Source organism: Nocardioides sp. (genome assembly GCF_047606145.1).
Classification (GTDB): Bacteria; Actinomycetota; Actinomycetes; order Propionibacteriales; family Nocardioidaceae; genus Nocardioides.
Window position 1 is genome coordinate 1 of the sequence record NZ_JASGET010000095.1, and the last position, 49,106, is coordinate 49,106.

Consider the following 49,106-nt stretch of genomic DNA (forward strand, 5'->3'; position numbering starts at 1 on the left):
CCTTGCGCTGCGCGGCGTCCGCGGCGTAGGCGCGAGCGGCGGCCCGTCGCGCCGCCCGCCGGTCACGGCGATGCTGTCCGGCCCGGCCGACCAGCACGGTCGAATACAGCTTCTTGTCAGCGTTGTTCGCAGTGGTGTTCTCGGAGCGGGCACTCATCAGCGGCCGGCACCTTCCTCGACAGACTCCGTGGCGGAGTGGTGATCTGCCGGTCAGGTGCACGGCCGCCGCCAACCCGGTCCATGCGCCGGATGGTTCGGCGAGTGTGGGTTGGTGGGTGTGGTTAGAGGCCGCGTCCGAGTGGGAGTGCGGCGGCGGTGAAGGCTTGGGCCTGTTGCCCAACCAACCTTCGGGTTTCGCAGGAGGCTTGGATGGCCGATTGCTCGATCGCGGAGACCGCGGCCTCCAACTCGTCGACGGTGGGTGCGGAGGCGGCGATCAGGCCGGCGTAGTGCAGCACGCCGTGGCCGGCGATGAGGTCGGCTTCTTGTTGGAGCACGTCGCGGTACTCCGCGGTCTGCTCGGCGTCCTCGATCTGCCCGACCTTGGCGCGTTGGGCGGCGTCGGACAGGTAGCCGGTCTTCTTTCGCCTGATGTCGCGGGCGGCCTGGTCGGCGCGGACCGGGTCGTAGAGCAGCGTGAACGCCCGCCGCATCCCCGAGGACAACAAGATGGGTGCCAGAAAGCCTGGATAGACCTGCGAGCGCGGCCATTCACTGACCCACAGCACCGCGTGGAAGGCGGAGTCCGAGCGCAGCCGGTCCCAGGTCTCCTCGACCGCGACCGGGCCGGCGGTGGCCAGGTCGCGGCCCAACTCGCTGCGCTCCAACGTCGCGGCGATGGCGGGGTCGTAGGCCGCGCGGAGCATGACCGCGAGCTGGCCCGGCGTGTACCAGTCGCTCGGCGTCAGGTCCGCCGCGCGCAGGGCGCTGGTCAGGGTGCGCATCTCCGCCCGCAGCACCGCGGCCGTGCCGCGCATCCCGTGCCCGGCCGAGCGGATCGCCCGCGCGGCGGCCTTCATGTCCAACGACAACGACAGGGTGGTGACGTGGCGTTCGGCGGTCGGCCCGGCCCGCTCGATCAGCTCGCGGTAGGTCGTGGCGACCCGGGAGCCGTCATCGGTGCCGTGGGCGGCCCACCACTGTTCCAGCCCGGTGCCCGAGTCGGGCACGGTGCGTTCGAGCATTTGCAGACTGGCGATACGCCCGGACCGGCACACGGTCGCCAGCACTCGCCCCCAGGAGGTGACGCGGCGTTGCTGCTCGTCGGGGTCCAAGAGGATGAAGCTCGGATGCGTCACCTCGACCAGCGCGGTCAAGGTGTTGTGGTGGGGGTCGTGGACCATGACCGCCCCGGTGTCCGGGTCGAGGTACTGGCGCAGCGCCGCCGCGTCACCCGGTAGCGCGAGGGTGCCGGCCGGGCGGGGCTTGGTGACCCGCCACCGATACACCGTCTGCCCCAAGGCGACCCGCAGCGCCCAATGCCCGGCCAGCGGTATCCACTCGATCGCCTTGCGGCCACCGATCGGAACCCAGACCAGCAGCGCGCACACTCCGCACACCGGCCCGGCCAGCAACAGCCCCTTGCCGCCGGCGGTGTAGAGCGCACCGACCAATGCCGCGGCACCGAGGCCGAGCACGATCACCTGCGACAACGACAATCCCAGCAACAGACCGCGGCGGGTCAGCCGGGAGAACTTGACCGGCGCCAGGCCCCGGTCAGGGTTCTCGCCGGCCATCAGAGGTCTCCCTCAGACGAGGACCGGCCCGGCTGCGGCGGCGAAACGGGTGGCGTCCCAGCCGGAGTCGTAGACGGTGGTGGCGTCGCGGGCGGAGTCGCCGGTGCGGGCGGCGGGGCCGGTTGCTCACTCGGTGTCGCCGGTGCGGCAGGTGTCGGGGACGAGGGCGGGATCGGGACTGACCCCGACCGACTCGACCCGCCCGGCCCACCACCCGTGGTTCCCGATGAACCCTGCGAGCCCTGGGAGTCCTGGCCGGCGGCCTGTTGTCCGGCATCGGCGTGGCCCATGGCAGCATCGGCGACGGCGTGCCCGGTCGCCGGGCCGGCCTTCGCCGCGGCGGTGACCGCTTGGGCGCCTGCGACCGCAGCCAGCCCGACCGGGCCGCCTGCAGCACCGGCCGCCTCCCCGGCACCGGCCTCGGAGGCGGCGCCCGTGCCGGCCCCGGCACCAGCCCCGGTCTCGCCGCCACCACCGAGAGGGCTGCCACCAGGCTTCGGCTTGCCACCACCACCTCCGCCGCCGGCGCTGTCAGCCGAACCGCCGCCGCTGCTGTTGTCGGAGCCGCCGCCGAGAACCTTGCGAGCACCGGAGAGGCTGGGCATCGCGGGGATCGGGATGGGCCGGTTCATCGCTTGCTTGGCCTCGGACTCCGCGCTCATGGCGTGGTGGAGGTCGAAGCCCACAAAGGAGATGAACTTATAGGCCATGTAGGGCGCGAACGCCGCGACGAACATGAGCACGATTCCGGCGACCGGGTTGGAGATCGAGGACAGGTCCAGGTTCAGCGGGGCGTTCATCTGGTTGATCGCGACCAGGAAGATCACGACCACGACGAACTTGGAGACGATCAGCGCGACCACGAAGGAGGCCCACTTGGAGAACCAGCCGCGGGCGTGGTCCCACGACTGCCCCGACAAGGCCATCGGCGCCAGGACGACCGCGACGAGAAGAAGTGCCTTGCGGATCAGCAGGGAGAACCAGACGATCGCGGCGCCGGTGATCGCCAGGCAGCCGAGGAAGATGATGATGACCGCGCCCGCGCCCGGAGCGGTCAGCGTGATGCCGGCCAGGCCGGCGGCGAGGGCGGCAATCTTGCCGCCCATCTCGTCCAGGGTGGTGCCGGTGGCCTGGATGATCCCCACGCACAGCTCGTCCACGATCGTCAACGCCAGCCCGGTCAGGGTGATGACGACGAACGAACCGAGGACGGATTTCGCCAGCCCAATCCCGGCTCTATGCAGCGCGCCGGGATCGCGGCGTATCAGGCCGGTAATCAGCTGGAGGAAGAAGAACAGCAGCATCAAGAAGATCGCGACGCCGAACAGAACGTCGTATACCTTCACGTAGTTGGAGCTGGTGACATCGACCAACGTGGTCGAGTCGAAGATTTGCCAGACGCCTTTGAACATCCACTCCGCGGCGTTGCCGACGCCCTGGGCGATCCAATCGAACGGCGCGGAGACCACGGTCGCCGCGGCCTTGCCGGCGACATGGCAGACGGTAGAGATAACAGGAACATCGCAGACACCCATCGCCAGGCCGCCCTCAGATGCCCTGGCCGACGTGCCAGAAGAAGTTGATGAACGCCACCGCTGCGCCGGTGATGACCGCGGCACCGCAGGCGATCATCACCCCGGTCTTGCCCCGGGTCGCCAGGTGCGGGTTGGCCGAATGGGAGCCGAAGGCCCACACCACCGCGGCCACGATCAGCGCCAACACCGACAGGATCAGGCCCACGGTCATGACCGCGCCGACGATCGTGCGCAGAGCGGCGATGCCAGGCAGGCCGTTGTCGTTGGGGTTGATGTTGACATCGGCCAGCACCCCTGACGTGGCGCGGCCCACGACACCGGTCAGGCCGGTCGTGACGGAAGAAAGGACAGAAAGCATCGGTGGCGCTCCTCGCAGAGTGGACGGACCCACACACCCGCGCCGCCAATGAGCGGACGGTGATGGCGGGATTCGTCCGACAGGTGCGCCCGCGATGCCCGAGCTGCGCCAGGTGAAGCACCCCAGGGCAGTCGAGTCAGAGCCGGGTCAAGGCCGGGTCAGAGAGTCGGGCCGATACCGAGCAGGAAGTTCAGCCAGGCGATCGCGGCCCCGTCCAGGGCGGCGGCACCGACAGCGACCAACAACCCGGTGCGGGCCTTCACCGCGGCGCCGTAGCTGCCGTGCGAGGACGCCACCGCCCAGGTCGCGGCGCACACGATCATCATCAGCACGGCGACGATCAGCACGATCGTCATCAGTGCGCCGATCACGGTCTTGAGCTGGCCGGCACCGCCGACACCGTTGAGGTTCGGGTACACGTCCGCAGCAATGAAAGGGGCAGTCAGCGAGTGAAGTGCAATCGAGGTGGTCACGACACTCAGGTGCGCCGAGCCGGCCGCTCCACAGGCTGGCTGCATAGTGGCTGGCCGAGGCGACGGACGGTGGTCATCTCGTCGCTGAACTCGGACAGGGTGCCGTAGCGGACGTCCTCCCCAGTCTGCACGCTTGCGCGATCTTGTTGCCGCCCAGGTAGATCACGAGGCGTAGAAGATCAACCTCCGCGGGCGAGCAAACGTCACTGCGTCTGCTTGAGCCGTGTGGAGCGGTCCCAACGCGAGGTTGCGGTGAGTGGGTTACTTGGTGTCGGTGACGCTCAGGTAGCGGCGAAGCGCGGAGCGGTGCTCTTGGAGGCAGGCGATCCGGGCGTCAAGTCCGTCGAGTTCGGATCGTAGTGCGGCGATCAGTTCCGAGCAGGGGGTGAGCGTCGGGGCCGTCCCTTGGGCGCAGGGGAGGAGGTCGCGGATGACGTTGGTCGGGAGCCCGGCGGCGAGCAGTCCGCGGATTTGGCTGACGGTAATTGTTGCGTCGGGCTGGTAGTAGCGGTAGCCGTTCTTGCCGCGTTCTGCGGTGAGAAGTCCCTGTTGCTCGTAGTAGCGCAACATCCGGTGGCTGACGCCGGTGGCCTTGGCCAGCTCACCGATCTTCACGGGCACCTGTCCTTTGGGCTTGACCTTGACATCAATGTGAGACTTTAGCATCGCGATCCATGACTACCGACTCGTCTCGCTATGACCCGCTCCCGGCCGTGACCGCCGGGTCAGGGCCAGGGCTCATGCTCATCCACGGCGCCGGCGGCACGCCACAGCTCAACTTCCCGTTCCTGGATGTACTGGCGGGCGACCGGCACGTGGTGGCGCCCTACCTTCCGGGCACCGGGCCGGCACCGCACGAGAGCCCGCTCGATGCCGACGTGCTGGCCGACCGGCTCTCCGCGAGCGCCGACGCCCATCAACTCGATACCTTCGCCGTGCTCGGCTACTCGCTGGGCTCGGCATTGGCGGTCCGGCTCGCGGCGCGCCATCCCGGCCGGGTCCGGTCACTGATCTTGACCGCAGGGTTCGCCCACGCCCGCCGGTCGCTGCGGGCTACGGCCGCCGTGTGGCTCGCGTTGCTGGGCGGCGACCCGGAGATCCTGGCCCACTTCCTAGCCAGCGTCGGATTCGCCGAGCAGCATCTCTCCGGCCTGTCCGAAGCGGACTACCAGACGCTGATCACCACACTGTCCGCCGCACCGCAGCCCGCCGGTACGCCGGCGCAGGTCGATCTGGCCACACGCATCGACGTGCGTGGTGACTTGGACCGGATCACGGCCCCAACCCTGGTGATTGCGACAGGCGCAGACCAGCTCGTCGCGCCAGCACACTCCCGCGACCTCGCCACTCTGATGCCCAACGCCCGTGAGGTCACTATCGACGCCGGACATCTGATCGCAGACGAACAACCCGACGCCTGGCTGCACGCCGTCACCACGTTTCTTCAGTCAGTCGAGCCCGCCATCCGATGAACGGCGTGGTTCTCCCCAACGAGTCGCACAGGCCGATCCCCGCCACATCGTGGACCCGGCCCGCCCGGCAAGCAGGTCGGCTTTGACAGCGTGGCTGCCCGACCACCTGCTCCCGCTCAAGCACCACGGGATCTACGCCAGATACGGGCCGAGGGGTGCTTGCACGATCCTATTGCCGCCCAGGTAGATCACGACGTGGTGCGGCCGATGTGGGCGGGTCGGGCGGTGGCGTGCAGGGCTCCAGCTCGGAGGGTAGTGGAGTCGATGGTGGCAGTGCTGGCACCATCGGGGAGGTTGAGGTAGGCGCAGACGGCGCCGATCGTGTCGGCCAGCGACATGATCGCCCCGCCGTGCAGGATGCCTGCGGCGGTGCAGCGCTCGGGTGCCCAGGCGAGGCTGCCGGTGACCTGTGCCGGGTGGCCTGGTGCAGTTGGATGCCGAGCATGGTGGCGTAGGGCATCATCGCCAGCAACTCGTCTGGACCGGGCGCGGCCTCAGCAGGGTCGGTCATGGCTTGGTCTGCTTTCGGGTGGCCCTCTTGGCGGCGGGTCGGCGGGCGCGGCCGGAGGTCGGTTCGGGGTCGCCGAGGGCGCGGTGCACCAGTTGCAGGGCGTCGGCGGTGAGGTCGTCGGTGTCGATCGGGTCACCGTCGCTGATGCGGTCATCGAGCAGCCCGTCGATGCCGTGGTAGGCGATGCGGAACGCGACAGTCGGGTGACGTGCCTGGAAGGCGCCCGCGGCGGCGCCTTCGTTGATGTAGCCGCAGATGAGGTCGATGACGCGGTGGTTGGCCTGCTTGCAGATGTCCAGAGCAGCGGCGTTGGCCTGCCCGTAGACGATGCGGTGCAGGTCGGCGTTCTCGACCGCGTGTGCGATCAGCGTGGTCATGATCTGATCGAGCGTCGCCCACCACTCACCGGACTGTTCGGCCCGGTCCTGTAGGGCCTGTTGGGTGATCCGCACGATCGCATCGACGTAGCGCTCCCACAGCGCGCCGAGCACGTGGTCCTTGGACTCGAACTGGCGGTAGAAGGTGCCCTTGCCGATCTGCGCGGCGGCGGCGAGGTCGTCGATTGTGGCCTCGGCGAAGCCGATCGTGGCGAACACCTGGCGGGCGGCGGCGAGGATGTCGGCACGGCGGTCCTCCGGGCTTTTGACGACCCGCCGACGACGCGCCGGGGCCCCGGATGGGGTCGGGGTGGAGTCCATCGCGCTGCCCTCCTTGCAGATCGCTCATTGGGCTTCTGGCGATCGTATCGCGTACATTGACGGACCGTCCGTCCTATAGTGGACGGACGGTCCGTCCGACATGTTGAGTGAGGCACAAGCGAGCACGATGACATCTACAAGCGCTACGCACGACGGCATGGCGGGGCGGCCTGCCTGGCGGTTCTGGGCGGTCGGCTACAGCCTGCTGGTGCTGCTGACCGGGACGAACCTCGCGACCCCGCTGTACGGGACCTATCAACGGCTGTTCGGGTTCTCCGCGGTGATCGTCACGGTGATCTTCGCCGCTACGTCGCCGCTCTGATCCCGTCGCTGCTGATCGCCGGGCCGCTGTCGGACGCGATCGGGCGACGCGCGGTGCTCGCCCCGGCCGTGATCGTCGCCGCCGCCGGTGCCGGGGTGTTCGCGTTGGCCGACTCGACCGCCTGGTTGTTCGCGGGCCGGGTGATCCAGGGTCTCGCGGTCGGTGCCGCGTCGGGAGCGTTGACCGCGGCGCTGACCGAGACCGAGCCCCGCGGCGATCATCGCCGGGCGTCGCTGTTGGCGACCGCCGCGTCGGTCGGCGGGCTCGGGGTCGGGCCGCTGCTGGCGGGCATCCTGGCGCAGTACGGTCCGGCGCCCAGGCGATTGCCGTTCCTGGTCGAGATCGCCGCGCTGATCCCGGCCATCCTGGTGATGGCGACCCTGCCCGAGCAGACGGCTCGGACGCGGTGGCGGCCCCGCCGCCCGCAGATCCCGGAGACCGCCCGCCGCGTGTTCCTCATCGGCGGCTCCGCGAACTTCCTGGCGTTCGCGGTGATCGGCCTGTTCCTCGCGCTGATCCCCACGTACGTCGCCAGCCTCGCCCACAGCACCAACCTCGTACTCGGCGGCGGCGCGGTCGCGGTGATGATCGCCTGCTCGGTTATCGCACAGATCACCGCCCACGGCCGACGATCCTCCACAGTCCAGACGATCGGGCTTTGCCTGCTCGCCGCCGGATTGATCCTGCTCGCGGTCGCCGGTGCCGTGTCCTCGCTCGCGCTGTTGCTGATCGCGACCGCGATCGCCGGGGTCGGACAGGGGCTCGTGTTCCTGGCCGGGATCACCGAGGTCACCGCCGCCGCACCACCCGAGCGTCGCGCCGACGTGCTGTCCAGCTTCTACGTGATCGTCTACCTCGGCGTCGGACTGCCCGTGGTCGGCGTCGGATTCCTCGCCGCCGCGATCGGGCTACTGCACTCGGTGCAGTACTTCGCCCTCGCCGTCGCCGCCCTCTGCCTCGCGCTCACCGCCACCCACGCCCACCGGAACCGACGATCCAGCCCGCTCGCACACGATCGCTAGGCAACACAGCCCACCGAAGCGCCCGAACAGGAAGGAGCGTCCCGGTGAACACCACCAACCTCGCCGTCGCCTACCAGCGGTTGATCGCCGCCGCGCAAGCGATCAACGACGGCTCACCGCTCGATGCCGGTGGATAGGTACCGAGGAACGATCGCGCAGTCCCAATTCCCCGTATGCCCGGTAGCGGTTGACCCACTGGCTGGCGCGGGCCCGGGAGATGCCCATCTCCGCGGCGACGTGCGCGACCGGCCGGGTACGGCATCGCTCAACGAGCCTGCGCCGTCCTTCGATCGAGAGCGGAGCGTTGCGATGGGTCACTGGTCGCTCCTTCTCGCTCGGGGCTGGCGATCCGAGCGAGTGCGGCCTCGGGCAGCGGCGGACGGCCAGGTGTGTTCACCATGTCGCTCTATCGTCGGATGGTTCACGCGGAGGGCTCCGCCGTCTTGCGGGAGTCCAGCCAGCTCAGGACAGCCTGCGAGGCTTCGCTGGGCGGGAAGATCGGATAGAACACGTGCTCAATCACTGAAGCGCGAACGAGCAGAGCGCACCGACGAAATAGCGTCATGCCCGCCGCGCTGAAGGTTGGCAGCCCAGGGTCGCTGGCGAGCTCCAGGCGCTCATCGGCCAGCAACGGGTACGGCAGTCGTAGGGCGTCTGCGAGCGCGGACTGGTATTCCATCGGTTGGCTTGACAAGCCGAAGACTCGATCGACACCGCGCTGCACCAACTCGGCGTAGTGGTTGCGCATGTCGCAGTTGTGCGCGCTGCATCCGCGAGCACCCGGGATGCTGTCCCAACCGTCGGGCATGTCCTGCCCAGGAGCCCCCGTCATTGGGAACACATAGAGCAACACGAACCCGGCACACGCGTTCCTGAGGTCGGTCAGGGTGCCGTCTGTAGACGGAAGGTCGAGCGCAGGCAGCTCCCGGCCTACGAGGTGGTCCGCGGCACCGTCGTCCATAGGCCGCGGGAGCTCGCGCGGGAGGGCTAGGTTCGGGTTGGCGGCATCGACCGGGCGCATCGCCTCGATCATTCGCTCGCTCGCGGTGGTCAGGTTGGCAACCAGACCGTCCCTGCGTCGCTGTAGCTCGCGCATGGTGTCATCGACCATGTCGATCACGCGTCGATACTCACTCAGCGTCGCGGGGCACGCGTCGGCATACTTGCTCCCGCCGTTGAGGCAGTCGACAAAGGGCCGCATCGCCTCCAGTGGAACCCCCAGGCGATTGAGACTGCGTATCTCCCGCACCAGCTTGACCTGGTGGTCGTCGTACACCCGATAGCCGTTCGCGGTCCGTTTCGGGACCACGAGACCCAGGGCTTCATAGCCGAGGATCGCCTTGCGGGTTGCACCCGTCTCGGCTGTGAGTGCACCGATTCGATATCCCTCGTCGCTCATGTCTGGACGCTAAACCCGTCCCTCGAGGGACAGGTCAATCCGTCACGCGCGGGCAAGCGGCGTCAACAACCTGTTGGCCAGCAACCGCCGTGAAGTCGCAATGACACTGCACGCCGTCGACCGGCGCGCCGTGGAGTGCTTCCGAACTGCGTCTCTGCTGTGGGCTGGCGGAGAGGTCCAGTCGCTCAGTTTAGGAGGTGAGCGGGTGGTTGGCCTTTGAGGTAGTGGTGTAGGGCCTCGCCGAGCCGGTGGCTGGCGGCTCGGAAGTAGTCGCTGGTCAGCGCCGCGGTGTGTGCCGTGGCAAGGACGCCGGGATGAGTGAGCAGAGGCCCGTCATGGGGGTACGGTTCTTGCGGGTAGACGTCGAGGCCGAGGCCGCCGAGGCGGCCTTCGGTGAGGTGTTCGAGAGCCGAGTCGCTGTCGAGCACGGCACCGCGGCCGACGTTAATGAGCAGGGCGCCGGGTTCGAGTCCGGTGATGATCTGGCGGTCGACGATCGGTGGGCTGCCGCGTTGGTGGCTGGCGATAATTACGCTCTGCGCGTCGGCGATTGCTTGGCGGGTCTGGCTGGCGGGATAGATCGCGTGAAACGGCGCGGGGTGCTCCGGTGGGTTGCGTCTCGTGCCGATGACGGTCATGTCGAATGCGGTGAGGGACGCAGCACCAACTGCGGCAGCGAGCCAGAGCACGGCGAGGAGCTGAGGATGACGGCATCGCTCTTGTTGGAGACTCGGGCAACTCAACTCTTGTAGCCCCACCAGTAGGGAACGCCTGAGATGCCTGGCCTGACGGGAGCATGCGCTGCCGCAAGGGGCATCACTCCTTGGCGGCGGAAATCATGCTTGGAGCACGATCTTTCCGGTGACATGGCCGGTCTCGCCGAGCTGGTGCGCACGGCGCACTTCCTCGATGTCAAAGAGTTCGACCGTCGTCGCAATGACCGGCTTCAGTCGTTCTTCGGCGATGAGCAGGGCGAGTTCATTCATCCCGTGATGGTCGTGTTCCACGAGCATCAGGCGGTGGGATGCTCCCGCCGCCCGCGCCGTCTCGCCGATCGGGGTAGTGGTGTTCAGGGCGAGTGAGACGATCACTCCGCCGTGCGTGAGGGTGGGAAGCGACCGTGCGGCGGTGTCGCCACCGACCGAGTCGAGCACGACGTCTACATCGGCTACGGCGTCACTGACGTTAGTAGTCTGGTAGTCGATCATCTCGTCCGCGCCGAGCGATCGCAGTAGCTCGTGCTTCGGGCCAGTTGCGGTGCCGATCACGTAGGCTCCACGAGCCTTAGCGATCTGTACGGCGAGGTGGCCAACGCCTCCGGCGGCGCCATGCACGAGCACCCTCTGGCCAGCCTCGAGTCCGGCGGTGTCAATGAGAGCCTGCCAAGCGGTCAGTCCGGCAAGCGGAACCGCGCCGAGCAGCGACAGGTCGACTCCCTCGGGCGCGGCGGTGAGCGCGCGTGCCGGGGCGATCACGTATTCCGCAGCCGCCCCGTGCCCGTAGGGGTAGGGCAGCATTCCGAATACCGGATCGCCTACGTCGTGGAGGGTCACGCCTAGACCGACTTCCTCGATGACCCCGGCGACATCCCAGCCGAGCACGCGCGAGCCGTCGCCGAGGAACCCCGGGACCCGGCGATGCACCCAGTCGGTCGGATTGAGGCAGGTGGATACGACGCGCACGAGGACTTCCGACGGGCCCGGTGCGGGCCGGGGAATGGTGGCGACGTGGAGCACGTCGGCTCCGCCGAGATGGTCTTGGGAGATGGCGCGCATGGTCTGAGATTGAGGTTGTCGATTCATCGTGGGAACGAGCCTAGGGATGTTGAACGTTTTCCGACCTGGCCCGCAGGCCAACATGTGCCAGGATTGGGCCATGTCGACTCTGGCCGTGGTGCTTGCTGAGGAACGGGCTCACAGTTTCGAGCTGAGCATGGTCCATCGGGTCCTCGGCACTGCGTTGGACCGCCGCGGCAAACCCGCATACGACATACGAACATGCACGCCCAGCGGTGAATCGGTCCGGTCCGACGCGGGGTTCCTGATAGAGCCCGACGGGGATCTGACGATGATCGCCGACGCAAAGATTGTCGTGGTCATTCCGTCGCCGCAGCACACGGCCCTTTCCGCCGCGTCCGGCCCCGGACCACTCGGACCGGCGCTCGCAGCCGTCCCGGCCACGACCCAGGCCATGTCGATCTGCCTGGCTTCGTATGTCCTCGCCGCCGCCGGGCTGCTCGACGGCAGGCGCGCGACGACACACTGGGTATGGACGGACGACTTCGCTCGTACCTTCCCAGCCGTGACCGTCGATCCGGCACCACTGTTTGTCAAGGACAGCAACGTCACGACCTCCGCTGGCGCGGCGGCAGGGATGGACATGCTCTTAGACCTCATCCGCGAGGATCACGGCAGCGAGGCCGCCAACTACGTGGCACGCCGGCTCGTGGTTCCCTCCTGGCGAGAGGGCGGCCAGCAGCAGTACATCCACCGGCCGCTGTCCGACCAGTCGCCGGCAGGAGATCTCTCGACCACGCTGGACTGGGCCGCAGAGCACCTCGACCAACCGCTGGCGCTCGACGACCTCGCCCAGCACGCGTATATGAGCCGCCGCACCTTCACCCGCGTGTTCCGCGCGACGACCGGAACGAGCCCCACCCAGTGGCTACTGACTCGCAGGACGGAACTGGCCAAGCGGCTCCTGGAGACCACCGACGACACCATCGACACGATCGCGCATCGCACCGGCTTCGGCTCTGCAAGCTCCCTCCGCGCGCACATCCGCAACTGCACCGGCGTCTCACCAGCCGCCTACCGGAACTCATTTCGACCACGCGACTGATCTCGCGCATCCCGATGCCGACTGCCCAAGAGCTAAACACTGGCCGATCCCGACGACCCCGCCCGGCTCAACCCCGCCTACGACTCCGGGGATGGCACCCACCGCTCCGATACCGGCGCACAAGCCCTCGCCGCAGCGACGACCTCACCCTCTTCAACCCCGTAGACGGACAAGCCGCGCTGCACGCTCGACTCCCAGCTCACGAACCGACCAGATCGACCGACGCGCTCGCTCTCGACCGAGTTCCGCCATCGGCGACCTGCCCGCCCACTGGCCGATGGGGACAAAGCGCTCAGGGCTCGGTGATGCGCCGTACCGTGGCCGTCTGGCCCGGGAACTCCGACAGTGTGCCGTACCCGACGTCCTGCCCCGTCTCCGGCGCCTGGAGGATCCGGTCGCCGCCGAGGTAGATCACGACGTGGTGGGGTTCGCTGGCGCCGGGGTACGTGTAGAAGATGATGTCGCCGGGTTGCTTGTCCGCCCAGGCGACTGGGGTGCCGTCGTGGATTTGGTCGCCGGTCCAGTGTTGGAGCCGCAGCTTTCCGCCGGAGGCCTGGTACGCGGCGTACATGACCAGTCCTGAGCAGTCGAAGCCGGGACCACGGCCGTCCGAGCCGATGCCGGAAGGGCCGGTGTAGGTCCCGCCGCCCCACACGTAGGGCAGGCCGATCTCCTTCTCCGCCGCGGTGATGAACGCACCCGCGAAGCCCGCCGGCAGGTTCCCCGGCGGATTGCTGCCGCCGCTTCCCGTGAGGCACTGACCATTGCCTCCGGTGAGGATGACGCCGGTGAGGGTGGAGGCGATCTTCTCCGCGACGGGCTGGTAGTTCGCGTACCGGTCGGGATACTCGGAGACCTCGACCGCCTGGGCTGCCGCGCCGAGGGAGAGGTGTTGCCAGTTGGGGATGTCCAGCAGCCCGGCCGGGCTGCCGTGGTTCGGACCGTCCGGTCCGCCGTAGAAGGCACGGGAGGACCAGATCGGGTCCATCAGGTTCGCCACGGACCCCCAGCCGGTCGAGGGACGCATCTGAAACAACCCGAGGCTGTCGTGGTCGGAGCCGTCGCCATCGTGCGGATAGCCGGCCGAGTCCGGATAGGCGGTCACGTTGGACAGCACGCGCAGGCTGGACTCGGTGAGCGCGGCCATGAGCGCGATGACTTGGCCGTTGGCGTCGACGTTCTCGGCGTTGCCGGTCGCCAGGATCGCCGCGGCGCGTTCGAGCTGCGTGTGATTCAGCGTGATCGTCTGCCCGTCCGCAGTGGTCGCGGTCAGGCTTTGCGGGATCGTGCCCGACACGGACAGCGACGGCTCCGACAACCCACTCCCGGCACTACTACTCCCGCCGCTGCTGTCACCGGTGGTGCAGGTGTCGGCCTGGGCGATGGCCGGGTCGAACAGGGCCGCGAGCGCGAGCAGGCCGACTCCGGGGAGCAGGAACACCAGCGCCGCCACGACTATCAGGGCTTTGCGCCACATCGCTATTCACCCGCCCCGGTCACTTGAGCGGGTCGTTGAGTTCGGACAGCCGCAGCGTGTGACAACGGGAGAACGCCGGGGTGCACGCCTCGAACACGGTGAACGACACGGGCTCGCTCGTGGCTGCTTTGTCGCCGTACCAGATGCCGGTGCGGTGCCGGGTGCCGGTGATCGTGACCGCGGTCGTGCCCGGTCGGAGCTGTCCGTGCGCTTGGGCCAGTGCTTCGGGCCAGGTGGAGGGGACGGCGGCGCTGCTGATCGTCAGGTGTTGGGCCACGTCCATCGTGGCGAGTTGGGTCCACTGTTCCGTGGTGGGTTCGTAGCTGGCGACATCGCCGATCAGCCCGGAGGTCTCCTCCCCGGACGGGTCGGCGTCCGCGAGCACCGGGGCCTCGTAGTCGGCGGGCGTGTACCCGGAGGTGGTGTCCCAATCGAACAACGCCGCCGCGACCGCCTTCGCGTACGCGATCGGGTCGTCGGTCTGCGGCAGGGTCGCCGGACCCACCGTGCTGGACGGATTCGCCGGGCCGGGTCCGGTCCCGGTGCCGCCGGCCGGTGACCCGGTACCCGGCGTACTCGACGCATGGCCTGGGCCGCGGACCAGGCCGTAGACACCGACACCGATGGTCGCCAACGCCAGAACGCCGGCGATGACGAGGGCGACGAGTCGGCCTCGTGTCGCGGGCGCGGGAGTGCGGGGAGTTCTCATGCCCGGTAGGTGCGCAGCACGACCACCGGGGGGGTTGGGTGTCAGAGGGCGCGCAGGTGGCCTCGCGCCGACGCCACCTCCACCGAGCCGACATCGCTGTCAGTGCCGGTGCCGGTGGCGGCGCGGGCGGCGCAGAGGTGGTCGGCGAAGGTGCTGGTGCCCTGCGCGGTGTGCAGGAACGACTTGACCTGCTCGTCGGTGAGGGCGGTGGCGAGTTCGTCGATGTCGTAGTGCTCCCACCAGTTCTCGAGCTCGCCCCAGGTCACGACGAACGCCCGCACCGGATACCGCGCCGCCGCATTGCCCTCGGTTGAAGGCGCGTGGTGGTGGTGGGCACGGCGCTTGCCGGTGGTGTGCTGGGTGCGGGCGAGGGCCTGTTCGGCCAGGGCGTCGAGGTCAGCGTCACGCGCGTCGCTCGTTGCCTGGATGGTCTCGCGCAGCGCCTCGTAGATCGGGTTCACCGGTGCGCCGTCCTCGATCCGGGCCAGCTCGGCGGTGACGTGTTGGCGGAGCTGGTCGGGCTGGGTCGGGTCGGCGGCGAGGGCTTGCAGGTGCCCGATCTTCTCCAGCGTGGTGTAGGAGGCGCGGCCGGTGACCATGCGCGCCGCCTGTGCGCGGGCCTCACCCAGCGGGGTTGACGGTCCCGCCAAATTGGCGGGACCGTCCCCGCCTGGCTGATGCTCGACGCTGAACTGGGTGGCGGCCTTGCGCCGGGCGGCGTCTTCGGCCATCACCTGCTTCAACTCCCGGTACAGGCCGGCGGCTTCGAGTTGGGTCAGTGGCTTGTGCAGCATGTTGTCGTCTTGTTCGGCCATGAGCTGCCCGAGCCGGTCGGAGATGCCGGAGCGGACCCACACGTTGACGGTGCGCCACCGCAACTGTTGGATCGCAGCCAACCTGCGTCGCCCGCACACCAGCACCCCGTCCGGGGTGATCGTCGGCGGCTGCAACAACCCTTCCCGGTCGATCGAGACCGCCAATGCGTCCAGGTCGCCCAGGTCGGTGCGGTGCCGGCGCCCGACGATGATCGAGTCCACGGCCCGTTCCAGTTCGATGTGCCCGGCCGGGGTGCTCATGATCGACCTCGGCGGGTTGGAGCGGCTAGCGACACCGCGAGCACCAGGTCGTCATCGCGCAGCAGGATCGGCAAGGTCTCACCGATCAGCAGCCGCAACAGCACCCCTCGGCCGGCGCTGGTCGCGGCGTAGGCCGGGTGCGGGTTGCCGAGCAGGGTCCGCAGCAGCACCGACCACGACCGGGCGGGGACATCGAGCAGAGCGCGGGCGTGCCGGTCGCGGCGTAGCGACTCATAGGCGGTCTGCCGGCTGCCGGCCTTCGCCAACGCCGCGCACACATGCTCGACCCCGGCCCGCGCCGTCTCGGGCGGCCACGCGAGCAGGGTCAGGAACCTGATCGCGTTCTCGACCGCGGTCTGCGCCGAGGTCCGCGGCTCCGCCGACGTAGGCACCAGATCATCGGAGAGCTCGACGTTCTCGGGTTGGTCGGTGATCTGGAAAGCGGGGTGGTAGTCGGTCAGCGGGTTGTCCCGATCGCTGAACCGCTCCGGGTCGTGGAACGCCGAGACGTGCGGACGACGAGCCTGATGCACCGAACAGAGCAGCCCTTGGGCGCGTTCCTCCGCGATACAGGTGATCCGCACCGCATGGGTGATGACCGCCCACGGATCATCGGCCCGCCGGGCCGCCTTGGTACGCATCACGTCGAACGCCGCCGACGCGGCCTCCCACGGGTCCAAACCGTGCTTACGCGCCAACGCGGCGTACTTCTCCGCCGCGAAGGTCATCAACTGCGCGGCTACCGGATCGTGCTCCCATGCACCCGGACCGGTCCGATGAAGCCGGCGCACCAGCGCCCGCAGGCCCTCGCTGGTCCGGTAGTCCTCCGCCCCGGCCATCGTGCGACCTGAGCCAGCGTCCCGAGCGTCGTGGCCTGGCTGATTGTTGTCGGTCATGGTGTGGGCACCTCCTGGCAGGCAGGTGCACCCGGCGTCCCTTGCGCCGTTGCACTCGATGCCCGGCTGGCCCATGGACCATCACCGTCCCTACCGCATCCCGACCCCGGACCGCGCCGGACCCGACTGCGCCCCACGACGTCCGAACGCGGAAACCGGCGGCAGACGCCGTGCCCGCTCAGTCAGTTGCCTGGTCATCTGCCGCACACCGTCGCGTGCCGCGGTGCGGGTGCGGCGAGCCAGCTCGGTATGCAAGTCGAGCCCGCGCCCAGCCAGCCGCGAGGACTGGCGGGCGATCAGATCGGTCGGCCGCAACCACTCCACGCCCCAGCCCCGCGCCTTTTCCAATGCCGCCTTCGCCTTCCCGTGGGCGAACGTGCCCTCCTGCATCTCCTCTGGCATCTCCTGGCGCTTGTCCTCCTCGACCGACTCCGCGGGTTGACGGCTCGCGGTGGACCTGTCGGTGGTCCGGCGCGGATCGTGGTGGTCGTTCTCGGTGTTCCATGAACGGTTCATGACGTGGTCTCCTCTGCGCTCGACAGCTCCCGGACGCTCGACAACTCCGGGACATCAGACAGATGCGCGTCAGCGAACCACCGTCCAACCGTGCTGGGGTGCACCGCGATCTCGCGGGCGATCTTCTTGTTCGACCACCCCAGGCCACGCAGCTCCACCGCACGTCCTCGACGGTCCAGCACCGACGCGGGAACGGCCGCGGGCTTTTGTGATCCTGTTGCGGGAAGCTCGCCACCAGGCGCGACAAGAGGTGCCGCCTCGGTGACCGGCGGGTCCGCCGACTCGGTGTCGGGCTTCTCGATGGTGGCTGTCCGGGTCAGCACGACCGTCAAGTGCGTGATCGCCAGCAACACGATCGGCGGCACCGCGGCCACACAGGCGGCCAGCCCGCCGGGAACGGTCGCATCCGCCGCGACCACCGCGCGCAGCGCGTTGGCTGTCACCGAAACCAGCGCGCCGCCGACCAGCAACGCCCACGGATACCAGGCCGCCCGCGACCCACCCAGGGCGACGACCGCGACCGTGGCGACCACGATGATCCCGTCCACGATCAACGGCCACGCCCACGCCTCTCTGGGGTCGATGCCTGAGCGGCGCGCCAGGTCGGCCAGGGAGGTGAAGCTGAGCCAGAATGCGCCGGCCGCGATGAACACCGTCCCTGCCACCGCGGTCACCCCGGCCCACCGTCGACCAGTTCCGCCCGGCATCACAACCCCCGCGCGATATCCGCCGTTCGGCACGACGCGGGGGTGCCGCCGGTCCGTGCGGTCGGGTTCGGCGGCCCCGGCGCTGGCGTGGGGCGCACGGTGCGATACGCCGACCGAACGGTGGCATTGATCTCGCGTTCGGCCAGTCCAGCCCGACTCGCAGCAGCCGACAGCGCGTCCAGTGCGTCCGAGGGGCGAATGCCGTTCTCCGCCAATCGACATGCTGCCCAGAACAGGCCCCGGTTCCGTTCTCCCTCGGCCCGGTTCGCGACCCACGCCGCCAGCCGGGACGCATCCGCCTCCCGTTCCGGCCGAGCTGTTCCGCGGGGCGTCGGGGCCGGACGAGGATCCAGGAAGTCCCGCAACCGCTCCGCATCCAGAACTCCAGCGGACTCGACGTTCACGGTCCGCACTCGATAGGCGAGCACTTCGCCGTCACTGACCGTCCGGGACGGAGGCACGACCACGTAGCCGCCGTCGCCGCGGAAGTCCACACCCGCCCGCGCCGCCTGCCAACATGGTTGCGTGACGTCGGGTGTGGCCGGGTAGTAGGCGTGCATCCCACCGGAGGGTGTGTCCACCATGACCTGCCAGCCGACGATCCGGCCCGCGTACTCGGCCCGCTCGAACGCGGCGTACCCGTTCACCGGGCCGTGGACGTCCACGTCGACGACCACCAGCCCCGAGGCAGCGCCGGTCGGTACACCGATGTTCGCCTCCGGCCACCGCCGCCACCACGCCACGGCCCGTTGTGGGTCGGTGGTGGCGTCGTGGAAGCCGTGCTCGGTCGCCGGCTGCTTTCCACCCGGCACGCAAGGGAACACCGGCACCCCGGCGGCAGCGATCATCCCGGCCGCCTCGGGTAGCGACCGGCCCGCCACCTCCCCGAATAGTTGTGCCGGGTTCATCACAGCCCCCTCGCCATCGACGCGAGTGCCCGGTGGGGTTCGACCACCGCGGGTGTTGAAGTCGCCGGTGTCTCGGGTCGCTCGGGTTCAGGACGGTCGCGAGTCAGGCCGGGTGGATCGCCACCGCCCACCTGCACTGTGGGCAAGGCATCGAGGATCGCCACCGCCGCGCTACGGACGCGTTCGCCGGTTGCCTTGACGACCTCGACCGGAGAGGAGTCCTTGACCGTGGACGCCCACCCCGCCACATAAGGGATGGTGTAGTCGCTGGTGTCCATGCCGTGCGCGGCAGCGATCATCAACGCCACCGAGTCGGCCTCCACCTCACCGATCCCGCGATGCTGGCGAGCATCCTGGTTGTCCGGGCCATGCAACCGCACATGCGCGAGTTCGTGGGCCAGGGTCTTCACCTGCGCGGCCGGGTCCATGTTCTCCCGCACCGAGACCGTCCTGGTCTCGAAGTCGGTCATGCCGTTCGCTCCGCCGATCGCTAGCTTGCCCGGCACCCGCACCACCGCGAACCCGGCCGACTCCACCAACCCGGCCAGGCCGTGCCACAACCCTTTCGGCGCATGACCTTTCAGCAACCGCGGCGCAGGACGTTCCGGGACTGGGTCACCGGTCGTCTGAGATACGTCCCACACGTAGGCAGGTTTCGCGCCGACCACGCGGGAGCGCATCGTCTCGCCGGGCTTCGGCTTCTCGAACCGGCCCAACCGTCGCCACGAGCCGGGGTCTTGTGGGGTGGTCGTGGCGAACCTGCCCCGAACCGGGGCGAAGATCATGTACCCGGCTTGGCCCTTGGCCACCTGCCGGCCAAGGGATTGCCATTGCTTGAACCCGGCCACATACGAGGGAACCGGGTCCGAGACACGTCCCTTGGCGTAGGCGTCGAGATGCTGTACCTCGATCAGCAGCGTGTTGTTGAACGACCGTGACCGGAACCGCGCGGCGAACTCCATCGCGCGCTTCCAGTCCTCGCCGGACACCAGCGCCTCGACTTGCCCGGTCAGCCGCTCGTGCAGCGCATCGAGCTTCGCGTCCCGCGCCGCCCGCGCTTCCTCCCTTGTCGCCATCACTCGACCTCCTCCCGGCGGAGCTACCGGCATCTGCCGGTAGCTCTTGCGACCATGAGGTGCGCCAGGAGAATCGGTGAAACGAGACGGACGACGGACTGAGGGCTGCGACCGCCAGGCTCCCGATGAACCCGACGTGTCTCTACCGGACTACCAGCCCGAACCCCGCAGCGGGCGCGCAGAAGACGATGGTGTCCTTATCGACTACAGCAATGTCCCGATCCCGGTCAGCTACTACCCGCGCGCTCGCGGACTCGGGCTCGGTACTGCTGGGGCGTCACGCCGACGCATTGGCGGAACGCCTCCGCCGCACGACTCCGGCTCGCCCACCCGACCGCTATGCCCGCCGCGGCGATGCTCACCTCGCCGTCGCGCAGCAGTCGGGCCATACGTTCGACCCGGAGCATCGTCAGATACGCCAGTGGCGTCTTCCCGTAGGCGTCTACGAACACCCGCGAGAGCTGCTTCTGCGACAGATGTACCTGTGCCGCCGATGCACCGGGAACGTCTTGACGAACGGAACAGGACATCGAGCACGGCGAACAAGAGAGCCTGCATCCGATAGAAGCGCTCCGGCGCGGGGCCACCGAGGCTCAACGCGACCAGTTCGTCCAGCCACGGCATCAGCATCTCGGCGCGGTCCTCGCCCAGACGCACGACCTGCGCGGGCTCGGTTTAGACGGTCTCCGCGAACTGTTGCGCATGAAGTCGGTCGAACAGCACGGCGGCGTACTGCCAGAACACCTGATCGACCACGTAGTCCGGGTCCAGGTAGACCGTCGTGACCGTGAGGTGCCCCTCGGGTTCACCGCCGCAGAGGGTGTTGCCGGCCAGGACCACCATCCAGGGCGACGGGCTGCTGACCGAACTCGCTGAACAAGATCGCTGAGCCGGCCCGGATGAAGACCAACTTCACGCAGTCATGTGCAACGGGGTGGTCGGTAAGTGGTAGACGGACGTTCGGGCCACGATCGGCGCGAACATCCGGGCGGCGCTCTTCGGCCGTCCCGTCTCGCGCGCGACGGACCCCGACATCCCCGGCCCGCCTCACATGCCCACCGCGGGGTGAAGCATTGCGTCTCAGGCTGCGCGCAGCACCTTCGCGACGGCGAGGCGACGGTGAGCACACAATCGTGCCGTCTTTGCGTCCTCCATGGTTCGCGCGCGCTCAGCCGCGCCCGGGCAGCTCGTCGATGTCGAGAGGCGGATCGCGGAGTCACGGGAACTTACGGTGCTGCTGCACCGGGTCAGTGGCCGGGCGCAAGCCGACTTCACGGCGACCGTCCGATCGTTCGGACTCACCATGCACATGGGGCGCACACTGCTGGTGCTGTCTGAACCGACGGCCATGCGGACCATCGCGGACCGGCTCTCGTGCGACCCTCCTACGTGACCGCGTTCGCTGACGACCTAGATGCCGCGGGATTCGCCGAGTGAGTGACGGGCACCGATCGTCGCGTCAAGCTCCTCGCCCTGACCGCAAAAGGGCACGCGGTGCGAAAGGAGCTCGCCGAAGCCGTTGCGCGGGACGCGACACTATTCAAGCTCACGGACTCAGAACGAGTCCCGTTCGTGTCGCACGACCTACGCCCGGTGAGCTGTGCCTGGAAGAACGAAGGCCATCATGACCAGAACCGACCAGGATTCCGTTCTCGGTGCTCGACATCGCACCCGTGACGAGCGGCGCGACCGCGATACTCCGTCGAGCACGCCAGGCACGTCGAGCAACTCGGATACCGGCGTCACTGGTTCGCCGAGCACCACGCCACCAGTAGCATCGTGAGCTCCACGCCGGCGATCCTCGTCGGCCAGGCGGCTGCCGCCACCACGACCCTGCGAGTCGGCGCCGGCGGCATCATGCTGCCGAACCACCGACCCTCGGCGATCGCAGGGCAGTTCGACACCCTGGGCGCAATCTTCCCGGGTCGGATCGATCTCGGGATTGGACGAGCTCTCGCCCCGCGCATTGGAGGCTGCAAAGACGTAGGGCACACGCGATTACCGACTTGGGGTCGGCGCTCGGTAGACCCCGACAACGGCAGCGCCGCCGAGGCCGATGTTGTGCTGTAGCGCGGTCCGGGCGCCCTTGACTTGGCGGTTGCCGGCCTCGCCCCGAAGCTGCCATGTGAGTTCGGCGCATTGCGCGATGCCGGTGGCGCCGAGCGGGTGGCCCTTGGAGATCAGCCCGCCTGAAGGGTTGACCACCACCTTACCGCCGTACGTCGTTGCCTCGTCATCGACGAGGAGGTGCCCTTCACCGTCGGCTGCAAGCCCGAGCGCTTCGTAGGTGATCACCTCGTTGACCGAGAAGCAGTCGTGCAGCTCGATGACGTCGAGGTCGTCGACGCCGACCTGCGCCTCGTCCAGGGCGTGGGTGGCTGCCTGTCGTGTGAGGTCGAACCCGATCAGCTTGATCGAGCTGCGTTCGTCGAAAGTGGAGGGTAGGTCGGTGACCAGTGCCTGCCCGGCCAGCTCAACTGCGCGATCCCAGAGGTCGTGCTCGTCGACGAATCGTTCACTGGCCAGCAGCGCGGCACCGGCACCGTCCGAGGTCGGTGAACACTGGAGTTTGGTCAACGGTGGATGAATCGTCGCCGAGGCCTGGATGTCATCGAGGGTGTATCTGTCGCGGAACTGGGCGTAGGGGTTGTCGACGGAGTGCTGGTGGTTCTTGTGGGCGATCCACGCGAAGTGATGCGGCTGCGAGCCGTAACGCTGCATGTGTTCCAGGCCGGCGTTGCCGAAGATGTGCGGCATCGGAGGCACTCCTTCTGCGGGACGCAGTTGGTGCATCGTTGAGAGCAGCCGATCCATGGGGCTGGCCCGATCTTCCCAGTTCAGGGTCAACGAACCGCGACGCATTCGTTCGAAGCCAACGGCGAGAGCGCAGTCGACCATGCCGCCGCGAATGGCCTGTCGTGCGAGGTACAGCGCGCTGGAGCCGGTCGAGCAGTTGTTGTTGACGTTGATGACGGGGATGCCGGTCATGCCGAGCTCGTAGAGTGCTCGCTGGCCGCTGGTGGAGTCGCCGTAGCAGTAGCCGGCGAAGGCTTGCTCGACGTCGGCGTAACGTATGCGGGCGTCGTGGAGTGCGGCCTCGCCGGCTTCGCGTACCCAGTCCGGGTAGTCGCCTTCCTTGGTCCCGGGCTTGGCGAAGCGGGTCATGCCAACGCCGACGACGAAGGTGCGCTGGCGGTTCGTCGTCATCGAAGCGTTCCGGATCGGCGCGCCTGGTGGCGGGCGATCTCGAGTTTGGCGGCGCCGGCCGGCGTCATGCGTTCCGGATACCAGTCGCTGCTGACGTCGAGTTCGACGACGACGTTGCGCACGCCGGGTACGGCGCGGACGCGTTCCTCGACCGCTCCCATGATTGAACCGATGAGCACGCATGAGGGTGAGGTGGCGCGTAGCACCACTCGGGCCTCGTTATCGGGGCTAACGGTGAGGTCGACTAGTAGCCCGAGCTCGACGATGCTCAGCGGACGCCGGGTGGCGATGCTGCAGGGGTCGTGGATGCCGTCCAGCGTCGCCAGCACGTCGTCCTGCAGCGTGGCGCTCATGCATTCGCCCCGGCCGGCTGATTCGCGGCCAGAGTGGCCCGCCAGTTGGAGTACGGCTCTTGGCGTCCGGTTCGTGCACGCTCACGTGCGAACTCGTCGTCGGCGATCGCTGCCTTGGCTGCGGCGATGTCGAGGCCGATGATGCGCGCATAGTTGCCGCCCAGGATCAGTGCCTTGTCCTCGTGCGTCAGCTCGATCGCGAATTCGTTGAGGCGGTCGAGGCCGAAGAGTGCCTCGATGATCGGCTGCGAGTGGAACACGATCGAGCCGTCGGAGAAGATGATCTTCTCCGGTCCAGCCCAGGTGAGGAACTCGCCGAGCACTCGTTCGAAGTGCAGTGGCGCCTTGATCAGGAGTGACGAGGTCACTTCGAGGTTGGCGTACACGTTGGCGTAGCGGCCGATGGCCATCGCGGTCTCGGTCGCAAATGCGATGCCTGCGTGCACGATCTCGAATGCCATGTCTGGGAATGCATCGGCCGCGCCCTCGATGTCGTCGACTCGGAACGGGTCGACGGGCACGGGGCCTAGCGGTGCCGCCTTGTGGATGGCGATGGTCTTGATCCCGGCCTCGCGCGCCCTCTCGAACAGGGGAAAGGCGAGTGCCGGGTCGTCCATCCGCCAGCTGCGCAGGGGATCTACCTGCGCCGGGTAGAACTTCAGCCCGACAGGATTCGGGATGTCGGCAAGCTGTTCGTCGAACTCGCGCAGGCAGACGTCCAGACCCTTCGTGGGGTCGAGTCCGACGTAGGCGAAGAACCGCTGTGGGTAGCGGGTGACCGCTTCGAGTGTCTTCTCGTGGCGGCACAGGCCGTCCTTGAAGTACGAGTCCAGACGCAGGGTGTGATGGGCGGCGAGGTCGACATCGCTCTCGAGGAATAGTGTTCGCGCCATGGTCTCGACGGTCCAGTCGTGCGACTGCTCGGCCGGGGTCAGGCCGACGCCCGGAGGGTTCCAGCCGTAGTGCAGCCATTGCAGCTGGTCGTAGAGCGGTTTGGCGTACTTGTTGGCCACGAGGTTCTCGGGCGCCATGTTGTAGGCGTGCGCGACCGGGTTGATCACGAAGATGTCGTCAAGCATGAGCGGTCTCCCTATCGAGGATCGCGATCGGCCCGGCAGGTACTTCTCCGGGTTGTGGAACTGGATGCCGAAGCTGCGCCCTAACCACACTGGATAGGACGCTGCCGTCGACGGTGTCCCGGAAGAGGGTTCGTCAGCGCCGCGCCCGGATGGTTCAAGGTCATGGCAGCGTCCTGTCAGTCGCTCGCGTGGATGCTCTTGGCGTAGAGGGTGTTGGTGTATTCGCGTACAGACGTGACCTTGCCTGCGGCGGTCGTGAAGACTGTCACGTAGTCGCTTTGGTAGTCCTTCCCGCTGGGGGTGCGTGCTGCGAGGGTGAACTCGGCGGCGACGACAGGCCCGTCAGCGATGAGGTGCTTGAGGTTTACGTCGAACGAGTCGAGGTCGTACAGCTCGGCGGCCATTGCTACGAGATCGCGCAGGATCGCCTCGCGGCCCACGAACAACGGCCCGGCCGGCAGGTAGTCCTGCCCGACCAGCTCCCACGTCGCGTCTTCGGCAAGGTGGCGCACGAACGCCTCGACGTCGCCGCGTCCGAGCCCGTCGAGTGTCTCGGCCGCGAGCGTCTTCGGTTCTACGACGTTGGTCAGATGTTGATCGGATGTCATGCGACACCAGTCCCTTCTGGTTGTTTTGGAACGTGCACCAGCGCAAGAGCTGTGTTGCTGATTCGGCGTTCGCGCTCCCGAGGCGACCCGAGACGAGGATTACCGTACCGTTTGGTTCGCAAAAAGCAAGAGGCAGATTGAGACCTAGGAACGGCGCGCAGATGCCTTACGCGGCGCGCGGGTCGTCCAGGCGATCTCCCAGCACTGCAGGAACCGCTCCATGGAGCGGTCGACCGCGTCCCGGTCGCCGGTAGCCAGAAGATCGAGCAGCAGGCCGCGAACTGTCGCGAGCACGATGCGCGCATCCTGCTGCGCGGTCTGCTTCGGCACGCCCCCCCGTCGCAACATCGCCGGCAGCGGCTCCAGCCACAGGCCGACAAGGCTCTCGCGGAGTCCCCCGGTGTGCTCGCGGCCTTGCAGTGCGTGGCCGGCGAGTTCGAAAAACAGGCGCACGTAGGGGGCCAGGGCCGGGTCACTCACGCGTCGCCAGACCACGCGAATCTGCTCCGCAGCCGACTGCGACGACGCTGCCGAGAGGTCTTCGACGAACTGTTGCTGCTGGCGTTCCACGGCCGAGACCACCTCGGCGAGCAGGGATTCCTTGGTGCCGAAGTGGAATAACAGCACGCGGTGGGTAGTGCCAATACCCGCCGCCAGTTGCCGCAGGGAGAGTTCCCCGACGCCGTGCGTTGCGACGTAGTCGAGGGTGGCGGCGAGCAGCTTTTCGCGTGTGTCGGTCTTCGGGCGAGGCATCGCTGCACGCTAGCGCACCATGGTTGGCACCGGACGGACCCTTGCCCTGTTAGCGGTCCATTCGGTACGGTAACGTGTTATGCCGCTCCATCCGGCCGCGCAGGCCTTCCTTGAGGCGGTGGGGTCCATTCCCCAACCACCCGATATCGATGTCGCGGAGTTCCGCGAGCAGCTTTCCCGACTGCTGCCGCAGGCCACCGAGTCCGCGGGGGTAGCGAACGTCATTGATCGGCAGATCCCGGGGGGGACGGGTCAGCCGCTGAACGTGCGGATCTATACCCCTGCGGTCCAGACGCCCGGGCTCCGGCGGTCGGTGCCAGCTGCGGTGTGGTTACACGGTGGCTCGTTCGTGCGCGGGACGCTGGATGCCTTCGACGCGCAGCGGCGGGCCTTCGCAAACCTCAGCGGGTTCGCGGTCGTCGCCGTCGACCAACGCCTGGCGCCCGAGGCGCGGTTCCCGGCACCGGTCGAAGACGCTGACGCTGCCTGGCAGTGGACCCGGCAACACGCTGGCGAACTTGGCATCGACCCCGCGCTCATCGGAGTCGCGGGCGAAAGCAGCGGCGGCAACCTCGCTGCCGCGACCACGTTGCTCGCCGCCGCCCGAGGCGAGGCGAGTCCCGCGTTCCAGATCCTGTTCGCTCCGGTTCTGGATGCGACCCTGGCGATGCCGACGATCACCGAACTCGGCGAGGGCTACGTCCTCACCAGCGCCCAGATGAGCTGGATGTATGACCAGTACGCACCCGGTGTCGATCCCCGCACGCCGTTGCTGTCGCCTCTGCATGCGCCGAGCCTGCGCGGACTGCCCCCTGCCGCGATCGTGACGATCGAATACGACCCGGCGCGCGATGAGGGCGAGGCCTACGCCGACCGGCTCGCTGCCGCCGGCGTTGCCGTGCACCGTGTCCGAATCGACGGCATGCTGCATCACTTCCCCGGGCCGGCCGCCATCGCCACAGTCGCCGAACTAAGCCGACGCGCACTCGCCGACATCTCGACCCCCGGACAGGAACCAGCTCGATGATCGATCGAACCTACGGCAGCGCGATCGACGCATACGGCGAGCGCTATCCGAGTGAGCTGGCGCTGGTCTGCGGCGACATGCGCCTGAACTATCGCGAGTTCTTCGGACGGGTCCGGGCCACTGGCCGCGCGCTGCGCGCGACCGGCCTAGAACCAGGCGATCGCATCGCGATCCTGCTGGCCGACTCTGCGGAACTGCTGGAGGTCCTGCACGGCGCGCTGTGGGCAGGGCTCACCGTCGTCCCGCTCAACGTCCGACTCGCCCTAGACGACCACCGCTACATGGTTCGCGACGCCGGCGCACGTGCACTGGTCTTCGACGCCGAGCACGCCGAGCGAGCCCACGCGATCCTCGAGGATGTCGACGTCGCGGTGGCGATCGCGACTGTCGACGAGGCCGTTCCCATCGGCGGTCAGCTACTTCCCCGACTGGTCACCGGCCGGGCCCGCGCTGCTGGCGCGCCCGCCGTCAGCCCCGACGCGCCCTGCTGGATCCAGTACACCGGCGGCACAACAGGACTACCCAAGGGAGCGGTGCATAGCCACCGCACCTCACTGTCCTCCTTCTACTCCTGCGTGTCCGAACTCGACGTACGACCGGGCGAGATCACAGCTCACGTCGCCCCGCTCACGCACAGCGGTGCCGCCTACCTGATGCCGGTCTGGGCACGTGGCGGCGCACATGTGCTGCTCGGCGGCTTCGATCCCGAACGACTGCTTGACACAATCGAACGCGAGCACGTCACCAGCACTCTGGTCGTCCCGACCATGTTGTACGCGCTACTCGACCACGCCGGAATCGGCGACCGCGAATTGTCCAGCTTACGAACGATCACGTACGGCGCTGCGCCGATCGGGCCGGAACGTCTCCAACAGGCACTTGCGGTCTTCGGCCCGATCCTGCAGCAGCTCTACGGACAGACCGAGGCGCCGGCACAGATCACCATGCTCACCAAGCAAGATCATCTACGTGCCCTCAACGACCCCGGCCTGCTGCGCTCGTGCGGCCGGCCCGTCGCCATCGCAGACGTAGCGTGCGTCGACGACCACCTGCAACGGGTAGCCGACGGCACGCCGGGCGAGATCGTGGTTCGCGGACCGAATGTCATGCTCGGCTACCTCGACAAGCCCGACGAGACAGCCGCGGCGCTGCGCGGTGGCTGGCTATGCACGGGCGACATAGGCGTCCGCGACGAGCGCGGCTACTTTTCGATCGTGGACCGCAAGAAAGACATGATCATCTCTGGCGGCTTCAACGTGTACCCAAAAGAGATCGAGCAGGTTCTCTTCGCTCATCCAAGCGTCGCCGATGCCTGCGTTGTCGGCATTCCGGATCCTAAGTGGGGCGAAGCTGTAAAGGCCGTCATCGTTGCCCGCGACGGCGCCCAGACCTCCCCGGCCGAGCTGATCGACTTCGTCAAGGAACGCAAAGGCAGCGTGCTCGCACCCAAGAGCGTCGAGTTCGTCGATGCCATCCCGCTGACATCTGTTGGCAAGCACGATAAGAAAGCCGTCCGCTCCGCGTACTGGCAGGGCACCGAGCGCGCGGTCAACTGAAACTGATGCCGTTCGCGCCTCGCGAGCCGACATCCCGGCGCGTCTCGAGTCGGCCGCCTGTGGGCTGTGGCCTTCTCGGCCACTGCCCATCGGATCGACCGTCGCTAAAGCCGGTCCGGCCTTGGTTCGTCGCGTCGAAGCATGCCTACAGCCTCGCGTGACGCAACCACTACATTGACAACGTCAAGTTAGGAGGACGGTGACGCTGTACGACCTTGAATGCCGATCGAGAACGACGGCCGCGCGGGTGTGTTTCAGCGCGGTCCTGATCGACATCGTTGACTGTGTGGGCGAGCGGACCACCGCCGCCGATCCGGACAGTCCAGCGAGCGTTCGACCTCTCGGGCACCGTTGCCGCAGCGCCGTAGGGAAGCGTCCTCGGAGGCAGGCGAGCAGCCCACTTTTTACGGTCCAGAGGGGGGAGCACTGGACGAATGGACGTGCTTGATCCTGCTGGCTCCGATCGGGACGGCGTGGGTTGCGTTCGGCAAAGCTCCTGGCCACGAAGACTGCGGAGATCGCGACCGCGACGAGCACGAACAGCTGCCGCCAGGTGGCCGTCGCGAGTGAACCAACCCACGACTGAGTCACGACGCCTGCCAGCTGTCCATGAAAGTCAGGGCACGTTCTGACACGACACGACAGGGTGCCGCGCGCGCCTGCACGGTAGATCGGTCGGGTTCGCAGTGATGTCGGACCTGCTCGCATGATGCCGGCACGGTGACTATCGGTCGGTGTCGGAGACCATCACAACCCGACGGCCGAGCGCAAGTGATGCGAGCGCGCACACCGCCGCAAAGATCGCGATCAAACGCCATGCGTCGTGGAATGTGGGGACAGGGTTAAGGGGTGCCGCATTGGTGAGTACGGCGATGAGGGCGGCCACGCCGATGACAGCACCGAGCTGGCGGGCCATCGAGTTGACGGCCGAGCCGATGCCGAACTGAGGTGCAGTAAGGCTCGCGGTCGCGGCGGCGGCGAGGGTCGCGAAGGTAGCGCCGATGGACGCCCCGGCCAAGAGCAGACCGGGGAGCATGTGTGCGACGTACGCCGGCTCAGCGGTGACGGAGCTGGCGAACCAGAGCGAGCCCGCCACGAACACGATTGCTCCAGGGACGACGACGACCAGATAGCCCACTCGGTCGGCGAGCCGCCCGGCGAGCGGTGCGACCAGTACCGCGACCAACGGTCCGGGCAACACAGCGAGCGCAGTTCGCAGCAACGAATAGCCCCAGACTTCGTGCAGGAACAGCACGTTGCACAGGATCTGAGCGTAGAACGCCGCTCCGTAGAACAGTGTCGCGGCGGTGGCCGCCGCAAATGATCGGTTGGCGAACAGGCGGACCGGCAGGGCGGGATGGGCGTGTCTGAGTCCCCGCCAGATAAGCAACGGGGCGAGCACTGCCGCGGTGCCGAGGGCACCAATCGTGCGGTCGCTAGCCCAGCCCCATTGCTGACCTTGCACGACTCCGAGCGAGATGAGGCCGAACACGGCGATCACGAGGACGACACCAGCCAGGTCGGAGCGTCGCCCGGTACGCGTCAGGGTGGACTCGCGCAGAACCTTGCGACCGGCCAGCCACGCCATCGCGCAGAGCGGCACGTTGACGAAGAAGATCCAGCGCCATCCCGGACCTTCGGTGAGCAACGCGCCCAAGGACGGCCCTGTTGCGGATGCGAGTGCACCGACCGCGCCCCACAACCCGACTGCGGCGGCGCGGCGGTTTACGGGAAACTCGGGTAACAGTAGGGCTAGAGATGCTGGAACCAGCAGCGCCGCCCCCGTGGCTTGCACCGCCCGAGCAGCGATCAGTAGGCCGAGAGTCGGTGAGAGCCCACACAGGCCGCTCGCGGCACCGAAGGCGAGCAGCCCGGCCTGGAATACCCGCTTGGGTCCTCGGTTGTCGGCGAGACCGCCAGTAGTTACCAGAAGTGCACCGAACACGACCGCGTAGGCGTTGAGCACCCAGGACAACCCGCGGCTGGAGGACCCGGGAAAGGCAGCACTGATGGCAGGGAAGGCGATGTTGACGATGGTCGCGTCCAGGAACACGACGTACACCGCAATTCCCGATACGGCTAGTACCTGCCATGCGTGCCGGTCGATCGAGGTCGGGCCGCGTGGGTCGTGGACGGCGGCAAGGCCAGGTTCGCTGCTGTCGTAGCGACTCATGACGACGAGAATAGGTACAGATTTACCTATGCACAAGTTTGTATATGACTCTCGTGCCGTCATGTTCAACCGCGTGGTGTCTGCTCTAGGTCGATGTCGGCAGCTGTGACAAGTTGATCGACGTGATGCGGGCTCAACCGGCTCCGTCTGAGTGGCGACCCCGTGCTTCGTGACCGGACACGACAACGGAGTGTGGATGGCTACGACTTGATCATGGCCTCTTGGCGCGAGCCGGAGAGGTCCTGGCGAGACGGTTCCGTAGGGCCTTGGTGGCCCATTCGAGCCAGGCAAGGTTCTCCTTCTCGAAATCGCGCCCGCGGCGCAGGTTCAGATAGGGGCCGATTCGACGGGCGGAGGCGAGGTAGTCGTCCTCGCTACGTCCGCGACGGTAGGACTCGATCAGGTGTTCGTAGATTTCGAGGCGGTCGGCGCACTCTGTGTGGCGCATCTCGAGTCCGGCGATCACTGCGGGTAGGTCCCCGATGTCTGCTGCCTGGACCTTGATGAGGAGCTCGTCCTTGATGGCGTGCGATCGCGACGGCTGAACCGTGAAGTCCCGCAATGCGGCCTTGCCAGCACGGGTGATCGTGTAGACGCGCTTGTTGGGTCGCCCGCTTTGAAGTTCGTCGCGGGCGTCGGCCAGCCCGTCTCGATGGAGTCGATTGAGCTCGGCGTAGATCTGCTGCCGAGACGCGCGCCAATAGTTGACGACGGACACGTCCATCCGCTTGCCGAGCTCATAGCCCGACGCCTCGCCGTCCAGCAGGGAGGCCAGCACTGCGTATCTCAACGACATGCCGAAGAGCGTAGTCCGAAACGCTGATAGTCATATCTTTGCATAGGTCTGTATGTGTCTATAGCATGACGGCACACGGTAACAAGACACCAGGAGGTGGCAGGCATGTCCGAGTCGGCGAACGACGTCGAGCAGCAGATCTACGCCAGCCGCGCGGGGGGCGTATCGACGCGCCCCAACGTGCTCAACGGCTTGTCGATGCAGGTCTCCGAGGCGGTACTGATCGTGAGTCGTGAAGCGGAGGCTGACCTGCACGCTGCGCGAAACTTCGAGTCGCTTTCGGCCGTCCGGTCCGGCGCGGCGGACGGGGGTCGGCAGACCGAGGATCTCCACCGGAGGTGTGACGTGGCTGCCAGCTTCTGGGCAGCCGAGCGGGCGACCGCGAAGCGGGCATCGTCATGACGGCAACAGTGTTCATCACCGGAGCGACCTCCGGGATCGGACGACAGAGCGCGCTAAGCCTCGTGCACGCCGGGCACCATGTCGTCGCGAGCGGCCGGAACGAAGCCGCCCTGCAGGAGGTGGCCGAGGACGCGTCAGCGGCGACGGGCCGCCTCTATCCGATGGTCCTCGACGTCACCGACACCGATGGCGTGGCAGGAGTCGAGTCGCGGGCCCAGACCCTGCTCGAGGGCCGTCCCGTCGACGTCTTGGTGAACAACGCCGGATTCTCGCTCCCCGGCCCGTTGGAGCTTGTCGACGACGCTGCGCTACGCCGCCAGTTCGATGTCAACGTGTTCGGGCTGATGGAGGTGACGCGCGCCTTTCTCCCTGGGATGCGCAGTCGTCGTCGCGGCCGCATCGTGAACATCTCCAGCGGCATGGGCAGGCAGACGTTGCCGCTGCACGGTGCATACAACGCGAGCAAGTACGCCGTTGAAGCGCTCTCCGACGCGCTGCGCATGGAGATGGCGCCGTGGAACGTGCAGGTGCTGTTGATCGAGCCGGGCACCGTCGACACCGGATTCGCCGACCGGGCGCTAGAAGCGCTACACCGTTACGCTCATGAGTCATCGCCGTACCGCGACGCGATCACGCAGGTCGAGCAGTCCTACGCGCGAGCGTACGGCTCGTCGCCAACGGCGGAAACGGTCGCGCGGCAGGTCGTTGAGGCGATCGAGTCGAAGCGGCCCCGACCCCGCTACATCTCATGGAACACCCTGCTTCGCGTCACCGTCCTGGAGGCAATTCCCACCCGCTGGGCAGACGAGGTCAAGCGACGCGCCCTCGGCTATACGGCGGCGGCACAACCGTGAAATCCCTCGCGGCAGCCGTCGCCGGCCGCCGCATCGTGGTAACCGGTGCCTCCAGTGGCATAGGCCGCTCGCTGGCGCTCCGGCTAGGCAACAACGACTGCCACTTGATCCTCGTCGCCCGCCGCGAAGCGCAGTTACGCGAGGTTGCCACAGCGATCGCGCGACGAGGCGGTAGCGCCAGCGTGTACCGCGGCGACCTCGCGTCCGCTGACGACGCACAGAACGTGGCCAGTTCCATCCTTAGAGACCACGGCGGTGTCGACGTCCTAATCAATAACGCTGGCAGGTCGATTCGCCGGACCGTCGCGGACTCCTACGACCGACTGCATGACTTCGAGCGCACCATGCAGATCAACTATTTCGGCGCACTTGCGTTAGCCCTCGCGTTCCTGCCAGGTATGCGTAGACGGGGCGGCGGGCACATCGTGAACATCTCCAGCATGGCTACCCAGAACGCAACACCGCCCTTCGCGGCCTACAACGCTTCCAAGGCAGCCCTGGACGCATGGAGTCGCACCGTTGGAGCCGAACTCGCCCACGACGGGATCGCAATAACGACTGTGTACATGCCCTTGGTCGATACGGCCATGAGCTCTGCGACCAACGCCTACGCCCACGCTCGGATGCTTAATACCGACCAGGCCACCGAGATCGTCTGCCGCGCCCTGATCACGCAAGCCGCGCGAATAGCACATCCGGTAGGGACGGTTGGCGAAATCTTCGCGGCGGTCAGCCCTGGCGCACACCGGCACATAACCGGTTTCGCGCTACGCCACCTGCCCGGATTCGAGACTCTGTGGCGCCGACGCAAGCACCATCGCGCTCGTCGCCCCACGGAGTTGGAGCACCGGCCAAGGCCCTAGCGCGTGCAGCTCTTCACGGCGCCTGTTAAGGGTCCAGCCAACACGGCGGGGGCAGGTGCGGCCCGACTGATACGGAGCAACCGTCAGGCTCTGATGAACCCGACGCGTCCCTACCGGACTACCAGCCCGACGACGGCTCGGGAATGCAACATCAGCGGCGGCGTCCTGATCGACTACAAGGATGTCCCGATCCCGGTCAAGCCGCCCTGTGGCGTGCTTGGGCGCGGTACTGCTGTGGGGTGACGCCGAGGCAGTGGCGGAAGGCTTCTGCGGCGCGGCTGCGGCTGGACCAGCCGACCGATCTTCCGGCTGCCGCGACGCTCAGATCGTCCTCGCGAAGTAGTTCAGCCATGCGTTCGACACGCAACATGGTCAGATACGCCAGCGGGGTCTTGCCGTACGCCTCCACGAACACGCGTGACAGTTGCTTCTGTGAGAGGTGGACCATGCGTGCTAGGTCATCCAGCGTCCACGAACGATCGGGCGACTCCCGCAGCAGGCCTGCCGCCGCGCGTGCTTCCACACGCAGCGGCCCGAAGCGGCGACCCCGCGACAGTGGACACGATGCGACTCGCCCATTCGATGGCTGCTCTGGTCGTGTCGCGCGCAGGTGTGGAAGCAGTACATCCAGCACGGAGAACACCAGAGATTGGACACGGTAGAACCGGTCGGACTCGATACCGTCAGTGGTGAAAGCCGCCAGTTCGTCGAGAGAGGGCCCCATGAGCCCAGTCCGATCCTCACCGAGCCGCAAGAGCAACGCCGGTCCGGGATACCAGGCATCGAACACCCGGCCGGCTTGGATCCGGTCGGTTAGCTGGCAGACATGTCGCCAGAACAGTTGATCGACCAGGTAGTCGCGATCCAAATAGAGGGTCGTCGTCACGACCCGGCCCTTAGGTTCGACGCCGCACAATACTGCCGGCCCTACAGCGAGTACGTCGCCGACGTTCATCACCCAGCGGCCGAACTCGCCAAACACGAACGACGAGCCAGCTCGCGGCACGACTATCCGGATGCAGTCATAGGACACCGGGCCGATGGCAGCATGTAGCTCGTAGGTGTGGATCGCGACCGGTCGGCAGTCGCTCTCGCCGTTAGCCGACCGGGTCATGGACATGGCGAACTCGAAAACGAGCAATCCAGCGGCACCTGGCCCAACTGGCTAGCGAGCAACAATCGCGAGACTGCCCGCGTCCCGTCGATGACAAAGAAAGTCCCTACAGCGCCGACTACGGCGCGCACGGACATGTGTGATCCGGCTGGCCCCGGCCGAGACGTATAGGTCCTATTCGACCTGCAGAAGTCTCTGGCCGCAACGACGGCTGAGATCAGGCAGCGGACGCGCACGATCATCATGCAGCCGGTTCGGCGTCGTCCGTCCTGGGGAGCGGTCGCGGTGGATCCGGTGAGGTCACCTTGAGGGTGATCTTGCCGGTGGTGTGGTTGGTGTCGATGAGTCGATGTGCGCTGCTGGCCTGTTCGAGGGGGAAGGTGTGCTCGACGTGCGGCGCGAGGAGGCCCCGCTCAACCAGGTCGCTGAGCGCGGCCATGCCGGCGTGGTCGGGTTCGACGAGCAGACGTACGGCCTTCTTGTGCTGCTGCGCGGCTATTTCTCTGGTGTGCTGGTCGTCGTCGGTCCATGGGGGGAGCCGGATGAGAGTCCCGTCCCGGCGAAGGGCCCGCACCGATCGGGCCGTGGTCGTTCCGCCGATCGGGTCGAGCACGACGTCCATGGAGTCGGCAAGATCGGCGTAGTCGGTCGTGGTGTAGTCGATGCACTCGTCGGCGCCGAACCGGCGAAGCAGGTCGTGCTTCTCGGCTCGGCTCGTGGCGCTGACGTGGGCACCGAGCGCCTTGGCGATCTGGATCGCGAGGTGGCCCACTCCGCCTGCGCCGGCGTGGATGAGGACTCTTGTACCCGGTGCGACGTGGGCGGTGTCGTGCAGGGATTGCCAGGCGGTGAGGCCAGCGAGCGGGAGGGCTGCGGCGTGGACGGTGTCCAGACCGGGCGGGATCGGGACGAGTTGGCGGCCGGGCGCGGTGACGTACTCGGCGTACGCCCCCGCGGGGTAGGGGAATCGGGGCATCCCGTAGATGCGGTCGCCGGGCTGGTGGATGGTGACGCCGTCGCCGACGGCTTCCACGGTGCCGGCGACGTCGTAGCCGAGGATGAACGGGGTGGTGACGCCGACCGGGAACCTGCCTCGTCCTCGGGTCTTGGCATCGGTCGGGTTGACGCTGGTGGCGTCGACTCGGACGAGGACCTCGGTGGGGCCGGGCGTTGGTGTGGGGACGTGTTCGAGGTGCAGGACCTCGGGGCCGCCGGCGGTTCGTTGGATGATCGCGCGCACGGCTATCGGCTCGCCGGGTCGTGGATGGGGTCGTGGATGGGGCCGGGGATGGTGTCGCCGAGGATCCGTCCGCAGTACTGGCCGTGGTCCAGCACGGCGGGGTCGTCGTGGGCGGGCACGACGAAGCGGTAGCGGCGCGCGCGTTGGGTGGCGGCGAGTTCATCGATCACGCCGACGGTGAAGTTGTTGGTGAGGCCGGCGGCGTACGGGTCGAAGTGGGCCGGTTGTACGGCTGCGACGAACGTGTCGCGGGGCTGGGTGTGCAGGGCGGTTTCGACGTCGTAGAAGAGGTCCCCGCACAGGTACGCGTCACCTTCGGCGGTCGGGACGATGACGGACAGGGACCCGGCGGTGTGGCCTCCGGTGTGTACGCAGGTGATCCCGGGGCTGGTCTCGACGGGCCCGGATCGTTCCAGGTCGAGCAGCCGGAGCCCGCCCGGGGTGTAGAGCCGGTCGATGAGGTGGTGCACGTCGTCTCGCGCGTACGCCAGCCCTTGCAGGCCGCTGGCCGCCGCGGCGAGCTCCGCCCGGTCGAGGACGACCGGTATCTGTAAGGGGATCTTGTCCACGTGGCCGGCGTGGTCTCGGTGGGCGTGGGTGAGGATGACGTAGCCGAGTTGTTCGGCGGAGACGCCGTGGGCGCGCAGTTGGTCGTGGAAGCCCTGCCCGGAGGCGACGGTGCCGCCGGCGCCCAGGACGCTGGGATCGCGGTAGCCGGCGTCGACCAGGATGGGCTTGTCGCCGCCGAGGATGAGCCAGCCCTGAGCGGGGACCTCGATGGAGTGTCCTGGTGGGACTCCGCGGACCCGCATCGACTCGTCGATGCGGACGCTGCCGAAGTTCAGCCGCTTGATGACGAACGAGGACGTCATGGCCGGCTATCCCGTTCGCTCAGGTGCGCCGCGTAGCGTCGTACGGCGTCGAGGAGGGCCTGACGGATCGCGCCGGCCGCGGCGCCGAGGTAGTTGGCGTCGATGATCTGGAGCACGTCGGTCAGCGGGTCGGTGATGTCCCGACCCGTCAGCAGGTTGGACAGCCAGCGTTGCACGGCAGCGGTCACGGCGGTGGAGTCCACTTCGAGCACGCGATGGGTCGCGTTGTCGACGATGAGGACCAGCGACAGGTGTTCGTGGGTGTCGCGCAGGGCCGAGCCTTCGGCGACGCGCGCGTATCCGACGGTGACGGTGGTCGAGGCGGCATCCATGGTGGGAGTCTCCCAAGCGCGTGCGCGCGGGGTTGATCGACGCTCCGGCTCCTGCGAGCGGGGTGCCGGGCGCGCCATGGCGTTCGCGATGGGTTCGGTACTTGGTCCGGGTATGGCGGTGCCGTTCATCGGGTGGCTCCGAGTGCTCTCGGTGATCGAGTACGTGTACTCGCGGGCTGCTTTTGGTCTCGGATCGTCACCAGGATGACGGCGGCCAGCAGCATCGAGACGACCATGGCGAACAGGGCCGGGTTGAAGGATCCGGTGTGCTGGATGATCCAGCCGATGAACAGCGGTCCGAGGAATCCGCTGAGCTGGGTTCCCATGTTGATGAAGCCCAGCCAGGTCCCGACTTCGGCGGGGGAGACGAGATCCATCGGCACCGACCAGAACGGGCCGAGGCTGGAATAGAGGAAGAAGCCAGCCACGGTCAGTGCTGCTCCGGCGGCTGGGACGGATCCGGTCGTCGGGACGATCGCGATGCTGGCGGCGGTCAGCACATAGGTCGTCGCGATGAACCAGCGGCGCCGGGTGTTGAAGAGCCGTTGCGAGATCCATGCTCCGGCGAGCAGCCCGACCGCGCCCGCTAGATAGGGCGCGGTCGCGATCCATCCGGCGTCCTTGATGTTCAGGTGCCGGTAGTCGAGTAGGTAGGTGGGCAGCCACCCCATCAGCCCGTAGAGCACGAACCCGAAGAAGAAGAACGCGAGGAAGGCCAGTGCCACGTGACGCGGCGGCCACGCGAGACGCGGGCGTACCTGTTCGCTGGCCCCCAGGTCATGGTGTTCGGGTTGCTGGTCCCTGTGCTCGGGCGTATCGCGCAGCAGGAACCATGCCGCGGCGACGACGAGGACGCCCGGGATCGCGGTGCCGTAGAAGACCCAACGCCACCCGAATGAGTCGATCACGGGGAAGACGATCTTCGGTGCCAGCGCCGGCCCGAGCGGCAGTGCGGTGAGCATCAGGGCCAGGGGCACCGATCGTCGGCCCTGCCCGAACCAGTTCGACAACATCCGCCACAGCGGCGGCGGGTGGAACCCCTCGCCCGCGCCCATCAGCAGCCGAACCGCCAACAGGGCCAGCAGGCTGCCCGCCGCCACGCCGGTCAGGACGCTGAACAGGGTCCACCAGGCGATCGCCGCGGCGATGAAACGGCGCTGTCCCCACCGATCGGTCAGCCACCCGGCCGGAACCTGTACGAGGGTGTAGCTCAGGAAGATCGCCCCGGTGACCAGCCCCGCGACGGAGGCGGACAGGCCGAGGTCTCGCGACATGAACGGCAGGGCAGCAGCGATCGCCACCCGGTCGAAGTAGGACAGGATCAGCGTCAGCCACAACACGGCCAGGATGAGCCAACGGTAGGAGCTGCGCTCCCCGGACCCGACGTTGGGCGCGAGGACGGCCATGGCTCAGCGAACCTGTCGCTCGGCGACGGCGGGGTCGAAGTCCTCGTCGTCGGGCAGGAACTCGTTGACCGGCGAGCCGAGGTACTCGCGTGGCTCGTCGTCGTCGAACAGCGCGACGGCGAAGTCCTTGACCAACGGGTCGTCCTGCAAGCCGGGGGTGTGCACCTCGACCAGCACGGCCGGCACGTCGGACCTGTTCCAGGACCAGTGCCGTTCGCCGGCCGGGATCCGCAGGAAGTCACCCTTCTGGAGAAGGATCGCTCGGTCCTCGATCATGACCCACAAGGTCCCCGACTGGAGCCAGTTCAGTTGCTCGCAGTCGTGCCGGTGCGGACGCGAGTGGTAGCCGGGCGGTCGGGTGGCGATGAGCAGTGAGGACGAGTTGCCGTAGACGGCTTTGGTGGTGAATGCGGTCGTGCCCATGTCGGCGGTGTCTTCGCGGACCTGGTCAGAGCTGGCGTGAATCGACATCGAACGCTCCTCGTGCGTCGTACGACGGGCAGCGCGAACGCGATGCCACTCGAGGAGACCAACGGGGTTTGAACTGCTGGGTGGACGATCTCGAAGATCGACGCCAGCGGCGGCCCGTCAGCCGTCGATGCGTGAGATGGAGGTTAGACCTGTGATCGAGTTCACGCAATGGGATCATTTGCGGGCTCGGCATGAGGCGCCACGGCATCGTGGCTCGGCCGGGGATCGTTCAGCTCTGTGACGGCTTGTCGCCGGTCGTGATGATCTCCGCGATGACTTTCTCGATCGGGGTGGGCTGCACGCCCAACAGCCGGCGTGTCTCGGTGCTGTCCAGGATCGCCGGTCGTTCGAGCATGTACAGCATCTCCTGGACTTCCGCGATGATGGTGTCGGAGCTGGCAAGGGTGGCCAGGTCGTCTCTGGTCATGGCTGTGAGCCGGGCCGGCGTGCCGGTCGCCTGCGCAAGGAGATCGGTGAGCTGGCGGACCGAGATGTCGGCGGTGCTGGGGACATGCCAGGCCCGGCCCCAGGATTGGTCGTTGTCGCCGGCGGCCACCGCGGTCCGCGCCGTGTCCACGGTGTAGGTCCACGAGTGCCGGGCGTCCAGATCTGCCGGGAAGAAGACGGCCGGCTCCCCGCTGAGGATCGTCGGCTGGACGGTGAGTGTGTAGTACGACATCGCGCCGGGACCGATGTAGTCGTGAGCACGGACCTCCGTGGCGCGCACTCGGCCGGAGTCGTTGGCCGCTTCGGCGTCCAGCCACATCTGCGCTCGCACTCGGCCCTTGGACGTGGTCGCTGCCAGGGGAAGGTTCTCGGTCATCGGCCCGTCAACCGGCCCGTAGCCATAGGCGTTGCCGACCATGACGTAGTCGGCGCCCGTACGTTCGGCGGCAGTGAGCAGCGAACCGGCCAGCGGCGGCCAGAGCTCGGGCCAGCTGTCGTACGGCGGCACCGCGCAGTTGTAGAGGGTCGCCGCACCGCGGACGATCTCGGCGAACCGGTCCGTGTCGGCAGCGTCTGCCGTCACCAGCTCGATGTTCGGGTGATGTGGACCAGACCCCCGCCGGCTGACGAGCCTGACCTGGTTGCCGGCCTCGGCCAGCAGCAAAGCGGTGGGGATGCCGGTGGCTCCGGCCCCGGCGACGACCTTGAGTGACATGAGTGCTCCTTCGTGTACGGCCGAGTCGGCGGCCTACCTTGATCGTCGGTCCCACGGCCTTCTATCGTCAGTGGCCTAAACGCCCTAGAGCCCAAGGATCTGGACATGCATCGCGTCGGCGTCATCGCCATCCCACCCGTGACCGCCTTCGACCTGGTCATTCCGGAAGCCGTCTTCAGTACGGTCGTCGTCGACGGCTCCCCGGCATACGACGTTCTGGTGTGCACCGCCGAGCCGGGCATCGTGGCCAGCACCGGCAGCATGCGCGTGGTGGTCGACCACGGGCTGGATGTCCTGAGCGATGTCGAGACGGTGGTCGTCACCGGCTCCGGCCGTCGTGCGGACTTCGACCCGCGGATCCTCGACGTACTGGTCGACGCGGCACGGAACGGGCAACGGGTCGCCTCGATCTGCACCGGTGCGTTCGCGCTCGCCGCCTCCGGCGTCCTCGACGGACGGCCTGCGACGACCTACTGGCCCTACAGCGACGAGTTCGCCCGGCGATTCCCGAAAGTGGACGTGCGGCCGGGGGTGCTCTATACCGACGACGGCAACGTGCTGACGTCCGCCGGCGTCGCGGCCGGGCTGGACCTCTGTCTTCACCTGGTGCGCCTCGACCACGGCGCGGCGGTGGCGAACCGGGCCGCCCGGCTGGCGCTGGTGGCACCGGTCCGCCACGGCGGGCAGCAGCAGTTCATCGACTCGCCGCTGCCGCCCGAGCGCGGCACCAGCCTCGCAGAGACGCGCAGCTGGGCTCTCGAACGGCTCGCCGACGACCTCACCCTCGCCCAGCTCGCCGCCCACGCCCATGTCAGCATTCGCCACCTCACCCGGCGGTTCCAGGCCGAAACCGGGCTGAGTCCACTGCAGTGGCTCGTGCACCAACGCATCGACCGCGCACGAATCCTCCTGGAATCCACGATGCTGCCGATGGAGCAGGTGGCCCGCCTCAGCGGCCTTGGCTCGAGCGAGTCGCTCCGGCAGCACTTCGTCAAGCGGGTCGGGATAACCCCCAGCGGCTACCGTGCGAGCTTCGCTCATGCCACCACGGCGCCGGCATGACCTCGACATCGCCGAGCCCGACGCCGAACCCGCTTCTTGCTATTCGTGGAGCGACGTTGCCTCGGACGCAGCTTCGGTGACGAGCCATGCCCTGGTCAGCGCCGCCGCGAGGGAAAACTTGTGCGGGTCACGTCGGATTCGATGTCTGGTGCGCGCGAGCTGGACGTGGTCTGCGTCGGATGCGACGGCAAGGTAGTTGGCGATCGTCTGGTGCGGGACGAGTTCGTCGTTCATCGCCTCGATGATCAGTGATCGCCCCTCGAACGCGCCGAATGCGGCGAGGGCCGCCGAGTCGTCTGGGGTGTGCGGAGCCGACCGCCAAGCGAGTGCGTCATCGGTTAGCGACGATCCCTGAAAAGTCTGCCCGCTGCGGGTCAGTTCGTCGGAGAAGTCTGTTGGGACCCAAAGGATCAGTCGGGTCACTGAGCGATCCGCTGCCAGCCGTGCCGCCAGGTATCCACCCAGGCTGGTTCCCACGATCGTGATGTCGGGGTTCGCCGATTGCGCGGCGAGCGTGTCGTAAGCGGCGATAGCGGCATCGACGAACGCCTGGTAGTCGAGCGCGCCTCGGTCGCCCCCGCTGCCTCCGTGCCCGGGTAGGTCGACAGCCAGCGCGGTGAAGCCGCGGCCGGCCATCTGCTCGGGCAGGTCGCCGTATCCGGATTCGGCGTCGCTGGTCCAGCCGTGAAGAAACAGGACTCCGGCTGCCCGGGATGGCCCGACCGGGGAGTGCAGGTAGCCCAGCATGGTGCCGGCCGGCGATTCGATGGTGATCCGTGTCGATTCCACTGCTGCGGCTCCTGAGCTGTCCAGCGCTTGTTGATAGCAAGCACTTTGAACCTAGCTATAGTGATTGCGGTTGGCAAGCGCTAAGGGTGGTGTGATGCAGGAGCCGCGGTCTGGGTGTCCGATCAATCTCGCGGTCGAGGCGCTGGGTGATCCGTGGGCGCTGATCGTTCTTCGGGACGTGATGTTCGGCGAGCGCCGCTACTTCCGTGAGCTGCAGTCGCAGTCCGCGGAGGGCATCGCCTCCAACGTTCTCGCTTCTCGCCTGAAGGCGTTGGTCGAGGCGGGGCTGCTGACCAAACAGACCGTGATGCGTGGACAGCGGGCGCGGTACAGCTTGACCGAGGCGGGTATCCGCACCGTCCCGATCCTGGTGGCACTCGGCAACTGGGGTCTGGATTTCCGCGGCGAACGCCACCAGGTGGCCGACAGCGCGGCACGAGCCCGTTCGATCCTGCTGCGGACAGGTGGCGACGTCTTCGTCGCCCAGGTCATGGACGAACTGCGTGCCGTGCATCTGCGTGACGAACCCGTCCAGACAGGCTCTGCGTTGGCGCGACTGCGCAACGCCGCCAAGCAGTCCTCTGCTTGAGGTCGGGCATCGCCCGGGCAGCTGCCAACTCTGCAGGGCAGAGAGCGAGAGTGTCAGCTTGTCGGCGACGGGCTAGCCGTGTGGCTGGCGTCGAGGATCCGCTCCAGCAGTCCTGGGTAGCGCGCGTCCAGGTCGTCGGCGCGTAGGGATGTCCAGCGGCGGGTGCCTTCCTCTCGCTGTCGGATGAGGCCGGCTTCCCGTAGTACCCGGAAGTGGTGGCTGAGTGTGGAGGGGGCTACGTGGACGGGGAAGGTTCCGCAGGCGCGTTCGGGGCTGGCGGCCAGGGTCTGCACGATGGTCATGCGGGTGGGGTCGGACAGTGCGTGCAGGATCTCCAGCAGGTCGATCTGTTCCGGCTCGGGGTGGAACAGCGGTGTGGACCGGCTGGGTCTGGGCATCCCGGTGTGCCTCCTTCGGTGGTGTCGCGTGACGGTGTCGCGGGTGGTGTCGTGGTGGCCTGGCAGTAACGGGAGCCTACCGTTATTATTCGATGTACTACGAACATCGAATAATACTGTTGAAGGAGGAGTGCGATGTACGCGCTGCAGATGGATGCTCCCGCCCCCGATGCCAGCACCACCCGCGTGATCCGCACCGAGCAGCCGTCCCCCGGGCCGGGACAGGTCGCGATCGACGTCGGCTACGCCGGTGTCAACTTCATGGACGTCATGACCCGTCGCGGGGATCCCGGCTACGCCCCGACCGGCTGGCCGCTCGTGCCTGGTCTCGAGGTGGCCGGTACCGTGCGATCACTCGGGCCCGGAGTCTCGGGCCTCACTGTCGGAGACCGGGTCGCGACGCTGGTCGCGGGCGGAGGCTTCGCCCAGGTCGCGGTGGCCGACGCTCGGCTCGTCGCGCCGGTCCCGGACGGTCTCGACCTGTCGATCGCGGCGGCGGCGCCGCTGATGCTCTCGACAGCCGTGCTGCTGCTGCGCGACGCCGCGCAACTGCGGCCGGGGGAACGGCTGTTCATGCACGCGGCCAGCGGCGGCGTCGGCTCGGTCGTCCCCCAGGTCGCGCAGGTCCTCGGCTCCGGAGTGCGGGTCGGAACGGTCGCCAGAGCGGCCAGCATCGACACCGCCCTGGCAGCAGGATGGGACCAGATACTCCCGCAGGACACCGACCTGCGGGCCGCCGCGCTGACCGCATCCGCCGACGGAGGGTTCGACGTCATCCTCGACCCGACCGGCACCACCGCACTCGACATCGACCTCGACCTGGCTGCCCCCGGCGCCCGGATCGTGCTGTTCGGCAACGCCACCGGGACCGCACCGGCGCCGCTGCCGCCGTTCGCCCGCCTGCTCGGCGGCAACCTGGGCCTGATCGGCTTCAGCATGAGCGCGCTGCGCCAGACCCGTCCGTCCCGCGTCGCCGACGCCCTGAGCACCGCACTGGCCATGCTCGCCGGCGGGCAGGTGCACCCGCCGATCACCATCGTCGAATCCCTCGAACACGTCGGCGATATCCACGACCTGCTCGCCAACCGCGCCGGCACCGGAAAATACGTCGTCCGGCTCGACGACACGCCCGCCGCATAGAGCGACCGCACCCCTACCCCCGGCTTCGCAGCGACCACTCGAAAGGATCGCCATGCCCGCCTACGTCATCTCCGAAGTGCGCATCACCAATCGGGACGCGGTCGAGCGGTACAAACCACTCGCGGCGCAGGCCGCGGCCGCGTACGGCGGGCGATACCTCGCCCGCGACGCCGTACCCGAGGCCCTGGAGGGTGCGTTCGAACCTGATGAAAGGCTTGTCATCCTCCAGTTCGACACCATCGGGCAGGCACACGCTTGGTACGCCTCCGACGCCTACCGCCAGGCCCTGGACGCCGCCCGAGACGGACTCGCCCGGCGCCTGTTCATTGTCGAGGGCACGCCCGCAGTGGACCCGACATCATGCCCAGGCTGACATAGCTGTCGGTGAACGCGCATCGTCGGCAGCTGCCCGCCGGTTGGTGCGAGGATCTTGCCGACGCCCCTGGGACGGCAGTTGGCTGGCGGGCCCCTGCGTGGGCCGGCGCGTTGCGTGCCGGAGGGTTACAGCTTTTTGATGGCTGTGGTGAGTGCCTGGATCTGGGGTGTGTAGGTGGCGTAGTTGTAGGTGGAGTCGGTGAGCCAGGTTGCGATGTGGTTGTGGGCGATGGCGGGAAGCAGCTTCAGCGTGGGGTATTGCTGTTCGGCCTTGGCCAGGGGGATGGCGAAGGAGCGGGCGTCGTAGAGCAGGATGTCGGACTTGCAGCGGGTGACGTTCTCGTAGCTCAGCTCGCCGAACTGGGCGGAGGTTGCGGTTTGCGGCGCGGGCGAGGTGAGGATGTCCACGCCCCAGTTCTTGTAGTCGATCAGCTCGGGGAAGTATTTGGGGATGGCGACGTAGAACTGGTTCTCCGGGGAGATGGCGTAGACGGTGGTGTGTGGCCGGCCGGCGGCGGCTTGCTTGAGGTCGGCGACGGCCTGCTGGTAGGTCCGTCGTTGGGTGGCGATGGTGCCGGTGTCGACGCTGGCGCCGAGTTTGTCGGCGAGGTCGCGCCAGTCTTCGAGCGAGGTCGAAGCGGGCTTTTGTGCCGATACCGCGAGGATGGGGGCGACGGCGGCGACCTTCTGGGAGATGTTGGCGCTCTCGGCCCCGAGGCCGCCGAAGGCATCCCCGGCGTACCAGCCGGTGATGACCAGATCGGGTTCGAGGGCGGCGAGCGCTTCGATGTTGACCTGACCGTAGGTGACGCCGAGCGACTTGATGCCGGAGACGTCCAGTCCCTTGAGCACCGGGCTGGTGGCCGGCGTGCTCGAACCCCAGAAGCCGACTGGTCGGATGCCGTACGGGATCAGCGCTGCGGCAGCCTGCTCACTCATCACGATGCGGTTGGGAATGGCAGCAAGGTCGATCGTCTTGCCGCGCGCGTCGGTGTAGCGGAACCGGCCCGACGAGCTGCCGCTGTCGGACTGCTTGGTGCTTGACCCGCATGCGGCGAGCGTGAGCATCGCGGCACTGCCCAGCCCGCCGGCGAGGAAGCCCCGTCGGGTCAGCTCGTCGACGATTCGGGCGAACTCCGCGTCGACCTGGCCGGGGGTCTGAAACACCGAAAGTCCACCGGGGTGAGTGGGCGCGATAGCGGACACGGCATCCTCCTGATTGCGGGTTAGGTAAGGCGATCCTAATTTATGGCACGGCGTCGGAGAATGGGGTGAGCTGGCGTCAGATCTGCTGTCTGAGCCGCGCCAGACCCGGCGGCGGAGGCGGTCCTGGCAGCCGATGGGGCTTCGCCCGGCAACGTTGCGTGGTGTCGCGCAACACCGTCTCAGCCGTGACCGCGAGCGGGCAGAACTCCGAGCGGCGCCAAGTCCTGACCGGTTGCTGGAATCGACGGGAGGGCTCCGGGTTCGGCCAGCCCGGTGCTTGCACCGAACGCCTCCACCGTTCGGCCGGGTCAGGGTGACGCGGGGGTGATGTCGAGAAGCCGGAAAGCGTTGTCGTGCAGGGCAAGCTGACGGACAGCGGGGTCCGCGGTGGCCGCTTCCACGGTGGTGCGAGCGGCGAGGACGTCGCCGTAGGGGGTATTCGACCCGAACAGGCACTTCTCGGGGACCTCGCGCAGCGCGGCGGCCAGGACGAACACCTGCAGAACGCTAGACAGGTCTAGATAAACGTTGGCACGTGTGGCAGCCAGCTCGACAGCAACCATGCTGTTGAGCCCGCCGAACGCGCCGATGACGACTGGCACTGACGGGTAGCGTGCCGCGACGGCGGCATAGGCGCGCAGATCCTCCAGGGTGTTTGGCGCGATGCCGTGGGTGAGAACTGGTAGAGGCCGCGTTCCAGCGGTCTCCGCGGCAGCTCGGACCACGGAATCGATCTGCGCGCCGCCATCCGGTGGCGGCGTCAGCTCGCCGAGCCCGACCGTTCGTGGATCGTTCGCTGCCTGGTCGGCGACCTGGAGCATTCGTTCGACGGGCCAGTCCAGGGCCACCTTGCGCATCGCGTAAGTGCTGGCGGTAGCGGCGAGCGCGGAGGTCAGCTCGGCGTCGGCCGCAGCCTGTGCGTCCTGATCCGGGTTCTGGCCGGACACCAGGCGAGTGAGTCGGGCGAACTCCTCGCGGACGTCGGCCAGGGTGTTGGCAGTCTCGGGGTGAACGGTCGTCGAGAGCAACACGGTGTGCGTGACGCCGGCGAGAGCCGCCCGGTCCAGTTGGGCGTCGAGATCGGCGGTGACATGGGCATGGATGTCGATCATGGGCCTCCTTCGCCGCGACCGTAAACTTTGACGCTGGTGTCAAGGTCAAGCGCCGAGTCAAGCGGAGGGCGGTGAGTCGAGTGCTAATCGGCGAGCTCGCCGAACGCACCGGCGCATCAACCCGGTCGTTACGCCACTACGAGCGTGCTGGGCTGATTCGTTCGGTGCGCCTGGCCAATGGCTACCGCGACTTCGACGCTGATCAGATAGCAGCGGTCGCCACCATCCGAGATCTGCTCGCTGCGGGCCTCACCTTGGACGCGGTCGCCGCGATCGGGCCGTGTTACGAGGAATCGACCGTGCCGACTCGGTGCGAGCGAGCCACCGCTCGCCTGCGCTCCGAGCTTGATCGCCTCGATGATCGAGCGGCTGAAATCGACCGAGCCAGGACGCGCATCACGGCGCTGCTAGGAGCGGAGTGATCGCCGAGCGCTCCACACGGTCCGTGACACCCGCGGGACACCCCTCTCAGTCCCGGTTGGTGGATCTACGTGCTCCGGCAATGACAACTTCTGTGCTTCGGGAGTCTGACCCGAACAGACGAAAGTCATCCACGCAATCACCGGCTGGTCGGCGGCACTGGGCCACCAAGTGGTGCTGACCAGCCGGCGCAGAGCAAGAGTGAGTGGCGTCAGTTCGTCGCGGCCGATCTCGATCAGCTGGTTGAGATATCTGCACACGATCTCGAGGGTCCATGCCAGGCCCGCAGAGTCGAGGCCAACGAGCGGCTGCCTGTCACTGCGCGGTTGTCGGATGGTCGGGTTCGAACCCTAACCCGAGCGCTGGCCGATGGGCGTCTTGTCGCCCTCGCGATCCCGCAGTACGACCAGGCCGCGACGTCGCCTCTACCCGAGACACGCGCGGAAAGGTCATCAAGAGCCGACCGTCGACGGCCGATGTATCGAGTGCGCCGGCGCGATGACCAGCACTACTCGTGGAGGAGTGCGGCCACCTTGTTTGCGGTCTCCTTGGCCGATCCCGGGTTCTGGCCGGTGACGAGGTTGCTGTCCACGACGGTGTAGGAGACGAAGGGGAGCTTGGCCTTTTCGTAGTGGGCGCCGCGTTCCTTGGCTTGTTCCTCGGCGTTGTAGGGCACGAGCTTGTCGACGCGGGCGAGGACTTCTTCGGTCCAGGCGAAGCCGGTTATCTTCTTGCCGGCGATCAGGTACGTGCCGTCGGAGAGTGTGGTGTTGAGCAGCCCGCAGTAGCCGTGGCAGACCGAGGAGACGATGGCGCCGCGTTCGTAGATCTCGCGGGCGATGCGTTGCAGTCCTTCGCTGTCGGGGAAGTCGTACATGACGGCGTGGCCGCCGGTGAAGTAGATGGCGTCATAGTCGGTGGAGTCGACCTGGTCCGGGCTGAGCGTGTTCTCCAGCAGTGCCATCTTGGCTGGGTCGGCGCGCCAGGCCTTGGCGGTCTTGTCGTAGTTGGGAAACTTCAACGCGCGCGGTTCGAGCGGTACCTGGCCGCCGGCGGGGCTGACGAGGGTCTGCTCGAAGCCGGCCTCGTCGAAGACGTGCCAGGCATGGGTGAGCTCGGAGAGCCACAGGCCGGTCGGGTGGTCGGGATTGTCGAAGTGGCCGACGTTGGTGACCACGTTCAGGATGCGTTTGGTCATGCGACCCTCTCGTTCCTATGCTGCTTCTGCCTCACGGCCGGTCTTCCTACTTTCCCGTCACCGTGTCGATGCCACCGTCCCCGAGTCGCCGGCGTGGCAGCTCGGGAGACGGCGTCGGCTCCAACGTGCTTCGGGCGGCGATCCCTACTGCAGGGCGGTCTTGAGGGCGTCGATCGCGAGGTGGCGGGCGACGTTGGCGGCCTTGGTGTCTCGCAGGCTGTCCAGGAGCAGGAAGTCGTGGACCATGCCGGCGACCCGGACCGAGGTGACGTCGACGCCGGCCTCGCGGAGCTTGTTGGCGTACTTCTCGCCCTCGTCGCGGAGCACGTCGGCCTCGTCGGTGATGACGAGCGTGGTCGGTAGTCCCTTGAGGTCGTCGAGCGAGGCCTGCAGCGGGGAGGCGTACTTCTCGGCGCGCTTGGCGGGGTCGGTGGTGTAGGCGTCCCAGAACCACTTCATCCCGTCGCGGGTGAGGTAATAGCTCTCGGCGAACTGAAGATAGGACGGGGTGTCGAAGTCGGCGTCGGTGACCGGGTAGAGGAGCACCTGGGCCTTGAGGTCGATGCCGCCGCGTTCGGCGTTCATGAGCGCGAAGACGGTGGCCATGCAGCCACCGACCGATTCGCCGGTGACGGCGATGCGCGTGGTGTCCAGGCCGTGTTCGGCGCCGTGGGCGAGGACCCATTGGCCGACGGCGTAGTTCTGCTCGACCTGGGTGGGGTAGCCCTTCTCCGGGGCCCGGTCGTAGACCGGGAAGACGCCGGCCGCGCCGGCGCCGACGGTCAGCTCCCGGAAGAGCCGGTCGTGGGTCTTGTCG

53 protein-coding genes and 3 pseudogenes are annotated in these 49,106 nt (G+C 67.6%); 15 read left to right on the forward strand and 41 right to left on the reverse strand.

Features of this window, described 5'->3' with window-relative positions; translation table 11 throughout:
• Positions 1-281: 281 nt before the first annotated feature.
• The 5 genes from QM638_RS11445 to QM638_RS11465 all read right to left on the reverse strand — a co-directional run bounded on the left by QM638_RS11445 (position 282) and on the right by QM638_RS11465 (position 4,717).
• Positions 282-1,736, reverse strand: a complete 1,455-nt coding sequence (locus QM638_RS11445; RefSeq protein ID WP_415142100.1) for an SCO6880 family protein — start codon at positions 1,734-1,736, stop codon at positions 282-284.
• On the reverse strand, positions 1,736-3,271 hold the full coding sequence (locus QM638_RS11450) for a conjugal transfer protein TrbL (RefSeq protein WP_415142101.1): 1,536 nt from the start codon (positions 3,269-3,271) through the stop codon (positions 1,736-1,738). Before QM638_RS11450 ends, QM638_RS11445 begins: the two co-directional genes overlap by 1 nt.
• A 13-nt stretch (positions 3,272-3,284) precedes the next feature.
• Complete coding sequence (locus tag QM638_RS11455) at positions 3,285-3,596, reverse strand: DUF6112 family protein (protein WP_415142152.1); 312 nt, start codon at positions 3,594-3,596, stop codon at positions 3,285-3,287.
• Positions 3,597-3,787: 191 nt separating this feature from the next.
• Entirely contained in the window at positions 3,788-4,048 is a 261-nt protein-coding gene (locus tag QM638_RS11460; RefSeq protein ID WP_415142102.1) for a DUF6112 family protein, read from the reverse strand.
• 315 nt (positions 4,049-4,363) lie between these two features.
• On the reverse strand, positions 4,364-4,717 hold the full coding sequence (locus tag QM638_RS11465) for a MerR family transcriptional regulator (protein ID WP_415142103.1): 354 nt from the start codon (positions 4,715-4,717) through the stop codon (positions 4,364-4,366).
• 59 nt (positions 4,718-4,776) lie between these two features.
• Here QM638_RS11465 and QM638_RS11470 point away from each other — a divergent pair, with 59 nt between their 5' ends.
• The gene (locus QM638_RS11470) at positions 4,777-5,574 is read left to right on the forward strand and encodes an alpha/beta fold hydrolase (RefSeq protein WP_415142104.1); all 798 of its coding nucleotides are present in this window, start codon (positions 4,777-4,779) and stop codon (positions 5,572-5,574) included.
• A 188-nt stretch (positions 5,575-5,762) separates the two neighbouring features.
• Here the strand turns inward: QM638_RS11470 and QM638_RS11475 are convergent.
• Both QM638_RS11475 and QM638_RS11480 read right to left on the reverse strand, forming a co-directional pair.
• Positions 5,763-5,957, reverse strand: a pseudogene (locus QM638_RS11475) (PaaI family thioesterase); the annotation flags it as partial.
• Between the two features lie 124 nt (positions 5,958-6,081).
• On the reverse strand, positions 6,082-6,783 hold the full coding sequence (locus QM638_RS11480; RefSeq protein WP_415142105.1) for a TetR/AcrR family transcriptional regulator: 702 nt from the start codon (positions 6,781-6,783) through the stop codon (positions 6,082-6,084).
• 157 nt (positions 6,784-6,940) lie between these two features.
• Here QM638_RS11480 and QM638_RS11485 point away from each other — a divergent pair, with 157 nt between their 5' ends.
• Entirely contained in the window at positions 6,941-7,105 is a 165-nt protein-coding gene (locus tag QM638_RS11485) for a hypothetical protein (protein WP_415142106.1), read from the forward strand.
• Positions 7,106-7,119: 14 nt separating this feature from the next.
• Complete coding sequence (locus QM638_RS11490; RefSeq protein WP_415142153.1) at positions 7,120-8,127, forward strand: MFS transporter; 1,008 nt, start codon at positions 7,120-7,122, stop codon at positions 8,125-8,127.
• A gap of 117 nt (positions 8,128-8,244) precedes the next feature.
• Here QM638_RS11490 and QM638_RS11495 read toward each other — a convergent pair.
• From QM638_RS11495 to QM638_RS11510, 4 genes and pseudogenes are all read right to left on the reverse strand, one after another.
• A pseudogene (locus QM638_RS11495) lies at positions 8,245-8,445 on the reverse strand (helix-turn-helix domain-containing protein); the annotation flags it as partial.
• A gap of 103 nt (positions 8,446-8,548) precedes the next feature.
• On the reverse strand, positions 8,549-9,526 hold the full coding sequence (locus tag QM638_RS11500) for a MerR family transcriptional regulator (protein WP_415142107.1): 978 nt from the start codon (positions 9,524-9,526) through the stop codon (positions 8,549-8,551).
• A gap of 185 nt (positions 9,527-9,711) precedes the next feature.
• Positions 9,712-10,284, reverse strand: a complete 573-nt coding sequence (locus tag QM638_RS11505; RefSeq protein ID WP_415142108.1) for an NAD(P)-dependent oxidoreductase — start codon at positions 10,282-10,284, stop codon at positions 9,712-9,714.
• 78 nt (positions 10,285-10,362) lie between these two features.
• Entirely contained in the window at positions 10,363-11,301 is a 939-nt protein-coding gene (locus QM638_RS11510) for an NADP-dependent oxidoreductase (RefSeq protein WP_415142109.1), read from the reverse strand.
• Positions 11,302-11,401: 100 nt separating this feature from the next.
• Here QM638_RS11510 and QM638_RS11515 point away from each other — a divergent pair, with 100 nt between their 5' ends.
• A complete protein-coding gene (locus tag QM638_RS11515; RefSeq protein WP_415142110.1) occupies positions 11,402-12,367 on the forward strand; it encodes a GlxA family transcriptional regulator in 966 nt (321 codons plus the stop codon).
• A 292-nt stretch (positions 12,368-12,659) separates the two neighbouring features.
• Here the strand turns inward: QM638_RS11515 and QM638_RS11520 are convergent, their stop codons facing one another.
• From QM638_RS11520 to QM638_RS11565, 10 genes are all read right to left on the reverse strand, one after another.
• Positions 12,660-13,820 (reverse strand): C40 family peptidase, encoded by a 1,161-nt coding sequence (locus QM638_RS11520; protein ID WP_415142111.1) that lies wholly within the window; start codon positions 13,818-13,820, stop codon positions 12,660-12,662.
• A 43-nt stretch (positions 13,821-13,863) separates the two neighbouring features.
• Entirely contained in the window at positions 13,864-14,553 is a 690-nt protein-coding gene (locus QM638_RS11525; RefSeq protein ID WP_415142112.1) for a hypothetical protein, read from the reverse strand.
• Between the two features lie 41 nt (positions 14,554-14,594).
• The gene (locus QM638_RS11530; RefSeq protein WP_415142113.1) at positions 14,595-15,629 is read right to left on the reverse strand and encodes a ParB N-terminal domain-containing protein; all 1,035 of its coding nucleotides are present in this window, start codon (positions 15,627-15,629) and stop codon (positions 14,595-14,597) included.
• A complete protein-coding gene (locus QM638_RS11535) occupies positions 15,626-16,468 on the reverse strand; it encodes a hypothetical protein (RefSeq protein ID WP_415142114.1) in 843 nt (280 codons plus the stop codon). The genes QM638_RS11530 and QM638_RS11535 overlap by 4 nt, the downstream gene beginning before the upstream one ends.
• 147 nt (positions 16,469-16,615) lie before the next feature.
• Positions 16,616-17,041, reverse strand: a complete 426-nt coding sequence (locus QM638_RS11540; protein ID WP_415142115.1) for a hypothetical protein — start codon at positions 17,039-17,041, stop codon at positions 16,616-16,618.
• Positions 17,038-17,715 (reverse strand): DUF2637 domain-containing protein, encoded by a 678-nt coding sequence (locus QM638_RS11545; RefSeq protein WP_415142116.1) that lies wholly within the window; start codon positions 17,713-17,715, stop codon positions 17,038-17,040. The genes QM638_RS11540 and QM638_RS11545 overlap by 4 nt, the downstream gene beginning before the upstream one ends.
• Before the next feature lie 32 nt (positions 17,716-17,747).
• Positions 17,748-18,656 carry a bifunctional DNA primase/polymerase gene (locus QM638_RS11550; RefSeq protein WP_415142117.1) on the reverse strand — a complete coding sequence of 303 codons (909 nt, stop codon included), beginning with the start codon at positions 18,654-18,656 and terminating at the stop codon, positions 17,748-17,750.
• A complete protein-coding gene (locus QM638_RS11555) occupies positions 18,656-19,732 on the reverse strand; it encodes an ArdC-like ssDNA-binding domain-containing protein (RefSeq protein WP_415142118.1) in 1,077 nt (358 codons plus the stop codon). The genes QM638_RS11550 and QM638_RS11555 overlap by 1 nt, the downstream gene beginning before the upstream one ends.
• A gap of 227 nt (positions 19,733-19,959) precedes the next feature.
• Positions 19,960-20,262, reverse strand: a complete 303-nt coding sequence (locus QM638_RS11560) for a helix-turn-helix domain-containing protein (RefSeq protein ID WP_415142119.1) — start codon at positions 20,260-20,262, stop codon at positions 19,960-19,962.
• 145 nt (positions 20,263-20,407) lie between these two features.
• Entirely contained in the window at positions 20,408-20,575 is a 168-nt protein-coding gene (locus QM638_RS11565) for a hypothetical protein (protein ID WP_415142120.1), read from the reverse strand.
• A gap of 855 nt (positions 20,576-21,430) precedes the next feature.
• Between QM638_RS11565 and QM638_RS11570 the strand changes: the two are divergent.
• Positions 21,431-21,802 (forward strand): annotated as a pseudogene (locus tag QM638_RS11570) (LLM class flavin-dependent oxidoreductase); the annotation flags it as partial.
• Here the strand turns inward: QM638_RS11570 and QM638_RS11575 are convergent.
• The 5 genes from QM638_RS11575 to QM638_RS11595 form a co-directional block, all read right to left on the reverse strand.
• On the reverse strand, positions 21,731-22,939 hold the full coding sequence (locus tag QM638_RS11575) for a lipid-transfer protein (protein ID WP_415142121.1): 1,209 nt from the start codon (positions 22,937-22,939) through the stop codon (positions 21,731-21,733). The pseudogene QM638_RS11570 and the gene QM638_RS11575 overlap by 72 nt on opposite strands.
• A complete protein-coding gene (locus QM638_RS11580) occupies positions 22,936-23,292 on the reverse strand; it encodes a metal-sulfur cluster assembly factor (RefSeq protein ID WP_415142122.1) in 357 nt (118 codons plus the stop codon). Before QM638_RS11580 ends, QM638_RS11575 begins: the two co-directional genes overlap by 4 nt.
• Positions 23,289-24,371, reverse strand: coding sequence for an amidohydrolase family protein (locus tag QM638_RS11585; protein WP_415142123.1), 1,083 nt, complete (start codon positions 24,369-24,371; stop codon positions 23,289-23,291). Before QM638_RS11585 ends, QM638_RS11580 begins: the two co-directional genes overlap by 4 nt.
• 176 nt (positions 24,372-24,547) lie before the next feature.
• On the reverse strand, positions 24,548-24,979 hold the full coding sequence (locus QM638_RS11590) for a nuclear transport factor 2 family protein (protein ID WP_415142124.1): 432 nt from the start codon (positions 24,977-24,979) through the stop codon (positions 24,548-24,550).
• Positions 24,980-25,123: 144 nt separating this feature from the next.
• Positions 25,124-25,732, reverse strand: a complete 609-nt coding sequence (locus QM638_RS11595) for a TetR/AcrR family transcriptional regulator (RefSeq protein WP_415142125.1) — start codon at positions 25,730-25,732, stop codon at positions 25,124-25,126.
• A 79-nt stretch (positions 25,733-25,811) separates the two neighbouring features.
• Here QM638_RS11595 and QM638_RS11600 point away from each other — a divergent pair, with 79 nt between their 5' ends.
• Together QM638_RS11600 and QM638_RS11605 are read left to right on the forward strand one after the other, a co-directional pair.
• Complete coding sequence (locus QM638_RS11600) at positions 25,812-26,759, forward strand: alpha/beta hydrolase (RefSeq protein ID WP_415142126.1); 948 nt, start codon at positions 25,812-25,814, stop codon at positions 26,757-26,759.
• On the forward strand, positions 26,756-28,315 hold the full coding sequence (locus QM638_RS11605) for an AMP-binding protein (protein ID WP_415142127.1): 1,560 nt from the start codon (positions 26,756-26,758) through the stop codon (positions 28,313-28,315). Before QM638_RS11600 ends, QM638_RS11605 begins: the two co-directional genes overlap by 4 nt.
• A 724-nt stretch (positions 28,316-29,039) precedes the next feature.
• On the opposite strand, the gene QM638_RS11610 is transcribed toward QM638_RS11605, so the two are convergent.
• Both QM638_RS11610 and QM638_RS11615 read right to left on the reverse strand, forming a co-directional pair.
• Positions 29,040-30,488: a DHA2 family efflux MFS transporter permease subunit gene (locus QM638_RS11610; RefSeq protein ID WP_415142128.1), complete on the reverse strand. Its 1,449-nt coding sequence runs from the start codon at positions 30,486-30,488 to the stop codon at positions 29,040-29,042.
• A gap of 211 nt (positions 30,489-30,699) precedes the next feature.
• Positions 30,700-31,284 (reverse strand): PadR family transcriptional regulator, encoded by a 585-nt coding sequence (locus tag QM638_RS11615; RefSeq protein ID WP_415142129.1) that lies wholly within the window; start codon positions 31,282-31,284, stop codon positions 30,700-30,702.
• A 105-nt stretch (positions 31,285-31,389) separates the two neighbouring features.
• Here QM638_RS11615 and QM638_RS11620 point away from each other — a divergent pair, with 105 nt between their 5' ends.
• From QM638_RS11620 to QM638_RS11630, 3 genes are read left to right on the forward strand one after another with little or no spacing between them, the layout of a single operon-like run.
• Entirely contained in the window at positions 31,390-31,686 is a 297-nt protein-coding gene (locus QM638_RS11620; protein WP_415142130.1) for a hypothetical protein, read from the forward strand.
• Complete coding sequence (locus tag QM638_RS11625; RefSeq protein WP_415142132.1) at positions 31,683-32,540, forward strand: SDR family oxidoreductase; 858 nt, start codon at positions 31,683-31,685, stop codon at positions 32,538-32,540. Before QM638_RS11620 ends, QM638_RS11625 begins: the two co-directional genes overlap by 4 nt.
• The gene (locus QM638_RS11630; protein WP_415142133.1) at positions 32,537-33,403 is read left to right on the forward strand and encodes an SDR family NAD(P)-dependent oxidoreductase; all 867 of its coding nucleotides are present in this window, start codon (positions 32,537-32,539) and stop codon (positions 33,401-33,403) included. Before QM638_RS11625 ends, QM638_RS11630 begins: the two co-directional genes overlap by 4 nt.
• Positions 33,404-33,599: 196 nt before the next feature.
• Here the strand turns inward: QM638_RS11630 and QM638_RS11635 are convergent, their stop codons facing one another.
• From QM638_RS11635 to QM638_RS11665, 7 genes are all read right to left on the reverse strand, one after another.
• On the reverse strand, positions 33,600-34,523 hold the full coding sequence (locus tag QM638_RS11635; RefSeq protein WP_415142134.1) for a helix-turn-helix domain-containing protein: 924 nt from the start codon (positions 34,521-34,523) through the stop codon (positions 33,600-33,602).
• Between the two features lie 235 nt (positions 34,524-34,758).
• Complete coding sequence (locus tag QM638_RS11640) at positions 34,759-35,757, reverse strand: quinone oxidoreductase family protein (RefSeq protein ID WP_415142135.1); 999 nt, start codon at positions 35,755-35,757, stop codon at positions 34,759-34,761.
• Between the two features lie 2 nt (positions 35,758-35,759).
• The gene (locus QM638_RS11645) at positions 35,760-36,629 is read right to left on the reverse strand and encodes an MBL fold metallo-hydrolase (RefSeq protein WP_415142136.1); all 870 of its coding nucleotides are present in this window, start codon (positions 36,627-36,629) and stop codon (positions 35,760-35,762) included.
• Positions 36,626-36,961, reverse strand: a complete 336-nt coding sequence (locus tag QM638_RS11650; protein WP_415142137.1) for a DUF3870 domain-containing protein — start codon at positions 36,959-36,961, stop codon at positions 36,626-36,628. The genes QM638_RS11645 and QM638_RS11650 overlap by 4 nt, the downstream gene beginning before the upstream one ends.
• Before the next feature lie 125 nt (positions 36,962-37,086).
• On the reverse strand, positions 37,087-38,367 hold the full coding sequence (locus QM638_RS11655; protein ID WP_415142138.1) for an MFS transporter: 1,281 nt from the start codon (positions 38,365-38,367) through the stop codon (positions 37,087-37,089).
• 3 nt (positions 38,368-38,370) lie between these two features.
• The gene (locus tag QM638_RS11660; protein ID WP_415142139.1) at positions 38,371-38,838 is read right to left on the reverse strand and encodes a cupin domain-containing protein; all 468 of its coding nucleotides are present in this window, start codon (positions 38,836-38,838) and stop codon (positions 38,371-38,373) included.
• 229 nt (positions 38,839-39,067) lie between these two features.
• Positions 39,068-40,000, reverse strand: coding sequence for an NAD-dependent epimerase/dehydratase family protein (locus QM638_RS11665; RefSeq protein WP_415142140.1), 933 nt, complete (start codon positions 39,998-40,000; stop codon positions 39,068-39,070).
• A gap of 105 nt (positions 40,001-40,105) precedes the next feature.
• On the opposite strand from QM638_RS11665, the gene QM638_RS11670 reads away from it, so the two are divergent.
• On the forward strand, positions 40,106-41,062 hold the full coding sequence (locus tag QM638_RS11670) for a GlxA family transcriptional regulator (protein WP_415142141.1): 957 nt from the start codon (positions 40,106-40,108) through the stop codon (positions 41,060-41,062).
• Positions 41,063-41,101: 39 nt separating this feature from the next.
• Here the strand turns inward: QM638_RS11670 and QM638_RS11675 are convergent, their stop codons facing one another.
• Complete coding sequence (locus QM638_RS11675; protein WP_415142142.1) at positions 41,102-41,851, reverse strand: alpha/beta hydrolase; 750 nt, start codon at positions 41,849-41,851, stop codon at positions 41,102-41,104.
• A 94-nt stretch (positions 41,852-41,945) separates the two neighbouring features.
• Between QM638_RS11675 and QM638_RS11680 the strand changes: the two genes are divergently transcribed.
• Positions 41,946-42,440, forward strand: coding sequence for a winged helix-turn-helix transcriptional regulator (locus tag QM638_RS11680; protein WP_415142143.1), 495 nt, complete (start codon positions 41,946-41,948; stop codon positions 42,438-42,440).
• 53 nt (positions 42,441-42,493) lie between these two features.
• Here the strand turns inward: QM638_RS11680 and QM638_RS11685 are convergent, their stop codons facing one another.
• Complete coding sequence (locus QM638_RS11685) at positions 42,494-42,838, reverse strand: ArsR/SmtB family transcription factor (RefSeq protein ID WP_415142144.1); 345 nt, start codon at positions 42,836-42,838, stop codon at positions 42,494-42,496.
• 135 nt (positions 42,839-42,973) lie between these two features.
• Here QM638_RS11685 and QM638_RS11690 point away from each other — a divergent pair, with 135 nt between their 5' ends.
• Together QM638_RS11690 and QM638_RS11695 are read left to right on the forward strand one after the other, a co-directional pair.
• Positions 42,974-43,978, forward strand: a complete 1,005-nt coding sequence (locus QM638_RS11690; protein ID WP_415142145.1) for a quinone oxidoreductase family protein — start codon at positions 42,974-42,976, stop codon at positions 43,976-43,978.
• Positions 43,979-44,030: 52 nt separating this feature from the next.
• Complete coding sequence (locus QM638_RS11695) at positions 44,031-44,351, forward strand: DUF1330 domain-containing protein (RefSeq protein ID WP_415142146.1); 321 nt, start codon at positions 44,031-44,033, stop codon at positions 44,349-44,351.
• Positions 44,352-44,479: 128 nt separating this feature from the next.
• Here QM638_RS11695 and QM638_RS11700 read toward each other — a convergent pair whose 3' ends face one another.
• Positions 44,480-45,520: an ABC transporter substrate-binding protein gene (locus QM638_RS11700; protein WP_415142147.1), complete on the reverse strand. Its 1,041-nt coding sequence runs from the start codon at positions 45,518-45,520 to the stop codon at positions 44,480-44,482.
• Positions 45,521-45,867: 347 nt separating this feature from the next.
• On the reverse strand, positions 45,868-46,671 hold the full coding sequence (locus tag QM638_RS11705) for an amidohydrolase family protein (RefSeq protein ID WP_415142148.1): 804 nt from the start codon (positions 46,669-46,671) through the stop codon (positions 45,868-45,870).
• An 80-nt stretch (positions 46,672-46,751) separates the two neighbouring features.
• Between QM638_RS11705 and QM638_RS11710 the strand changes: the two genes are divergently transcribed.
• Entirely contained in the window at positions 46,752-47,093 is a 342-nt protein-coding gene (locus tag QM638_RS11710) for a MerR family transcriptional regulator (RefSeq protein WP_415142149.1), read from the forward strand.
• Positions 47,094-47,599: 506 nt separating this feature from the next.
• Here QM638_RS11710 and QM638_RS11715 read toward each other — a convergent pair.
• Positions 47,600-48,289: a type 1 glutamine amidotransferase domain-containing protein gene (locus tag QM638_RS11715; protein ID WP_415142150.1), complete on the reverse strand. Its 690-nt coding sequence runs from the start codon at positions 48,287-48,289 to the stop codon at positions 47,600-47,602.
• Between the two features lie 144 nt (positions 48,290-48,433).
• The coding region (locus tag QM638_RS11720; RefSeq protein WP_415142151.1) for an alpha/beta hydrolase at positions 48,434-49,106 on the reverse strand (673 nt) is incomplete at its 5' end.

Coding starts and splice junctions, on each gene's coding strand:
- QM638_RS11560 (WP_415142119.1), bottom strand. CDS start 20,262: ATGTCCTGTTCCGTTCGTCAAGACGTTCCCGGTGCATCGGCGGCACAG.
- QM638_RS11665 (WP_415142140.1), bottom strand. CDS start 40,000: ATGTCACTCAAGGTCGTCGCCGGGGCCGGAGCCACCGGCATCCCCACC.
- QM638_RS11515 (WP_415142110.1), top strand. CDS start 11,402: ATGTCGACTCTGGCCGTGGTGCTTGCTGAGGAACGGGCTCACAGTTTC.
- QM638_RS11715 (WP_415142150.1), bottom strand. CDS start 48,289: ATGACCAAACGCATCCTGAACGTGGTCACCAACGTCGGCCACTTCGAC.
- QM638_RS11650 (WP_415142137.1), bottom strand. CDS start 36,961: ATGGATGCCGCCTCGACCACCGTCACCGTCGGATACGCGCGCGTCGCC.
- QM638_RS11605 (WP_415142127.1), top strand. CDS start 26,756: ATGATCGATCGAACCTACGGCAGCGCGATCGACGCATACGGCGAGCGC.
- QM638_RS11615 (WP_415142129.1), bottom strand. CDS start 31,284: ATGTCGTTGAGATACGCAGTGCTGGCCTCCCTGCTGGACGGCGAGGCG.
- QM638_RS11480 (WP_415142105.1), bottom strand. CDS start 6,783: ATGGACTCCACCCCGACCCCATCCGGGGCCCCGGCGCGTCGTCGGCGG.
- QM638_RS11610 (WP_415142128.1), bottom strand. CDS start 30,488: ATGAGTCGCTACGACAGCAGCGAACCTGGCCTTGCCGCCGTCCACGAC.
- QM638_RS11470 (WP_415142104.1), top strand. CDS start 4,777: ATGACTACCGACTCGTCTCGCTATGACCCGCTCCCGGCCGTGACCGCC.
- QM638_RS11450 (WP_415142101.1), bottom strand. CDS start 3,271: ATGGGTGTCTGCGATGTTCCTGTTATCTCTACCGTCTGCCATGTCGCC.
- QM638_RS11535 (WP_415142114.1), bottom strand. CDS start 16,468: ATGGCCGGGGCGGAGGACTACCGGACCAGCGAGGGCCTGCGGGCGCTG.
- QM638_RS11695 (WP_415142146.1), top strand. CDS start 44,031: ATGCCCGCCTACGTCATCTCCGAAGTGCGCATCACCAATCGGGACGCG.
- QM638_RS11680 (WP_415142143.1), top strand. CDS start 41,946: ATGCAGGAGCCGCGGTCTGGGTGTCCGATCAATCTCGCGGTCGAGGCG.
- QM638_RS11655 (WP_415142138.1), bottom strand. CDS start 38,367: ATGGCCGTCCTCGCGCCCAACGTCGGGTCCGGGGAGCGCAGCTCCTAC.
- QM638_RS11685 (WP_415142144.1), bottom strand. CDS start 42,838: ATGCCCAGACCCAGCCGGTCCACACCGCTGTTCCACCCCGAGCCGGAA.
- QM638_RS11500 (WP_415142107.1), bottom strand. CDS start 9,526: ATGAGCGACGAGGGATATCGAATCGGTGCACTCACAGCCGAGACGGGT.
- QM638_RS11445 (WP_415142100.1), bottom strand. CDS start 1,736: ATGGCCGGCGAGAACCCTGACCGGGGCCTGGCGCCGGTCAAGTTCTCC.
- QM638_RS11625 (WP_415142132.1), top strand. CDS start 31,683: ATGACGGCAACAGTGTTCATCACCGGAGCGACCTCCGGGATCGGACGA.
- QM638_RS11660 (WP_415142139.1), bottom strand. CDS start 38,838: ATGTCGATTCACGCCAGCTCTGACCAGGTCCGCGAAGACACCGCCGAC.
- QM638_RS11690 (WP_415142145.1), top strand. CDS start 42,974: ATGTACGCGCTGCAGATGGATGCTCCCGCCCCCGATGCCAGCACCACC.
- QM638_RS11550 (WP_415142117.1), bottom strand. CDS start 18,656: ATGAACCCGGCACAACTATTCGGGGAGGTGGCGGGCCGGTCGCTACCC.
- QM638_RS11705 (WP_415142148.1), bottom strand. CDS start 46,671: ATGATCGACATCCATGCCCATGTCACCGCCGATCTCGACGCCCAACTG.
- QM638_RS11530 (WP_415142113.1), bottom strand. CDS start 15,629: ATGAGCACCCCGGCCGGGCACATCGAACTGGAACGGGCCGTGGACTCG.
- QM638_RS11580 (WP_415142122.1), bottom strand. CDS start 23,292: ATGAGCGCCACGCTGCAGGACGACGTGCTGGCGACGCTGGACGGCATC.
- QM638_RS11645 (WP_415142136.1), bottom strand. CDS start 36,629: ATGACGTCCTCGTTCGTCATCAAGCGGCTGAACTTCGGCAGCGTCCGC.
- QM638_RS11670 (WP_415142141.1), top strand. CDS start 40,106: ATGCATCGCGTCGGCGTCATCGCCATCCCACCCGTGACCGCCTTCGAC.
- QM638_RS11620 (WP_415142130.1), top strand. CDS start 31,390: ATGTCCGAGTCGGCGAACGACGTCGAGCAGCAGATCTACGCCAGCCGC.
- QM638_RS11590 (WP_415142124.1), bottom strand. CDS start 24,979: ATGACATCCGATCAACATCTGACCAACGTCGTAGAACCGAAGACGCTC.
- QM638_RS11595 (WP_415142125.1), bottom strand. CDS start 25,732: ATGCCTCGCCCGAAGACCGACACACGCGAAAAGCTGCTCGCCGCCACC.
- QM638_RS11575 (WP_415142121.1), bottom strand. CDS start 22,939: ATGACGACGAACCGCCAGCGCACCTTCGTCGTCGGCGTTGGCATGACC.
- QM638_RS11525 (WP_415142112.1), bottom strand. CDS start 14,553: ATGAGAACTCCCCGCACTCCCGCGCCCGCGACACGAGGCCGACTCGTC.
- QM638_RS11540 (WP_415142115.1), bottom strand. CDS start 17,041: ATGAACCGTTCATGGAACACCGAGAACGACCACCACGATCCGCGCCGG.
- QM638_RS11485 (WP_415142106.1), top strand. CDS start 6,941: ATGGCGGGGCGGCCTGCCTGGCGGTTCTGGGCGGTCGGCTACAGCCTG.
- QM638_RS11585 (WP_415142123.1), bottom strand. CDS start 24,371: ATGCTTGACGACATCTTCGTGATCAACCCGGTCGCGCACGCCTACAAC.
- QM638_RS11600 (WP_415142126.1), top strand. CDS start 25,812: ATGCCGCTCCATCCGGCCGCGCAGGCCTTCCTTGAGGCGGTGGGGTCC.
- QM638_RS11565 (WP_415142120.1), bottom strand. CDS start 20,575: ATGGTGGTCCTGGCCGGCAACACCCTCTGCGGCGGTGAACCCGAGGGG.
- QM638_RS11510 (WP_415142109.1), bottom strand. CDS start 11,301: ATGCGCGCCATCTCCCAAGACCATCTCGGCGGAGCCGACGTGCTCCAC.
- QM638_RS11635 (WP_415142134.1), bottom strand. CDS start 34,523: ATGTCCATGACCCGGTCGGCTAACGGCGAGAGCGACTGCCGACCGGTC.
- QM638_RS11555 (WP_415142118.1), bottom strand. CDS start 19,732: ATGGCGACAAGGGAGGAAGCGCGGGCGGCGCGGGACGCGAAGCTCGAT.